This window comes from Bacillus sp. EB106-04-04-XG123 (genome assembly GCF_058791855.1).
In genome coordinates this window covers 1-56731 of the sequence record NZ_JBYTDZ010000005.1, presented here as the reverse complement: position 1 = coordinate 56731, position 56731 = coordinate 1, and the positions used below count along the sequence as shown (strand labels likewise).

Annotated in this window: 62 protein-coding genes, 6 tRNA genes, 1 pseudogene, 1 riboswitch and 1 other annotated feature (1 of these 71 cut by a window edge); of the genes and pseudogenes, 24 read left to right on the top strand and 45 right to left on the bottom strand. The window is 41.5% G+C overall.

The window, feature by feature from the left end; genetic code table 11:
* Both AC3WTB_RS15275 and AC3WTB_RS15270 read left to right on the top strand, forming a co-directional pair.
* Positions 1–674: the 3' portion of an MFS transporter gene (locus AC3WTB_RS15275; protein WP_327842270.1), read on the top strand. Its footprint begins 514 nt before the window's first position; 674 of the gene's 1188 nt are visible here — the last part of the coding sequence; the start codon falls outside the window, past its left edge; its stop codon occupies positions 672–674.
* 10 nt (positions 675–684) lie between these two features.
* A complete protein-coding gene (locus AC3WTB_RS15270) occupies positions 685–1527 on the top strand; it encodes an aldo/keto reductase (RefSeq protein ID WP_180272432.1) in 843 nt (280 codons plus the stop codon).
* A 45-nt stretch (positions 1528–1572) separates the two neighbouring features.
* Here AC3WTB_RS15270 and AC3WTB_RS15265 read toward each other — a convergent pair whose 3' ends face one another.
* The 6 genes from AC3WTB_RS15265 to AC3WTB_RS15240 form a co-directional block, all read right to left on the bottom strand.
* Positions 1573–3072, bottom strand: a complete 1500-nt coding sequence (locus AC3WTB_RS15265; RefSeq protein WP_039180784.1) for an extracellular solute-binding protein — start codon at positions 3070–3072, stop codon at positions 1573–1575.
* Between the two features lie 25 nt (positions 3073–3097).
* A complete protein-coding gene (locus tag AC3WTB_RS15260; protein WP_087976618.1) occupies positions 3098–3958 on the bottom strand; it encodes a carbohydrate ABC transporter permease in 861 nt (286 codons plus the stop codon).
* Positions 3959–4177: 219 nt separating this feature from the next.
* Positions 4178–4930 carry an NAD-dependent epimerase/dehydratase family protein gene (locus tag AC3WTB_RS15255; protein WP_047203513.1) on the bottom strand — a complete coding sequence of 251 codons (753 nt, stop codon included), beginning with the start codon at positions 4928–4930 and terminating at the stop codon, positions 4178–4180.
* 47 nt (positions 4931–4977) lie between these two features.
* Positions 4978–5880: a dienelactone hydrolase family protein gene (locus tag AC3WTB_RS15250; RefSeq protein WP_039180794.1), complete on the bottom strand. Its 903-nt coding sequence runs from the start codon at positions 5878–5880 to the stop codon at positions 4978–4980.
* A 130-nt stretch (positions 5881–6010) separates the two neighbouring features.
* The gene (gene leuS, locus AC3WTB_RS15245) at positions 6011–8425 is read right to left on the bottom strand and encodes a leucine--tRNA ligase (protein ID WP_492333932.1); all 2415 of its coding nucleotides are present in this window, start codon (positions 8423–8425) and stop codon (positions 6011–6013) included.
* Between the two features lie 97 nt (positions 8426–8522).
* Positions 8523–8744 (bottom strand) — a binding site (T-box leader).
* 103 nt (positions 8745–8847) lie between these two features.
* The gene (locus tag AC3WTB_RS15240) at positions 8848–9177 is read right to left on the bottom strand and encodes a DUF4257 domain-containing protein (protein WP_228280384.1); all 330 of its coding nucleotides are present in this window, start codon (positions 9175–9177) and stop codon (positions 8848–8850) included.
* A gap of 422 nt (positions 9178–9599) precedes the next feature.
* On the opposite strand from AC3WTB_RS15240, the gene ytvA reads away from it, so the two are divergent.
* A complete protein-coding gene (gene ytvA / locus AC3WTB_RS15235; RefSeq protein WP_039180805.1) occupies positions 9600–10403 on the top strand; it encodes a YtvA family blue-light photoreceptor in 804 nt (267 codons plus the stop codon).
* A gap of 85 nt (positions 10404–10488) precedes the next feature.
* Positions 10489–11187 (top strand): sunset domain-containing protein, encoded by a 699-nt coding sequence (locus AC3WTB_RS15230; RefSeq protein ID WP_039180808.1) that lies wholly within the window; start codon positions 10489–10491, stop codon positions 11185–11187.
* 59 nt (positions 11188–11246) lie between these two features.
* On the opposite strand, the gene AC3WTB_RS15225 is transcribed toward AC3WTB_RS15230, so the two are convergent.
* Genes AC3WTB_RS15225 through AC3WTB_RS15200 form a run of 6 tightly spaced genes read right to left on the bottom strand, consistent with a single transcriptional unit; the run spans position 11247 to position 15707 of the window.
* A complete protein-coding gene (locus AC3WTB_RS15225) occupies positions 11247–12557 on the bottom strand; it encodes an ABC transporter permease (RefSeq protein WP_039180812.1) in 1311 nt (436 codons plus the stop codon).
* A complete protein-coding gene (locus AC3WTB_RS15220) occupies positions 12547–13245 on the bottom strand; it encodes an ABC transporter ATP-binding protein (protein ID WP_047203519.1) in 699 nt (232 codons plus the stop codon). The genes AC3WTB_RS15225 and AC3WTB_RS15220 overlap by 11 nt, the downstream gene beginning before the upstream one ends.
* A gap of 21 nt (positions 13246–13266) precedes the next feature.
* Entirely contained in the window at positions 13267–14253 is a 987-nt protein-coding gene (locus AC3WTB_RS15215; RefSeq protein ID WP_099663562.1) for an ABC-2 transporter permease, read from the bottom strand.
* Positions 14247–15125 (bottom strand): ATP-binding cassette domain-containing protein, encoded by an 879-nt coding sequence (locus AC3WTB_RS15210; protein ID WP_039180822.1) that lies wholly within the window; start codon positions 15123–15125, stop codon positions 14247–14249. The genes AC3WTB_RS15215 and AC3WTB_RS15210 overlap by 7 nt, the downstream gene beginning before the upstream one ends.
* Positions 15118–15510 carry a GntR family transcriptional regulator gene (locus AC3WTB_RS15205; protein ID WP_019743690.1) on the bottom strand — a complete coding sequence of 131 codons (393 nt, stop codon included), beginning with the start codon at positions 15508–15510 and terminating at the stop codon, positions 15118–15120. Before AC3WTB_RS15205 ends, AC3WTB_RS15210 begins: the two co-directional genes overlap by 8 nt.
* Positions 15511–15527: 17 nt before the next feature.
* A complete protein-coding gene (locus tag AC3WTB_RS15200; RefSeq protein ID WP_039180825.1) occupies positions 15528–15707 on the bottom strand; it encodes a hypothetical protein in 180 nt (59 codons plus the stop codon).
* A 193-nt stretch (positions 15708–15900) separates the two neighbouring features.
* Here AC3WTB_RS15200 and AC3WTB_RS15195 point away from each other — a divergent pair.
* Positions 15901–16766, top strand: a pseudogene (locus AC3WTB_RS15195) (IS1595 family transposase).
* On the opposite strand, the gene AC3WTB_RS15190 reads toward AC3WTB_RS15195, so the two are convergent.
* Positions 16763–17095: a hypothetical protein gene (locus tag AC3WTB_RS15190; protein WP_039183270.1), complete on the bottom strand. Its 333-nt coding sequence runs from the start codon at positions 17093–17095 to the stop codon at positions 16763–16765. The pseudogene AC3WTB_RS15195 and the gene AC3WTB_RS15190 overlap by 4 nt on opposite strands.
* Positions 17096–17247: 152 nt before the next feature.
* Positions 17248–17523 carry a YtzC family protein gene (locus AC3WTB_RS15185; RefSeq protein ID WP_039180834.1) on the bottom strand — a complete coding sequence of 92 codons (276 nt, stop codon included), beginning with the start codon at positions 17521–17523 and terminating at the stop codon, positions 17248–17250.
* A gap of 152 nt (positions 17524–17675) precedes the next feature.
* Here AC3WTB_RS15185 and mnmL point away from each other — a divergent pair, with 152 nt between their 5' ends.
* Positions 17676–18641, top strand: a complete 966-nt coding sequence (gene mnmL, locus AC3WTB_RS15180) for a tRNA modification radical SAM protein MnmL/YtqA (RefSeq protein WP_017358356.1) — start codon at positions 17676–17678, stop codon at positions 18639–18641.
* Complete coding sequence (gene mnmM / locus AC3WTB_RS15175) at positions 18638–19204, top strand: tRNA 5-(aminomethyl)-2-thiouridylate-methyltransferase MnmM (RefSeq protein WP_492333931.1); 567 nt, start codon at positions 18638–18640, stop codon at positions 19202–19204. Before mnmL ends, mnmM begins: the two co-directional genes overlap by 4 nt.
* A gap of 118 nt (positions 19205–19322) precedes the next feature.
* On the opposite strand, the gene AC3WTB_RS15170 is transcribed toward mnmM, so the two are convergent.
* Together AC3WTB_RS15170 and AC3WTB_RS15165 are read right to left on the bottom strand one after the other, a co-directional pair.
* On the bottom strand, positions 19323–20402 hold the full coding sequence (locus AC3WTB_RS15170; protein WP_039180839.1) for a tetraprenyl-beta-curcumene synthase family protein: 1080 nt from the start codon (positions 20400–20402) through the stop codon (positions 19323–19325).
* Positions 20403–20432: 30 nt separating this feature from the next.
* Positions 20433–21212 carry an alpha/beta hydrolase gene (locus tag AC3WTB_RS15165; protein ID WP_024424906.1) on the bottom strand — a complete coding sequence of 260 codons (780 nt, stop codon included), beginning with the start codon at positions 21210–21212 and terminating at the stop codon, positions 20433–20435.
* Positions 21213–21257: 45 nt separating this feature from the next.
* On the opposite strand from AC3WTB_RS15165, the gene AC3WTB_RS15160 reads away from it, so the two are divergent.
* Entirely contained in the window at positions 21258–21773 is a 516-nt protein-coding gene (locus AC3WTB_RS15160; RefSeq protein WP_039180843.1) for a gamma carbonic anhydrase, read from the top strand.
* A gap of 142 nt (positions 21774–21915) precedes the next feature.
* Here the strand turns inward: AC3WTB_RS15160 and asnB are convergent, their stop codons facing one another.
* On the bottom strand, positions 21916–23814 hold the full coding sequence (gene asnB / locus AC3WTB_RS15155; RefSeq protein ID WP_039180844.1) for an asparagine synthase (glutamine-hydrolyzing): 1899 nt from the start codon (positions 23812–23814) through the stop codon (positions 21916–21918).
* 148 nt (positions 23815–23962) lie between these two features.
* Positions 23963–25165 (bottom strand): methionine adenosyltransferase, encoded by a 1203-nt coding sequence (gene metK, locus AC3WTB_RS15150; protein WP_492333930.1) that lies wholly within the window; start codon positions 25163–25165, stop codon positions 23963–23965.
* 195 nt (positions 25166–25360) lie between these two features.
* A riboswitch (SAM riboswitch) is annotated at positions 25361–25495 on the bottom strand.
* Between the two features lie 226 nt (positions 25496–25721).
* Between metK and pckA the strand changes: the two genes are divergently transcribed.
* Positions 25722–27308: a phosphoenolpyruvate carboxykinase (ATP) gene (pckA, locus tag AC3WTB_RS15145; protein WP_039180849.1), complete on the top strand. Its 1587-nt coding sequence runs from the start codon at positions 25722–25724 to the stop codon at positions 27306–27308.
* A 42-nt stretch (positions 27309–27350) separates the two neighbouring features.
* Here pckA and AC3WTB_RS15140 read toward each other — a convergent pair whose 3' ends face one another.
* From AC3WTB_RS15140 to AC3WTB_RS15115, 6 genes are read right to left on the bottom strand one after another with little or no spacing between them, the layout of a single operon-like run.
* Positions 27351–27593 carry a DUF2584 domain-containing protein gene (locus tag AC3WTB_RS15140; RefSeq protein ID WP_025092385.1) on the bottom strand — a complete coding sequence of 81 codons (243 nt, stop codon included), beginning with the start codon at positions 27591–27593 and terminating at the stop codon, positions 27351–27353.
* Between the two features lie 39 nt (positions 27594–27632).
* On the bottom strand, positions 27633–28427 hold the full coding sequence (locus tag AC3WTB_RS15135) for an alpha/beta hydrolase family protein (protein WP_064497790.1): 795 nt from the start codon (positions 28425–28427) through the stop codon (positions 27633–27635).
* A gap of 26 nt (positions 28428–28453) precedes the next feature.
* The gene (locus AC3WTB_RS15130) at positions 28454–29935 is read right to left on the bottom strand and encodes a phytoene desaturase family protein (RefSeq protein ID WP_268464448.1); all 1482 of its coding nucleotides are present in this window, start codon (positions 29933–29935) and stop codon (positions 28454–28456) included.
* On the bottom strand, positions 29932–31059 hold the full coding sequence (locus AC3WTB_RS15125) for a glycosyltransferase family 2 protein (protein ID WP_492333929.1): 1128 nt from the start codon (positions 31057–31059) through the stop codon (positions 29932–29934). Before AC3WTB_RS15125 ends, AC3WTB_RS15130 begins: the two co-directional genes overlap by 4 nt.
* Entirely contained in the window at positions 31044–31790 is a 747-nt protein-coding gene (locus tag AC3WTB_RS15120; RefSeq protein ID WP_064497787.1) for a lysophospholipid acyltransferase family protein, read from the bottom strand. The genes AC3WTB_RS15125 and AC3WTB_RS15120 overlap by 16 nt, the downstream gene beginning before the upstream one ends.
* A complete protein-coding gene (locus AC3WTB_RS15115) occupies positions 31759–32487 on the bottom strand; it encodes a carotenoid biosynthesis protein (protein ID WP_492333928.1) in 729 nt (242 codons plus the stop codon). The genes AC3WTB_RS15120 and AC3WTB_RS15115 overlap by 32 nt, the downstream gene beginning before the upstream one ends.
* Positions 32488–32661: 174 nt before the next feature.
* Here AC3WTB_RS15115 and AC3WTB_RS15110 point away from each other — a divergent pair, with 174 nt between their 5' ends.
* The 3 genes from AC3WTB_RS15110 to AC3WTB_RS15100 are packed head-to-tail and all read left to right on the top strand — an operon-like array spanning position 32662 to position 35230.
* Positions 32662–33663 (top strand): ABC transporter substrate-binding protein, encoded by a 1002-nt coding sequence (locus AC3WTB_RS15110; protein ID WP_058838185.1) that lies wholly within the window; start codon positions 32662–32664, stop codon positions 33661–33663.
* 15 nt (positions 33664–33678) lie between these two features.
* Entirely contained in the window at positions 33679–34449 is a 771-nt protein-coding gene (locus AC3WTB_RS15105; protein ID WP_039180871.1) for an ABC transporter ATP-binding protein, read from the top strand.
* 34 nt (positions 34450–34483) lie between these two features.
* Positions 34484–35230: an ABC transporter permease gene (locus tag AC3WTB_RS15100; protein WP_369810477.1), complete on the top strand. Its 747-nt coding sequence runs from the start codon at positions 34484–34486 to the stop codon at positions 35228–35230.
* 32 nt (positions 35231–35262) lie between these two features.
* Here the strand turns inward: AC3WTB_RS15100 and ytkD are convergent, their stop codons facing one another.
* Positions 35263–35739 (bottom strand): RNA deprotection pyrophosphohydrolase, encoded by a 477-nt coding sequence (gene ytkD, locus AC3WTB_RS15095; protein ID WP_039180876.1) that lies wholly within the window; start codon positions 35737–35739, stop codon positions 35263–35265.
* A 248-nt stretch (positions 35740–35987) separates the two neighbouring features.
* On the opposite strand from ytkD, the gene AC3WTB_RS15090 reads away from it, so the two are divergent.
* Positions 35988–36599, top strand: a complete 612-nt coding sequence (locus AC3WTB_RS15090; RefSeq protein WP_059375230.1) for a TerD family protein — start codon at positions 35988–35990, stop codon at positions 36597–36599.
* A 22-nt stretch (positions 36600–36621) separates the two neighbouring features.
* Entirely contained in the window at positions 36622–37407 is a 786-nt protein-coding gene (locus tag AC3WTB_RS15085) for an AIM24 family protein (RefSeq protein WP_126681437.1), read from the top strand.
* 28 nt (positions 37408–37435) lie between these two features.
* Here the strand turns inward: AC3WTB_RS15085 and AC3WTB_RS15080 are convergent, their stop codons facing one another.
* From AC3WTB_RS15080 to AC3WTB_RS15065, 4 genes are all read right to left on the bottom strand, one after another.
* Positions 37436–37744, bottom strand: a complete 309-nt coding sequence (locus AC3WTB_RS15080; protein WP_024425787.1) for a hypothetical protein — start codon at positions 37742–37744, stop codon at positions 37436–37438.
* 43 nt (positions 37745–37787) lie between these two features.
* Positions 37788–38192: a phage holin family protein gene (locus tag AC3WTB_RS15075; protein WP_064497782.1), complete on the bottom strand. Its 405-nt coding sequence runs from the start codon at positions 38190–38192 to the stop codon at positions 37788–37790.
* Between the two features lie 135 nt (positions 38193–38327).
* Positions 38328–38519: a hypothetical protein gene (locus tag AC3WTB_RS15070; protein WP_024424925.1), complete on the bottom strand. Its 192-nt coding sequence runs from the start codon at positions 38517–38519 to the stop codon at positions 38328–38330.
* Between the two features lie 127 nt (positions 38520–38646).
* Positions 38647–39084 carry a Dps family protein gene (locus tag AC3WTB_RS15065; RefSeq protein ID WP_039180885.1) on the bottom strand — a complete coding sequence of 146 codons (438 nt, stop codon included), beginning with the start codon at positions 39082–39084 and terminating at the stop codon, positions 38647–38649.
* A 131-nt stretch (positions 39085–39215) separates the two neighbouring features.
* Between AC3WTB_RS15065 and ytzI the strand changes: the two genes are divergently transcribed.
* A complete protein-coding gene (gene ytzI / locus AC3WTB_RS15060; RefSeq protein ID WP_003217544.1) occupies positions 39216–39362 on the top strand; it encodes a YtzI protein in 147 nt (48 codons plus the stop codon).
* 8 nt (positions 39363–39370) lie between these two features.
* Here the strand turns inward: ytzI and AC3WTB_RS15055 are convergent, their stop codons facing one another.
* Together AC3WTB_RS15055 and AC3WTB_RS15050 are read right to left on the bottom strand one after the other, a co-directional pair.
* The gene (locus tag AC3WTB_RS15055) at positions 39371–39808 is read right to left on the bottom strand and encodes a FixH family protein (protein ID WP_059375222.1); all 438 of its coding nucleotides are present in this window, start codon (positions 39806–39808) and stop codon (positions 39371–39373) included.
* Between the two features lie 118 nt (positions 39809–39926).
* Positions 39927–40400 (bottom strand): S-ribosylhomocysteine lyase, encoded by a 474-nt coding sequence (locus tag AC3WTB_RS15050; protein ID WP_003217624.1) that lies wholly within the window; start codon positions 40398–40400, stop codon positions 39927–39929.
* A 126-nt stretch (positions 40401–40526) separates the two neighbouring features.
* Here AC3WTB_RS15050 and yidD point away from each other — a divergent pair, with 126 nt between their 5' ends.
* Positions 40527–40751, top strand: coding sequence for a membrane protein insertion efficiency factor YidD (yidD, locus tag AC3WTB_RS15045; RefSeq protein WP_041107381.1), 225 nt, complete (start codon positions 40527–40529; stop codon positions 40749–40751).
* A gap of 1 nt (position 40752) precedes the next feature.
* On the opposite strand, the gene AC3WTB_RS15040 is transcribed toward yidD, so the two are convergent.
* A complete protein-coding gene (locus AC3WTB_RS15040) occupies positions 40753–41319 on the bottom strand; it encodes a beta-class carbonic anhydrase (RefSeq protein ID WP_024424929.1) in 567 nt (188 codons plus the stop codon).
* 214 nt (positions 41320–41533) lie between these two features.
* On the opposite strand from AC3WTB_RS15040, the gene AC3WTB_RS15035 reads away from it, so the two are divergent.
* A complete protein-coding gene (locus tag AC3WTB_RS15035; RefSeq protein WP_492333927.1) occupies positions 41534–42523 on the top strand; it encodes a metal ABC transporter solute-binding protein, Zn/Mn family in 990 nt (329 codons plus the stop codon).
* A 77-nt stretch (positions 42524–42600) separates the two neighbouring features.
* On the opposite strand, the gene AC3WTB_RS15030 is transcribed toward AC3WTB_RS15035, so the two are convergent.
* Entirely contained in the window at positions 42601–42843 is a 243-nt protein-coding gene (locus tag AC3WTB_RS15030) for a type B 50S ribosomal protein L31 (RefSeq protein ID WP_041086807.1), read from the bottom strand.
* A 176-nt stretch (positions 42844–43019) separates the two neighbouring features.
* On the opposite strand from AC3WTB_RS15030, the gene AC3WTB_RS15025 reads away from it, so the two are divergent.
* From AC3WTB_RS15025 to AC3WTB_RS15010, 4 genes are all read left to right on the top strand, one after another.
* The gene (locus tag AC3WTB_RS15025; protein WP_073978701.1) at positions 43020–44351 is read left to right on the top strand and encodes a cytochrome ubiquinol oxidase subunit I; all 1332 of its coding nucleotides are present in this window, start codon (positions 43020–43022) and stop codon (positions 44349–44351) included.
* Between the two features lie 22 nt (positions 44352–44373).
* The gene (locus AC3WTB_RS15020) at positions 44374–45420 is read left to right on the top strand and encodes a cytochrome d ubiquinol oxidase subunit II (RefSeq protein WP_169510868.1); all 1047 of its coding nucleotides are present in this window, start codon (positions 44374–44376) and stop codon (positions 45418–45420) included.
* Positions 45421–45488: 68 nt separating this feature from the next.
* Positions 45489–45647 (top strand): DUF1540 domain-containing protein, encoded by a 159-nt coding sequence (locus AC3WTB_RS15015; RefSeq protein WP_008342921.1) that lies wholly within the window; start codon positions 45489–45491, stop codon positions 45645–45647.
* A 25-nt stretch (positions 45648–45672) separates the two neighbouring features.
* The gene (locus tag AC3WTB_RS15010) at positions 45673–45864 is read left to right on the top strand and encodes a hypothetical protein (RefSeq protein WP_041086813.1); all 192 of its coding nucleotides are present in this window, start codon (positions 45673–45675) and stop codon (positions 45862–45864) included.
* Positions 45865–45969: 105 nt separating this feature from the next.
* Here AC3WTB_RS15010 and menC read toward each other — a convergent pair whose 3' ends face one another.
* The 6 genes from menC to AC3WTB_RS14980 all read right to left on the bottom strand — a co-directional run bounded on the left by menC (position 45970) and on the right by AC3WTB_RS14980 (position 53413).
* Entirely contained in the window at positions 45970–47094 is a 1125-nt protein-coding gene (gene menC, locus AC3WTB_RS15005; RefSeq protein ID WP_039180908.1) for an o-succinylbenzoate synthase, read from the bottom strand.
* Positions 47081–48541, bottom strand: a complete 1461-nt coding sequence (locus AC3WTB_RS15000; RefSeq protein WP_492333926.1) for an o-succinylbenzoate--CoA ligase — start codon at positions 48539–48541, stop codon at positions 47081–47083. Before AC3WTB_RS15000 ends, menC begins: the two co-directional genes overlap by 14 nt.
* Before the next feature lie 73 nt (positions 48542–48614).
* On the bottom strand, positions 48615–49433 hold the full coding sequence (menB, locus tag AC3WTB_RS14995) for a 1,4-dihydroxy-2-naphthoyl-CoA synthase (RefSeq protein ID WP_039180914.1): 819 nt from the start codon (positions 49431–49433) through the stop codon (positions 48615–48617).
* Between the two features lie 14 nt (positions 49434–49447).
* A complete protein-coding gene (menH, locus tag AC3WTB_RS14990) occupies positions 49448–50275 on the bottom strand; it encodes a 2-succinyl-6-hydroxy-2,4-cyclohexadiene-1-carboxylate synthase (RefSeq protein WP_126681434.1) in 828 nt (275 codons plus the stop codon).
* On the bottom strand, positions 50257–52002 hold the full coding sequence (gene menD, locus AC3WTB_RS14985) for a 2-succinyl-5-enolpyruvyl-6-hydroxy-3-cyclohexene-1-carboxylic-acid synthase (RefSeq protein ID WP_144491303.1): 1746 nt from the start codon (positions 52000–52002) through the stop codon (positions 50257–50259). Before menD ends, menH begins: the two co-directional genes overlap by 19 nt.
* Positions 51995–53413: an isochorismate synthase gene (locus tag AC3WTB_RS14980; protein WP_059375200.1), complete on the bottom strand. Its 1419-nt coding sequence runs from the start codon at positions 53411–53413 to the stop codon at positions 51995–51997. Before AC3WTB_RS14980 ends, menD begins: the two co-directional genes overlap by 8 nt.
* Positions 53414–53791: 378 nt before the next feature.
* On the opposite strand from AC3WTB_RS14980, the gene AC3WTB_RS14975 reads away from it, so the two are divergent.
* From AC3WTB_RS14975 to AC3WTB_RS14965, 3 genes are all read left to right on the top strand, one after another.
* On the top strand, positions 53792–54730 hold the full coding sequence (locus tag AC3WTB_RS14975; RefSeq protein WP_144491458.1) for a 1,4-dihydroxy-2-naphthoate polyprenyltransferase: 939 nt from the start codon (positions 53792–53794) through the stop codon (positions 54728–54730).
* Between the two features lie 117 nt (positions 54731–54847).
* Entirely contained in the window at positions 54848–55582 is a 735-nt protein-coding gene (locus tag AC3WTB_RS14970) for a TraR/DksA C4-type zinc finger protein (RefSeq protein WP_058838175.1), read from the top strand.
* Positions 55583–55668: 86 nt separating this feature from the next.
* The gene (locus AC3WTB_RS14965; RefSeq protein ID WP_024424942.1) at positions 55669–56145 is read left to right on the top strand and encodes a TspO/MBR family protein; all 477 of its coding nucleotides are present in this window, start codon (positions 55669–55671) and stop codon (positions 56143–56145) included.
* Between the two features lie 77 nt (positions 56146–56222).
* Here the strand turns inward: AC3WTB_RS14965 and AC3WTB_RS14960 are convergent.
* The 6 genes from AC3WTB_RS14960 to AC3WTB_RS14935 form a co-directional block, all read right to left on the bottom strand.
* A tRNA-Glu gene (locus AC3WTB_RS14960) sits at positions 56223–56294 on the bottom strand.
* 7 nt (positions 56295–56301) lie between these two features.
* A tRNA-Ser gene (locus AC3WTB_RS14955) sits at positions 56302–56392 on the bottom strand.
* A gap of 3 nt (positions 56393–56395) precedes the next feature.
* Positions 56396–56470, bottom strand: a tRNA-Asn gene (locus AC3WTB_RS14950).
* 6 nt (positions 56471–56476) lie between these two features.
* Positions 56477–56553 (bottom strand) — tRNA-Ile (locus AC3WTB_RS14945).
* A 17-nt stretch (positions 56554–56570) separates the two neighbouring features.
* A tRNA-Gly gene (locus AC3WTB_RS14940) sits at positions 56571–56644 on the bottom strand.
* Positions 56645–56655: 11 nt separating this feature from the next.
* Positions 56656–56731, bottom strand: a tRNA-His gene (locus AC3WTB_RS14935).

Below are 56731 nucleotides of genomic sequence, written 5' to 3'. Positions count from 1 at the left end.
GTCTGATCGCACTGATATCCAACTATTTTCTTGTTCCGTCTCAATTAAAGCAGGGTGTGAAAACATCTTTTAAAGATCAAGCTGTCTTATTAAAAACAAAAAGAATCTTGCTTTTATTTGTCATTACAGCCACAGGGTACGGAGGAACCTTTGTCGTCTTCACATATTTATCTCCTCTCTTGCAGCATGTCACAGGTCTTGCGCCTGGGGCTGTGGCGTTGATCCTGCTTTTATACGGCATCACGATCGCAGCTGGAAATGTCATTGGCGGAAAAGCTGCTAATGCACAGCCAATGAAAGCACTGATCTATATGTTTATTATCCAAAGCATCATCTTGTTTATCCTTAGCTTCACTGCAGGATTCACAGTATTAGGCATTGGAACCGTCATGCTGATGGGTCTGTTTGCTTTCATGAATGTACCTGGACTGCAAGTAGCCGTCGTTGATTTTGCCGAAAGATACACCCCTGGAGCAGTCGACGTCGCATCTGCTATGAATATCGCTGCCTTTAATGCCGGTATTGCCATTGGCTCATTTTTAGGCGGCATCGTGACAGATTCACTTGGTCTTGTGCATACAGGCTGGGTCGGCGGCATCATGGTCCTCATCGCAGCCATTCTTACGATGATCAGTTATCAAATGGAACAAAAAGAACAAATACAAACCAACTAAAGGAGTTTTTATTATGGAACATTTACAAAGTACAAAAACATTAAACAATGGAGTCCGCATGCCAGGCTTTGGCCTTGGTGTATTCAAGGTGGAAGATGGAGCAGAATTAGTTGATGCTGTCAAAACAGCCATTCAATTAGGCTATCGCAGTATTGATACAGCAGCTATTTATGGAAATGAAGAAGGTGTTGGACGAGGCATACAGCTTGGTTTAGCAGAAACAGGACTGCGCCGCGAGGACATTTTTGTCACATCAAAAGTGTGGAATGCCGATTTAGGATATGAATCTACCCTTCATGCATACGAAGAAAGCTTGAAAAAACTTCAGCTTGACTACCTTGATCTGTATTTAATTCATTGGCCAGTTGAAGGAAAATACAAAGAAGCTTGGCGTGCACTGGAAACCTTGTATCGTGAAGGAAAGGTCAGAGCCATCGGAGTGAGCAACTTCCAGCCGCATCACTTAGACGAGCTATTAAAAGATGCAGAGATCAAACCAGCTATCAATCAAGTAGAATTTCATCCAAAGCTAACGCAGGAAACACTCTATACGTATTTGAACTCTCATGGCATTCAAATGGAAGCTTGGTCACCGCTGATGCAGGGTGAACTGCTGCATCACCCGCTGATCACAGAGCTGGCAGACACGTACAGTAAAACACCTGCTCAAATTATTTTGCGCTGGGATGTACAAAAAGGTGTCATCACCATCCCAAAATCAACGAAAGCACATCGTTTAAAAGAAAACGCTGATATATTTGATTTTGTCTTAACTGATGAGGATATGAAACGTCTTTCTGACTTAAATGAAAACAAACGTATCGGTCCAGATCCAGACAACTTCGACTTTTAATCAAAACACCCCCGCTTTTTTGCTTTGCGGGGGTGTTCCTATTGATCATTTTGATTTTTTAAAGGAAGCCTCATATTCTTCTATGATTTTATTCCCACCATTTGATTTCCATTTCTCTACATCTTTCTGAAATTGATCTTCACTGATGTCTCCAAGAATGAACTTATACGTCGCATCATCGATGATTTTCTTCAATTCGTTTCCACGCTCTGATGCTGTTTCTGAATACAGGCTTTCAGCAGGATTGGCAACGATGATGTTTTTATTGTCTTCTTCTAGCTCTTCATATTTAGAACGAACTGCATCCCCTTTATTTTTCAAGTAACGTTTATCAATTCCTACAAGACTGACAAGTGGCTGGACATCTGTCTGCCAGCCTTTCACTTGGCTTTCTTCCCTGACAAATGTATTTCCTTCTTCTTTCTTATAATGCTGGCCATCGATACCGTACGTCATGAGACCATACACATCTTCTTCAGCAATGCGGTCAAAGAAGGCCAAAATCCGCTTTAATTCTGCCTCTGATTTCACGCTTGTTTTAGGGAATGCGAAGATGCCATTATGACCACCTGATGCCCACACACGTTCTTTGCCATCTGGGCCTTTGATTCGGTTGATAATATCTACTTTCATGTTTTTATCTGTCGCATCATCTCGCAGGTTCACGGCATCTACCATATTTCCAACATAGATGCCTGCTTTTCCTTGTGAGAATAATTCCTGCTGCTGTGTTTTGCTTGTCACTGGGAAGTCTTTGTTGATATAGCCATTATCACGCAGCTTTTTCATGTATTTCATTGTATTCATATATTCATCTGTCATAAAGTCTGGCGTGAATTTCCCGTTTTCTTCTTTCCAGTCTGTAGGCATACCTTCATATGAACCAAGTGTTTTAAATGCTCCATAAATTAAATCGTTCCGATCCGTAAAGCCAATTGTATCCGCTTTTCCGTTTTGATTCGGGTCTTTTTCAGTAAAGGCTTTGGCTACTTCATATAGATCATCCAATGTTTTTGGTGTATCCAAATTTAAATTTTCAAGCCAATCCTTTCGAATGACAATCCCTTGTCTTGAAAGTGGTCTTTCTCTATAGATGCCATAAAGCTTGCCGTCTATAGAGGCGTTTTTATTAATCAGTTCGTTCATCTTACTTAAATTTGGATAATCCTTTAAATACGGACCGACTTCCCAGAACATGCCTGATCTGAACGCATTAATCGCAGACGAATTTTTAATGTCTTGAATCGTCACAATTTGCGGCAAATTCCCTGCTGCAAGTGCGGAATTTAACCGATCTTCCTTCACAGCATCAGGCACCCATGTAATATCAAGCTCTGTATTTGTGAGCTTCTCAATCTCTTTTAAAACGGAATCCTTCGGCGGCTGCTGATGATATAAAATTGCCATCCATGTCAGCTTTACCTTTTTGTCTAAATCAACCTTCTCATCTGATGAGTTTGCCCCTTTACTTGAACATGCTGACAAAATACCACTTGCTGCAAATAACAGGACAAACGCAATCAGCCATAATTTCTTTCTCCCCATAAGATCCCTCCGTTGTTCCATCATTTTAACCCTTTACAGAACCTAGTAATGCCCCTTTGTTGAAATGCTTTTGAATAAATGGATAGACAAGCAGAACCGGAATGGTCGCCACAACAATGACAGCCATTTTAATCGTTTGGTCTGGCGGTGGTGTGGATGAGCCCATATCCGACATATCTCCCTGCATTCCGCTTGAGACAATGACAATCTGTCTCAGCAGCACCTGAATCGGCCATTTCACTGAATCATTTAAATACAGAATGGCGGTCATATACGTATTCCAATACGTCACGGCATAAAAAAGTGAAATGGTTGCAATGGCTGGCAAAGAAAGTGGCAGCACAATTTTAAAGAAAATCCCTAAATCGTTACAGCCGTCCATCTTCGCTGATTCCTCAAGACTTGCCGGTATGTTTTGAAAAAAGTTTTTCAAAATGATTAAATTGAACGCATTGATTGCAACCGGTAAAATAAGTGACCAATACGTATCAAGCAGACCAAGTGTTTTCACCACAATAAACGTCGGAATCATACCTCCGCTAAACAGCATCGTGAAGACAACGAGAAACATCAGTGTTCTCCGGCCTTTTAGCTCCTGGCGAGACAGCCCGTATGCCATAAGCGAGGACAAAAACATGCTGACAGCTGTTCCAACAAGCGTTACAAGAATGGACACAATGAGGCTGCGATACACAATATCTGTAGAAAAAATGTATCGATATGCCTCTAAAGAAAACGTCGTTGGGAACAGGATAAACTTCTTCGTGATGACCTCTTCTACTGTTGCAAAAGAGGCGGCAATGACATGAATGAACGGAAGCACACATATTAATGCGAACATGAGTAGAAAAGAGTAATTAAATAAATTGAACAATCGGCCTTTAATAGAACGATCTATGTTCATCACGCCCTTTCTTTGAAAGCGTTATCATTTCAACTGAAAGTAAGCTGCAGCCTGTGACGATATCGTGATTAAAATGTAACAAACGGGGGAAGAAAGCGTCTATAATCATCTTGACAGTCCAACTGGAAAGATCATGTCAGCCGTGCTTTTATGCTCATGAAACAAAAGAATAAGATCATTAGCTCATGACATGATTATGCCCTATGCCTGATCATTTTCTTCGAGTATTTCCGTCGTATTGACATCTGGTTTGTAGCCTAACTCCTGCTTCGTTTTCTCAGTAGACCATGGCTTTCCTTCATTCTCTGATACAGCATAATAGGTCCCAAAGGGAATATCCGATTCAATCGCTGCCTTTGTCATACCTGCAAGATCCTCATGTGACAGCAGTGTTCTTTTTGTTCTTTGCTTTTTGTATAATGCCTTCATCTCATCTGTCACAACTGTTCCAATCCGTAAGTTGATGACAGACATTCCCGTTTGATCGTGGAACAAACGCCCCAACTGTTCGGAAGCAAATTTTAAAATGCCATAGACATTTTTAGTCGCAGGCACATCGTCAGTTGTAATCTGCCGTCCAAGTAAGGAGCGTCCATCCTCTTCATAACGATCAGTCACATGGTTGCTGCTTGCAAAAATGACTTTTTGTATGCCAAGCCGCGCGGCTGACCGAAACATATAATAGGTACTCCTCCAAAAAATATCAGTCATTTTTGCAAATTCTTCATGATCCATCACATCATGCGTCATGTCAATGTTTAGAAGATGCAAGATGACATCTGTATCCCGCGGAATTGCCTCATATACATTCTGTTCATTCGCTGCATCGGCTAAAATGACTCCTTCTACACAGCTCGTCAGATCAATAATCGTGACACTGTACTCAGTAGAGAGCGCTTTTGTTAAAAGGCGTCCAATTACACCGCATCCGCCAATGATGGTGATTTTTTTCATCTGTCTCCTCCTTTCTTTTGACGTAGTATGTCCAAGCGTTTTCTTGATTACAGCCACTTTTTCAAAAATCGTGTCGCCTCGTGACGCATAGCGGCTGTTTCAAAATGACCTGCATGAAGATGGGCAAGCTGATATCGTTCTTTCAATGAAGCAGCTTGATAGGTTTGACTCAATACCTTTTGAATCCTTCCAACGCCTTCAGCAGGCGTGAGCTGATCAAGTTTTCCAACTAAGCTTAAATGCGGTCTTGGAAAAATCATTTCTTGAATGTCCGCTGCTGTAAAATACTTTGCTAATCTCGGTACATAGTAATAAAAGCCATGCCTATCCAAATTGTTCGTTTCAATTAATGTATGATGATCCACCTGTGCGCAAAGATCGATACACACACTGACCCTCTCATCAAGTGCAGCCGTCCACCAGGAAAGGAGACCGCCCATTGACATCCCAAAGACAGCTAACCGGTCCGCCAGTACATCAGATCGAGACATCAAATAATCAATCGCACACATGCTTTCATAGAGCATCATGCCCCACATCACTTTTCCTGTTAAAAGCATTTCCTTAAAAATTTCACTTTCTGTTCTTCCCCTTCTCTCACCAAACCCTGCATGATCAATGGCCAGTACACTATATCCTTTTGACGTAAACTCTTTTGCATATGAAGGCGCTTGCAAATAATGAGCACCCTCTAACAGCTCTTCCTTCCCGTTGACATAATTACCGCCATGAGAGTGCTGAAACAGTACTACGGGTCTTTTTTTCACCGTATCCTTCGGTTTCACGAAATAAGCAGGGACTTCCTCTACACCATTCATGGAGAGAATGAGTGTTTCCACTACATAAGATTCACGTTCCTCCATTTTTAACGTATAAGCCTCCACGCGATGACGCTCTGGCATTTCTCCTAACAGACTGAGCAGTTGTTCACGTTTGCTTTCCTTTTCCATTGACGTCACTCCTCATTTTCTTGATCACCTGTTAAAATACGAGACCGATGCAGGAATCACCTTGTTTTCGACAAAATTATGTCCCGGGAAATAAAGAACACCCACCGGTTCATACCGATGGGTGTCATCATTAGTTCGCAACAATATTGACAAGCTTCCCAGGAACCGCAATCACTTTGCGAATGGTTTTCCCTTCAAGCTGTTCTTTTACGCGTGCATCATTTTTCGCAAGCTCTTCTAACTGCTCCCTTGTTGCATCAGCAGGAACGGTTAATTTTGCTTTCACTTTACCGTTAAGCTGTACGACAAATTCTACTTCATCGTCGACAAGCTTTGACTCATCATATTGAGGCCATGCTTCATAAGAAATAGACCCTTCATGACCAAGTTTATTCCAAAGCTCTTCTGCAAGATGCGGTGCAATTGGAGAAAGAAGCTTTACAAAGCCTTCTGCATATTCTTTCGGCAGTGTATCAGCCTTATAGGCATCGTTGATAAACACCATTAATTGTGAAATGCCTGTATTGAAACGCAAGCCTTCATAATGATCAGTTACCTTCATGACGGTTTCATGATAGCTGCGTTCTAATGCGCCGCCAGATTGCTCTGTCACTTTATCACTGAGTGAGCCATCTTCATTTGTAAATAGACGCCATACACGATCAAGGAAACGACGAGCACCATCAAGTCCTGTTTCAGACCAAGCAATTGACGCATCTAAAGGCCCCATGAACATTTCATAAAGTCGTAATGTATCTGCACCATGAGATTCTACGATATCATCCGGGTTGACCACATTTCCTTTTGATTTACTCATTTTTTCATTGTTTTCCCCAAGAATCATGCCTTGGTTGAACAATTTCATGAAAGGTTCTTTTGTTGGAACAACACCGATATCATACAAGAATTTATGCCAGAAGCGTGCATATAGAAGATGTAGTACAGCGTGTTCTGCTCCGCCGATATACACATCAACTGGAAGCCATTTCTTCAGCTTCTCAGGAGATGCAAGCTCTTCTGAGTTATGAGGATCAATATAACGTAAGAAATACCAGCAGCTTCCTGCCCATTGCGGCATTGTATTCGTTTCACGGCGGCCTTTCTTACCTGTTACAGGATCTACAACCTCAACCCAGTCTTTAATATTGGCCAATGGTGATTCACCTGTACCACTTGGCTTAATCTCAGTCGTCTTAGGCAAGATCAGTGGAAGCTCTTCCTCTGAAACAGCTGAAGATGTTCCGTCTTCCCAATGAATGATTGGAATCGGTTCACCCCAGTAGCGCTGACGGCTGAATAGCCAGTCTCTTAAACGATATGTGACTTTCTTTTCACCCTTTTGATGTTCTTCAAGCCATGCAATCGCTTTTTCAATCGCCTCTTCTTTTCCTAAGCCATTTAGGAAATCAGAGTTAATGTGCTTTCCATCACCTGTGTAGGCTTCTTTTTCGATGTCTCCGCCTTCTACAACTTCTTTGATTGGAAGATCAAAGGTTTTGGCGAATTCATAATCACGTTCATCATGAGCAGGTACGGCCATAATCGCCCCTGTTCCATAAGTGGCTAACACGTAATCTGCAATCCAGATCGGCATTTTTTCACCATTTAACGGATTGATGGCATATGCCCCTGTGAAAATACCCGTTTTCGTTTTGGCAAGATCTGTCCGCTCTAAATCACTCTTCGATTGAATTTCTTTGATATATGCTTCGACTGCTTCTTTTTGAGTAGCTGATGTAATTTTTTCAACTAGTGCATGTTCTGGAGCAAGCACCGCATAAGTTGCACCAAATAGTGTATCAGGACGCGTTGTAAAAACCGTAAACTGTTCGTTATGCCCTTCTACTTCAAAATGAACGTGCGCACCTTCAGAGCGTCCGATCCAGTTACGCTGCATATCTTTGATGCTTTCAGGCCAATCAATGTCCTCTAAATCTTCTAACAGCCTGTCCGCATATGCTGTAATCTTTAGCATCCACTGCTTCATAGGACGTCTTTCAACAGGATGGCCTCCGCGTTCACTTTTTCCATCAATGACTTCTTCGTTTGCAAGCACTGTGCCAAGCGCTGGGCACCAGTTCACTGGTACTTCATCGATATAGGCCAATCCTTTTTCGTACAATTTTAAGAAAATCCATTGTGTCCATTTGTAGTAATTCGGATCTGTCGTGTTGATTTCTCGATCCCAATCATACGAGAACCCTAGTGATTGAATTTGGCGGCGGAAGTTATTGATGTTCTCTTCTGTAAAGGCCGCCGGGTCATTCCCTGTATCAAGTGCATACTGTTCTGCCGGGAGACCAAATGCGTCCCATCCCATTGGATGAAGAACATCATATCCCTGCATACGTTTCATGCGTGATAAAATATCCGTTGCTGTATAGCCCTCAGGGTGCCCGACATGAAGCCCTGCTCCTGATGGATATGGAAACATATCAAGCGCATAAAACTTCGGTTTATCTTCCGAGTCAGATGTGGCGAATGTTTTATGTGTCAGCCAATAATCCTGCCACTTCTTTTCAATTTCCCGATGCTGAAAACTCAATGTGAAAACCTCCTTTAATATGTACGGCTTTATCTGCTTAGATGACCACTGCAAGAATTCAGATTTTTCTAAAATCAACAAAAAACCCTCATCCCTGGAAAGGGACGAGAGATTTTTTGGTTCCCGCGGTACCACCCTTGTTAGCGTAACATGCTGTTCGTACGCTCACTTAATATCTTTAACGCAGACATGCGACAGAAGCTTTAACGCAACTGCAACTCTGAGGCGAGTTCAGAAGCAGATTTGATTGACTTTCACCAGCCGTCAATTCTCTAAAGACAAATACTGCTTTCCTACTACTCCTCTTCACTGTTCTTATCGTAACCGTCATCTAAGTAGTATTTTATAGAATTATGATCATAAGTGCAAGCAGGTTTGTATACAATGGGAATGTACCCTAGACTAGGGTAAAGTAGAGGATATTATTCGTGTGGAGATCGGTTATGACGGCTGGAGTCTGCATCCTGTGAACGCTGATCTCTTACAAAATCAAAGCTTCGCAGAACTGCTTCTCCTCCGTAACCTGAAATAATTGATAAGATGATCAAGTGCAGACTAGATTCGGGATTTGAGGATAAGACAAGCAGTGTAGCGGCAATCATCCCAACGAGCCAATCTTCAATAAACCCTAAGTAAATAAACTTTTTTGTCATTCTGGGCTTCTCTAGCCTGCCTTTTTTCTTTACGTGACCGAGAATGCCCATGACCCCTCCAATGGCGCAAGCAATAATGACTTGTTGCAGCATTTTCATCACCTTCCTAAAGCCCTTAGAATAGTAAAGCGACTTCAGGCTGTCCAGCCCCCTGTAATGCCATTCTGCTGTTCCGTCATAATCCATGTAAAAGGTCTATTCTCTCTAACGAAGAAAAAAAGCTTGTTTCTTCCATTATATGTGAATGACCTAAAAACAATCTTGATGCATTGGAATCATTTTTACCTAATCCATATTAACTATTTTTGTCATTTTATGAATGTTGAGTAATTGATTCCTTCTTTTTCTAATGAAAAGTCTCCTTACTTACTCTATTCTAATGGAGGACAAACTATGATGACAAATTTAACAAAGCGTTTGCAATCGTTGAAACAGAACATATGTTATGTTACGTTTATAAGGATTCATTTGGTTGAAAAGACAACCATTTGATATGTCTTATAGCAGCAAAGGAGGGTAATATGGTCAGCTCGAACATTTTCGGCTTGCAAAAACAGCTTGAACTCATCAAAAAAGCGCTGGATCATGCGCGCATCGGTGTTGTCATTACAGACCCTTCCTTAGAGGATAACCCTATCGTTTATGTGAATCATGGCTTTACACAAATGACTGGATACAAACCAGATGAGATTCTTGGGCGTAATTGTCGATTCCTTCAAGGAAAAGACACGGATCAAAAGCAACTTGCTTTAATTCGTCATGGAATTCAAAACAAAACACCTATTACCACACAGCTAAAAAATTATAAAAAAGACGGCACTTTTTTTTGGAATGAACTCAATATAGATCCTCTATACATTGAACAAGATGACAAAACATTTTTCATTGGTTTTCAAAAGGATATTACGAAACAGAAAGAATATGAACAGCTCCTAGAAGATTCCTTACAGGAAGTCACCTCTCTTTCGACGCCAATCGTCCCAATCAAAAATGGTGTATCTGCCCTTCCGCTTATCGGGAAATTATCTGAAGAGCGCTTTGATGCCATTGTCGCTAAGTTAACCTGTATATTAGATGATTCAAAGGATGATTATTTAATTGTCGACCTTTCTGGTTTAATCGAAGTCGATGATTCCGTCGCAGCACGCATTTTCAAACTGCATCATCTTCTCAATCTAACGGGAACCGAACTAATCATCACTGGAATCAAACCGCAGCTTGCGATGAAAATGAAAGACCTCGATACAGATTTCCAGAATACGATCACTTATTTGACAGTAAAAGAAGCCATAAAAGGATTACCATTAGCTGAAAACCCTGTGTAAACAGGGTTTTTTTAGTTGAACCGCTCCCCGAAATGGAAAAATGAGGTATGATAGGTGTAAATAGCAATTTAGGGGGCTGTTAGATATGTTGTTACTCATCATAGGTCTTTTATGTGTTTGTTTTGCCATCGGATATGCCGTCAATTTCTTCTTACTCAAACGCAAGAACGAGCTGATTTTTTCAAAGAAACTATTTTATCCTTTTTTGATCATTGGTCTCTTCTTTTCCATTATGTCATTACCGCTTGCTGCTGCAAATTCACCAAAAGCACAAGCCGATCCATCTTCCGAACAGCTTTTAAAGGACCAAAAGGAGCTCTCAGCTGACATTTCGAGCTTAAAAGCTGATAAAGAGTCGCTTACCTCCTCTTTAGAAGACGCGGAGAAGGAAAAAGAAAAGCTGGAAAAAAAGCTAGAAACGATCACCTCAGAAAAAGAAACGGTCAAACAGCAAGAAAAGACCATTCAATCGCTTGAAGAGAAAATAGACAAGCTTACCTCCAGCAATGAAACACTTAAACAAGAAAACAAGAATAGTAGCAGCGATACGAAGTCTTCCACCGTCCAGCGATCTGCTCCTAAAGATGAAGGAAAAAGCACAGGCGGTCATGAATCACAAAAGGAAACAAAAAAAGAATCAGCTGCCTGTAACATTAAAGGAAGTGTCAACGGTATTTATCACACACCAAGCAGCAGATACTACTCTAGAACAAAGAATGTAACCAAAATGTTCTGCTCCGTAGAAGAAGCAGAGCGTGCCGGATACAGGGCACCTAAGCAATAGCGATGTTTGATTAAAAAGAACCTCCTGAGCGCCCAATCGGGTTTTTAGGAGGTTCTTTTTTAGATTTCTCTTCTTAAAGCTGATAATACATTCGTTTTTGTTGCCTTACGTGCCGGGTTCAGCCCTGAGATGATCGCTACCCCTGCGCTGATCACTGTTGCTGTAATCACAAGGCTAAGCGGAATATAGGAAAAAGTAATCGAGAATTGATCGCTTGATCCTCCCTCAGACATGGACGACAAAATGGCTGGGATGATTAAATTAACGGCGAAACTAATCAAATATGAGATGATAATACCGATGATTGATCCGATGACTCCAATATAAGCACTTTCCATTAGGAACATTCGCTTGATAATGGATGGATTCGCGCCAATGGCTTTCATAATCCCAATCTCTTGTGTTCGCTCTGTTACCGCCATGGTCATCGTATTGAAAATACCGATGGCAGAAATAATGACTGCAATACATCCGACAAAAATAAGTCCAATTTTGAAGACTGTAAAGAACATAGCCATTCCTTCTAGCTGGTTCGTCACAGAGATGACTTGGTAGCCTTCATCTGTTAGTTTATCCGTGAGTGCACCGACATTGTCGAATTTATCTGCATAAACAGAGGTCATTTTCTCGACATTTCCTGCTTCAGGAGACAGGTCGAGTATTTGGCCAAATTCTTTTTCATAAGCATTCGGAATCAGAATTTTATGATCCTCCTGCCACTCCAAATTCGGCTTTTTCAAAACACCTACTACACGGAAATCAAATGTTTTTTCTTTGACGACTTCATTTTCTTCATTTAGTTTTGGCACTTTGATTTGAATCACTTTATTTAAAATATCCTTCGTGTAGCCTTTAGGCTCCTTCGGTGTTTCTTCACCATTTGACGTCTGATTTAATTCTTTTTCATAGGCTTCGCGTTCTTTTTTTGTCCACAGTTGCTGCGCCATATGATACCCAACCACAATTTCGTTCGCTGACGTTGGGACTTTTCCTCGGTCTAGTTCAAGCCCTGCTTCTTTTTCTTCTTTCATATCGGTCAAAGCAGCCTGCGTTTCACTTGAACGGTTATCGAGCTCGACGTTAACCGATGGAATGATCGATGTTCTTGAGACAACAGATTTTACATGATCATATTTCTTTAAATCATCAATCTTGACGTCTCCTTTTTCTTTTCCTAACACTTTAATTTCTGTGATGATTTGCTGCTTCATAATTTCATCTTGAGCTGATTTTTGCAAACCAAAACCGACAGACGCTAAAACGATTAAGAAAGAGCATGCCATTGTCGTCGCAAGAATGGTCATAAACACACGCAATCTATTTTTCTTCATGTTTCTTCTTATGAATTTGACCTGATCTCTAAATTTCAATGGATTGTTCCCCTTTCTTTAATACACCATCGTGAAGCTGGAACGTTGTGTCTGCGATTGAAGCGACTTCATCGTCATGTGTAATGATGACGAATGTAATTCCTTTTTCACGATTGAGCTGCTGGATAAAGGCTAGAATTTCTCCTTCAGTTTCTGAATCGAGACTCCCTGTTGGTTCATCCGCTAAAATAATAGATGGATTTAAAATCAAGGCTCTTGCAATACTCACACGCTGCTGCTGTCCGCCTGACAGCTCATTTGGGTAATGTCCTGCGTGATGTTCAAGACCTACTCGTTTCAGCATTTCTTTTACTTTCTCTTTTCGTTCAGACGGCTTCACACCTTTTAAAGTGAGCGGAAGTTCAACATTCTCATACGTTGTTAAGCTCCCAATCAACTGAAAGCTTTGAAAGATAAAGCCAAAGTGGTCTAAGCGAAAGTCTGCCCATTCTTTTTCATTAAAGCCAGTCACATTGGTGCCATCAATGGTAATTTGTCCACTCGTTGGCGTAATATAGCCAGATATTAAGTTCAACAAAGTCGATTTCCCTGAACCACTTCGTCCAACAATACAAGCAATTTCACCTCTTTTGATGGACAGGTCAATCCCTTTTAGTACAGGAATTTCATTTTCCCTGCCTTTTTTTCCAATTTTAAATACATGATCTAATGCTTGAATCTGAATCATCTCTACTCCCCTGCTCTCTGTTTATCTTTTTCGATAGATTAAGAAATAACTCGTTAGTGCGCCCACAGCTCCACCGATGAGCATGCCAGCAATATAACCAAATATGGAATTGTCTGAAGAAAATCCAACCCAGCCAAATCCTAGAACTCCGAAGACAATGACCATAATTTGAATTGGTCGATCGATCTTTTGATAAAGAAAGAAGCGGCCATTTCGTTCAATTGGATGTTTTATAAAGCTAATTAAGCCAATTAGATAGAACAGAACCATCATGACAATAGGTATAATGATTTTTTCGCCTGAGAACCAAAGAGGATAATCAGATCGGAAAGGTTCATCTATAATATAGTTGATTGGAGACATAGGCGATATCAAATAAGCGAAGCTCTTATCTAACCAACTTCCACTTGTCTTTATAATAAAATCTAAATGAACAAGCGGTAATCCGATCACTAAAAAGGGTAAAATAGCTGTGCTGAACCCAACGATTGCTTGCGCAATGGAACTTCCGGTTAAAGTACCCGCTGCAAAAAATAAACTATAAAACATCAAGGAGGACACAAGCGAAATGACATAACCGCTATGAAAGCCAGGTGTCTCTAGTGGGTTAAGTCCTAAAATAAGTAAATAAGTAAGAACATAAGAAACGGCATGAACGACTGCAATGATTCCAGCACCTAAGAAAAACTTTGTGTGATAAATTGCACTTCTGCTAAACGGTAAAGATAAGGTAAAGTCCATATGCCCTTTATTTCTCTCAAATCCCAGCTGAATGACAGCAAAGAAGAGCCCCATTAACCAAGAAAGGGAGAGGAAAGCATCTGTATTAAAGAAATATGAAAAACGCGGTGAATCGACAATACACTCTGTATCGTTTAGACACGTTTGAAAAGAAGAATATTCCATTAAGAATGCGAAGGGTGTCGCAAGCGTAGCAACGAGCATCACTAAAATGAATGTCAGCTCAGACTGCTTCCACTCCTTATATAATAATTGCCGCTTTACCATCTGCGTTTCCCTCCAAACTTTGCAATGAATACTTCTTCTAAATTCACAGGCAGTTCATGCCATACTTTTGGCTTTAGTGACTTCAAGTACTCTTTAGCCTCCACGTCGGTTTTAAGAACAAGCGCTGTATAGAAAACGCCCGCTTGATCCAAAATCGCAACGCCATTTTTACGAATACTTAAGTTCATATCTTCTTCAAAGGCCATTTGGATTTTGACATAGTCATCCTTTAATTCATCTAAATCCATGACACTTGTGAGTTCATTTCCTTCTAAAAATCCGATTCGATTACACATACGCTCAATGTCTTCTAAACGGTGAGATGTAATGAGAATCGATGTTTCACGTTCTGCCACTTCGTCGATCATGAGCTGAAGCACATCATTTCTTGTCACAGCGTCGATTCCATCAGTCGGCTCATCCAATAAAATGACCGCTGGTTTGATCGCAAAGCTTAAAATGAGCGACAGCTGTTTCTTTAATCCTGTCGACAATTCACGATATTTCACTTTTTCCGGGATCTCATACCGGTTCACAAGCTCATTGGCATATGTCACGTCAAACTTTGGATACAGTTGTTTTAAAAGCTTTACAAGCTGTCCATAATTGTACCTGTCAAAGTAAGGATTTACGACCGGCATATATACAATATTTTGCTTGACTAGCGGGTGGTCTTTCACCAGCACGTCTTTGAAATAAATCTCTCCTTCATCCGGAAGAAGAATTTGCTGTATCAATCGGAGAAGCGTTGTTTTTCCAGAGCCATTCCGCCCTAACAGACCGAAGATCTCACCTTTTCCTATTTTGAAGGAAACGTCACTGAGGACTTGGCGTCCATTTAAAGTTTTTGATACATTTCTGACCTCAATCAACTTGTTTTCCTCCTTTAAGACTTGAGCCGATCTCTTCTAGCCATTCCTTCAGTTGATGAATATCAATACCGGCATAATGAGCTTCTATGATGAGTTGTCTTAACTGTTCTTTCATCTCGAGCACCTTCCCTTCATTCAGCTTTAACTGAGCACCTTCTGTTACATACGTACCACGGCCTCTTAGCGTTTCAATAATCCCTTCCCGTTCAAGTTCTTTATACGCTTTGCTGACGGTGTTTGGGTTGGCAATAATAATGGTGGCGAGCTCTCTGACAGAGGGCAGTTTGTCACCTGGCTTCATCACGCCTTTTAAACATAAAATTTTGAGCTGCTCAATGATTTGTTCATATATTGGCGCAGCGCTTCTTGGATCTATTTGGATCATGATGGCTCCCTCTTTCCTCATTCATGCTTTTGCAGTCCTATCGCTTGTTCATGTCCTTGCATTAAAGGGACCGAATTGGGTATCAAATCTTTTTGAACTTCAAAACCAATGAAAACGAGAACGAAAAAAAATGTACATGCTAACGCAACAGCCAGCACCATCCACTTCAAATTGATTGGCTTTTTTTCTTTTTTCATGGTTGAACACCTTTCTTCACTTTTTAAGTGTCTGTAGTGTATTAGTTGATGTAGTACACTTAATACAATATAGACACTTAATTGAAAAGTCAAGAGACTCTAGAAAAAAATAGGCTGTTTTCGTAAAGATTGTTGCTCTCTTGATTATACTGTTAAAAGGTTGTTACAGTGGGCATTCGGGAGGCGTTTAAGTATGTGGGAAAATGTTTATGAAGAGTTCAGCAATTTAACCAAATCAGAGCAATTAGCCTTGTTTAACGTAATGAAACAAGACTTGTTTCCAGACGAACCAGATAAAATGACAAAACTACTTAAAAGCATTCGTGAAGCCAGATTTGCTTCTGGTTTATGGTTGAGGGTTATACTCTACCCAAAATTGCTGAACGCCTTAAAATACACATTTCCGCCGCATTTTATTGGAGACATAAAATCTTGAACGCATCAGGCAGTTTCGGATTTAATCAACTATAAGGTATCGTTGAAAGTGATGAAACTTTCTTTCGTGAGTCTATGAAGGGGCGAGAAATCACCCATAGAAAAGCCAAAAAGCGTGGAGAAAATGACGAAAAGAGAGGTAATTCTAACCTTAAAATTGCTGTTGTCGTAGCACAAGACCGTAATGGAAGTGTAATTGCTCGTAAGGCAGGAACAGGTCGTGTTAAATCAGAAGGGTGAGTATATTCACCCTTCTGATTTGCTATGCACTGATACAGCAACAAATTATAAAAAGTTCGCCAAGATAACAGGATTACAACATGAACAGTCAATGAGCGTCAAAAACAGCGTGTAAAGAAGGGGCTTTACCACATTTAACACGTTAATAATTTTTCATAATCGCCTGTAAAAGTGGATGGAGCGTTTTCAAGGAGTTGCAAAAAAATATTGGACAACTACCTCTACTGGTTCCGATGGCTTGATAAGGAAAAGAATTTAGCATTTGAAAAACGAGTAGAGCAAAGGCTTGTTTTAGCGTGTCAAAAATCTAATTATAGTACAGTTGAGATGTTGAGAAGTGCAATAATAAAAGACCCCAATATTAAGGTCTCTACAAGGTTTTAATTAGATACTATTACTTGGTTTTTGGACTTGCTTTTGAACAGGATTAGCACCCACCATACTAATAAAAATATATAGCCTATAACTGTATAGATAGACCAAACTGCCCCCTGTTGCAATTGACTAAATAAGTGTTCAAATTCATTCATTCCTTCTACTCTACCAATGCTATTTATCAGGCTAATAATCGGAATTGTAACAGTAAATACAATGGTTAGAATGGACAATCCCCTATGTTTATTTTTCACAACACTGAATATTGCAGTTCCAAATGTTGCTAAGAAAAACAAGTAATATAATGCCCAAAACCAATTAGGAAGGGTCTCCAACATTTTTTCTACCCCCTTGATTAAAGATATTTGCAATTTCTTTATATAACATATTTTAACAGAATAAAAACCAATTACAAATATATATCCAAAAACAACAATCTTTGCGAAAACATCCAAAAAATAAAACAGACCCTTAAAAAAGGATCTGCTCATCAAACATTATCGTAAGAAATTCCTAATATCATTTGGTTTTGCAAGCTCTGAATTTGAACACGCGCCCTGTCTAACCGTTCTCTTTGCTGGTCATTGGCGACATCTTTTAATTTTTCTAATTCATTGACCGTATTCTCAAGCATGAGCTGTGCTTTAGAAAACTCTTCCTCATTATAATGTTCCTGTCGTGAGCTCAAATCAAATTGCTCACTTGCAAACTCAAGAGTTTCCGTACTTTTTTGGATAAATTCATCGATTGACTGCCTTGTTGCCATCTTACATTCCCTCCATTTCATCATCGCTCCCGCCTATTTTGCCCATATAAAGCTTTTTCACTAAAGAAAATGTTGGACAGATTCAATTGTCCTCCTTCGTGATTTTTGTTAAACTTTAAGGATGCCTATTATTACGCAAGGAGGTTACTGACTTGGATCAGCATAACCCTTTTTTATATTCAAACAGCGAAAAACGTTATCACACATGGAACTACCATTTGCGTGAACACTTTGGTCATAAAGTATTTAAAGTAGCCTTAGACGGCGGCTTTGACTGCCCAAACCGTGATGGTACCGTAGCCCACGGCGGCTGTACATTTTGCAGTGCCGCTGGTTCTGGTGATTTTGCAGGAAACCGGGCTGATGATCTCATCACTCAATTTAATGAGATCAAAGACCGGATGCATACAAAATGGAAAGACGGAAAATACATGGCGTATTTTCAGGCGTATACAAACACACACGCGCCGCTTCCTGTCCTAAAAGAAAAATATGAAACCGTCATGAACCTGGATGGTGTCGTAGGTCTATCCATTGCAACAAGACCTGACTGTCTGCCGGATGACGTAGTGGAGTATTTAGCCGAATTAAACGAACGCACTTACCTATGGGTAGAGCTCGGTCTTCAAACGGTACACGAACGGACAGCGATGCTCATTAACCGTGCTCATGATTATGAATGCTACGTTGAAGGTGTAGAAAAGCTGAGAAAACACGGAATTCGTGTCTGCTCGCATATTATCAACGGATTGCCTCTTGAAAACCGGGACATGATGATGGAAACAGCAAAAGCTGTTGCGGATTTAGATGTGCAAGGAATTAAAATTCATTTGCTTCACCTTTTAAAAGGGACCCCAATGGTCAAGCAATATGAAAAAGGAAAGCTTGAGTTTTTAAGCCAGGAGGAATATGTTCAGCTTGTTTGTGATCAGCTGGAGATTCTTCCGCCAGAAATGATTATTCATCGTATTACAGGAGACGGCCCAATTGAATTAATGGTTGGTCCAATGTGGAGTGTAAATAAGTGGGAAGTACTAAATGCCATTAATGCTGAGCTTGAAAGACGTAACAGCTACCAAGGGAAACGTTTCGTCAGATTGGAAGAAGCAGCAAAATGATTTTGAAACGCATGCTTCCTTTTAGTAAAGAGCTGTTAGAACGCGCGTGTCAAAAAGGCGACATCGTCATAGATGCAACAATGGGAAACGGCCACGATACACTCTATTTAGCTGACCTTGTAGGAACTGATGGTCAAGTGTTTGCATTCGACGTGCAAGAGGAAGCCTTGCAGCAGACAAGCAAAAGGCTTGGCGATCAATATCCTTACGTTCACCTGATCCATGATGGACATGAAAAAATGGCGGATCATCTACCGAAGGATGTTTATGGACATATATCTGGTGCAGTGTTTAACCTTGGGTATCTGCCTGGAGGCGATAAAGCCGTTACCACTCAGGCGCATACAACCATTGAAGCGATTAAACAACTCCTCGAATGGCTCAAACCCGGAGGACTGATCGTCCTTGTGATCTACCATGGACATCCCGAAGGTAAAAGAGAAAAAGAAGTGCTTCTCGACTATTGCAGATCACTGTCTCATGAAGAAGTACAAGTTTTATCATATCAATACATGAATATTCAAAACGACCCGCCTTTTGTGGTCGCCATTGAAAAAAGCTAAAATGATGTGCATTTTAGCTTTTTTCTTTTCAACATGATAGAAAACCTTTGCAGACCTGACACCGAACGCGATGGTTTGTCTACACGCTGAAGCTCAAATCTAATGGATTTGAGCTTTTTTATGATGATTTCATCCAAGGCATTTTCTGATAGGTCCGATAGGCTCTTCCGTTAATATAGAAAAAGAACGATGTTTTCCCGCTTGATTTGATGAGCCTTTTTGCCAGCTTGTTCATCTCTTTTTGGGCTGTCACTTTTTCATCGGACAAATAGACCGCCAGTAATCCTCTGTTAATCAATTTGTGAAAGTTCTCATGCGGAATGCCTTTCAGCTGCTCATCGGCTTTTTCGATAAAATGCTGTAGTCTATCCATCATCTCATGATGAGAGTCATAGTATGAGCAAAAGTTCAGATCTCCCCCAAGCCGGTCCTCTTCTTGATCAATTAAATAATCGAGTAAAATGTGCAGACCTTGAATATAAGGGAAATAGCTTTCGTAAATTTGCTTCGCCTGTTTTTCTGTAAAATCAGGCTGCAGCGCATACGCCACAAGACAGAATATCCCTAACGTCGATCCCGCACAAGCTGAAAACTCATACCATTCCATCTTCGGCAAATCTTTTTCATATTGGCGGAACCACGACTCTAGCCTTGGCACACGCTCATGAGGAACAACGTGCTTATGTACTTGCAGATCACTATAGTAATCACACAGCGTGTGTAAATATGGCTGAATGATTGGATAATGCTCAACGCGCGTAAGCACGTCTTGACATGTGCGGACAAGCGCATGTAAGTATCCATGATCCTCTTGATCCTCACGGAATTGATAGTATGGCTTGAGCTCAGCATGAATATCAAGCGCATCTCTCATCGCTTGATGTAGCATATGAAAATCCTTTGGATCAAGCGACGTGCTGCGGTCACATAGGTTATCTAAGTAATCACTGATGGTTTGATATGCCACGATGAATTCAATACACGTTTCTTTCTCTTCACCTGCTAGAAGAGATAAAATACCTCCGCCTTCACAGTGAAACGTTTTACTAGATATGCTCGCTAGTGCCTGCGTTCTCAGTTCTTCATTTTCAATCATTTCTGCATGAGCCCGCCACTTTTTCAGCTCCTGATGAACAAGCGGAAAAATATCTTTATACACCTTTGTCATCAGTGCAAAAGGACGCTCTGGTACTGACAAATCACTCCACCCCCAACTTAAAGCTCGCAATCAAATATATTGATCTGTAAAGGCTCTTGCCGCCTTAAACACATCTTCTCTTTCCGGTTCATTAAAAATTTCGTGGTACAGCTCTTCCCATTCACGGTATGATTTATTGGTTGATTCTATGCCATTGAACCATTTGATTACCCTCGTTTTATCGACGATCTTATCATCACCCGCCTGCATTAAAAGGAGCGGGATCGATTTAAAGACATTCGTCGGCTGCATCGCCGCATCGATATTTTTGATCAGCTCTCGATACCAGCGAACCGACACCTTTGTCACGTAAAGAGAATCATTTGAGTCTGCCTCAATGACCGCTTGATTTCGTGTCGCTAGTTCAATCGACAGCCCTGACTCCACTTTAAAAGACGGTGCCAGCACATTTAGACCTTTTGACGCAAAATCCATCAGCTTCTTCGGTTTAAATTGCAGACCTAAACAAGGTGATGATAAAATAAGGCCATTCAACTTCGTATGGGTATACTGCTTCATCCACTCAATTGAAATGAGTCCACCCATACTGTGTCCAAGTAAAAATGTAGGAAGCCTGAATGATTTCGCATGTTCGATCCATTCATCGACTGTATCAATGTATTCTTGAAACGAACGAATGTGGCCTCGCGCACGTGTCGATGTGCCTTGCCCAGGCAAGTCACCCATGACGACGTGATATCCTGCATTCCGCCACATTTCAATTAACCATTTATATCGGCCGTGATATTCACTCGCACCATGTACTATCACAATTGTACCAACTGGTCTTTCAGCATGCCAAGTCCACAAAGTAAACACCTCACAAATGTTGTATTAAGAAAGGAAGTCGAAAAAGTGATTTATCCATATCATCAGTTTACACCTGAGATTCATGAATCGGTCTTTGTCGCAGATAACGCCACCATTACCGGTGATGTCTCAATTGGAGAATATTCGAGCGTGTGGTTCCAAACTGTCATCAGAGGCGATGTCGCACCTGTGAGAATTGGAAAGAACGTCAACATTCAAGATTTATCGTGCCTGCATCAAAGTCCTGGAAAAACACTTCTTATTGAAGATGGTGCTACCATTGGACACCAAGTCACATTACATAGCTCAATCATTCGAAAAAATGCCCTCATTGGCATGGGGTCCATCATTCTCGATGGTGCGGAGATCGGCGAAGGCGCCTTTATCGGTGCAGGAAGTCTTGTCCCTCAAGGAAAGGTCATCCCAAAAGGATCACTCGCTTTTGGCCGTCCAGCCAAAGTCGTTCGGCTCTTAACAGATGAAGATATTCAAGACATGGACCGAATCCGCAGAGAATATGTAGAAAAAGGACAATACTATCGTTCCCTTTTATCTCGTTAACATCATACGTGTATCTTCACTTTATCATGTTTTTTTCAGGATATTAAGCAATAACTATGAACCGCTTGTTATTTTACCCTTTTCCACCGCTTTCTATCATGACAAAAAAGGTTTTCAGCACAAAGCTGAAAACCTTTTTTCATTAACTGAAGATGACTTCTTTTGGTTGATGATTCAATTGCTCTGGATCAATACTGCGCTCCACATAAATGCTGTGCCAAATCATAAAGATCAGAACGGTCCAAATCTTACGGCTATGATCTGCCTTACCAGCACAATGTTCATTTAATAAATCAAGCACATACGCTTTGTTAATATATTCGTCCGTTTGACTGTTTTTAATGATGTCTTTCGCCCAAGCGTTCATCTCATTTTTCAGCCAATGACGAATTGGAACAGGGAAGCCCAGCTTCTTGCGGTTTAACACGTGATCAGGCACAATGCCTTCTGCTGCTTTACGCAATAAATATTTCGTTGTGCCATCTTTTGTTTTCAGCTCTTCTGGAATTTTAGAAGCCGCTTCAAATACGACCTTATCAAGGAATGGAACACGAAGCTCAAGGGAATTCGCCATTGTCATCTTATCTGCTTTCAGTAAGATGTCACCGCGCATCCACGTATGAATATCAACATATTGCATTTTGTTAATATCACTGTAGCCTGCACTTTCCTCGAAGTATGTCTTCGTCACATCACGATATGTAATGTTCGGATCATACTGCTTTAAGAGATTTTTCTTTACTGGCTCTTCAAAGATTTTCGCATTACCGATATAACGCTCCTCTAATGGTGTACAGCCGCGGACGATAAAGCTTTTTCCTTTCATTCCTTCTGGCATTAAGCGCGCCAGACGAAGAAGAAGCTTTTTCAGCATAGATGGAACAGATTCAAATGGTTTAAGAGAAAGCGGCTCACGGTAAATATTATATCCACCAAACAGCTCGTCTGCTCCCTCACCAGAAAGAACAACCGTCACTTGTTTCTTCGCTTCCTTTGCCACGAAGTACAATGGAATCGCCGCCGGATCAGCTAAAGGATCATCTAAATGCCAAACAATTTTCGGAAGCTCATTCATATATTCCTCAGGAGAAATCACAGCGCTGAAGTTTTGTAAGCCCAGCTTATCAGCCGTTTCCTTCGCCACATCAACTTCACTAAAGCCATCCTGCTGGAAACCAACAGAAAACGTCTTCAGCTCAGGATGAAATTCCTTTGCGACAGATACGATGAAAGAAGAATCGATACCACCTGATAGGAATGAACCAACAGGAACATCACTTCTCATGTGAATTTTCACAGAATCATAGATTGCATCGCGGACTTCTTCAATCAGCTTTTGTTCTTGTGTTTGTTCAGGCTTGAATTGAACTTTCCAGTAAGTCTTAAATTCAATCTCCTGTCCTGGGCGTAAAGTAAACTGATGACCAGGCTCAACTTTGTGCACCTTTTGATCAAGTGTATTTGGCTCAGGTACGAACTGAAATGACATGTATTGCTGTAAGGATGTCTCATCAAACAAAATGTTCTCGTTCACTGCCATCAAGCTTTTGCGTTCAGACGCAAAGTACACTTGCTCATCCATTTGTGTAAAATAAAGCGGTTTGATGCCAAAAGGATCTCTTGCGCCATATAATAATTGCGCTTCTTTATCCCAAATTAAAAATGCAAACATGCCGCGAAGCTTTGAAGCCGCTTCTTCTTTATAATGACGGTATGTGGCAAGAAGTACTTCCGTATCTGAATCTGTGCTGAATGAATAGCCTTTTTTCACAAGCTCTTCCTTCAGCTCCACATAGTTATAAATTTCTCCGTTGAAAATAATCCAGTACTTTTCATCTTCATAAGAAAGCGGCTGCTTTCCGTGCTCAACATCTATAATACTTAAACGTCTAAATCCAAATCCTACATGCTCATCATGAAAGTAACCCTCATCATCCGGACCGCGATGAACGATGAGACGATTCATTTGTTTAATTAGCTCTTCCTGTTCAGTAGTTTCGGACAATGGACGGTGATTAAATACACCAACAAACCCACACATATTATTGCCTCCACGTTATGTTATTTCTTAAAAGTAGACCTATAATTAGACAGTATTTTGTCCGATTTTGTTTCACATTTTTTCGCTTTTTACAGATTTTTTTTTAATCAAAAGGAAAACCGCTTAAAATAAGCGGTTTTCTATGTTGTTATTGTCCCAATGCTTCTTTACGAAGTGTTTCGGCTTTATCCGTTTTTTCCCACGGAAGATCTAAGTCGTGACGGCCGAAATGTCCGTATGCAGCTGTTTGTTTGTAGATCGGACGGCGCAGGTCAAGCATTTTAATAATGCCCGCTGGACGAAGATCAAAGTTTGCACGAACCACTTCAATTAATTTTTCTTCAGAAGCTTTTCCTGTTCCGAATGTATCAATTGAAATCGATACAGGCTGTGCAACACCAATTGCATAAGCAAGCTGTACTTCACAAGAATCTGCAAGGCCGGCAGCTACGATGTTTTTCGCTACGTAACGAGCAGCATATGCCGCAGAACGGTCAACCTTCGTTGCATCCTTACCTGAGAAAGCACCGCCGCCATGACGAGCATATCCGCCATACGTATCAACGATGATTTTACGTCCAGTTAAACCAGCATCCCCTTGAGGTCCACCAATCACGAAACGGCCAGTTGGGTTAATAAAGTATTTTGTCTGTTCATCAATCAGTTCACTTGGAACGACAGGGCTGATGACATGCTCTTTTAAGTCACTTTGAATTTGTTCAAGCGTCACTTCTGGTGCATGCTGCGTAGAAATAACCACTGTATCAATACGAACTGGTTTGTTTTGCTCATCATATTCAACTGTCACTTGTGTTTTTCCGTCTGGACGAAGGTATGCAAGTGTTTCATTCTTGCGTATTTCTGTTAAACGGCGAGATAATTTATGCGCTAGGGAAATCGGCAGCGGCATGAGCTCTTCGGTTTCGTTGTTGGCAAAACCAAACATCAATCCTTGGTCACCTGCACCAATCGCATCAATTTCTTCTTCAGTCATTGTTCCTTCACGTGCTTCAAGCGCTTTGTCTACACCTTGCGCAATATCAGCAGACTGTTCATCAATTGATGTAAGGACCGCACATGTTTCCGCATCAAAACCATATTTCGCACGTGTGTAGCCAATTTCCTTAATTGTGTCACGCACCGTCTTTGGAATATCGACATAAGTAGACGTTGTAATTTCACCGCTTACTAATACGAGACCGGTTGTAACAGAAGTTTCACAGGCAACACGTGCATTTGGATCTTTCTTTAAAATTTCATCCAAAATGCTGTCTGAAATTTGATCACAGATTTTATCCGGATGTCCTTCTGTCACTGATTCTGAAGTAAATAAACGACGATTTTGACTCATAATGGCTATTTCCTCCTGTACAAGACCACATCATCCCAAGATGAGGCCTCCAATATGATACGGAACTCGTTCCCTCTTATATTTAATAACGTTTATATTAGAGATGTTATTGGCAATTTGTTCATATGATATCCCAAAAATAAAAAAACCATTTCCTTCATTGCGAGGAAAGGGTCTGAGATCGCATGCCTTTCACTCTTATCGCTCAAGGTGTTCTTGTACCTTGCATCAGGTTAGCACCTTGGTTTCTCAGCATGTTCATGCCTTTTTCATAAGAAACCGGTTGCTGGGCTTCATCGGGCCTGTCCCTCCACCAACTCGGGATAAGAGTATCCGTTCAATAAGATATCTTATCTTAAACCCTTGCGTCATGTCAATGCTTCATAAGAATTATCTCCCTCTTTTTTCTCCTCATCATTAGCATCACCAAAAAGCATATTTTCATAGCAGAAATGAAAAAACACACACAAAAATTTTTAAATAGTATAGACTATTATTATTAATGTGTTATACTAATCGAAACAAACAAATTCAACGGTAAAGGAAGGGTTTTTTTATGAACTCAGTGGATTTAAAAGAAGATTTGCAGTCATTGCTCTCATTAGAAAATACGCACCAAAATTTATCTGTTCCGAAACTTGTTGAAAAGATTTTGGCACGTAATGAAGGCGTTTTAACATCAACAGGAGCTGTCCGCGCGACAACTGGAGCCTACACAGGACGTTCGCCTAAAGATAAATTTATCGTCAAAGAAGAAAGCTCTGAGCATAAAATCGATTGGGGTCAAGTCAACCAGCCGATCTCCAAAGAAGCATTTGACCGTTTATATACAAAGGTTGTGTCATACTTAAAAGAACGTGATGAACTATTCGTCTTTGAAGGGTTTGCAGGCGCTGATGAAAGATATCGTATGCCGATTACAGTTGTAAACGAATTCGCATGGCACAATCTTTTTGCCAAGCAGCTATTTATCAGACCTGACGGGTCAACACCTTCTTCAAACGAAAAACCTTTCACCATCTTATCTGCACCGCACTTCAAAGCGGATCCTGCAACAGATGGCACAAACTCTGAAACGTTTATCATCGTTTCTTTTGAAAAACGCACGATTCTTATCGGTGGAACAGAATATGCAGGAGAAATGAAAAAGTCCATTTTCTCTGTGATGAACTACCTGCTTCCTGAGCAAGATATTTTATCTATGCACTGCTCAGCAAACGTAGGTCAAGAAGGCGATGTAGCCTTATTCTTTGGACTTTCAGGTACTGGGAAAACGACGCTTTCTGCAAGCGCAAGCCGCAAGCTGATCGGAGACGATGAACACGGCTGGTCTGGCACAGGGGTCTTTAATATCGAGGGCGGATGCTATGCGAAATGTGTGAACTTAAGTGAAGAAAAAGAACCACAGATCTACAAAGCGATCAGCTTCGGATCAGTTCTTGAGAACGTTGTGCTTGATGAAGAAACACGTGAAGCGGATTATGATGATACATTCTTTACTGAAAATACACGCGCTGCTTACCCAATCGAAATGATTGATAACATCGTGAAACCAAGTATCGCAGGACATCCATCTGCCATTGTTTTCTTAACAGCTGATGCGTTTGGCGTCTTACCTCCAATCAGCCGTTTAACAAAAGAACAGGCAATGTACCATTTCTTGAGTGGGTACACAAGTAAATTAGCGGGAACTGAGCGCGGTGTCACATCACCAGAAACGACATTCTCTACGTGCTTCGGTTCACCATTCCTCCCGCTTCCAGCTCACGTCTATGCTGAAATGCTCGGCAAAAAGATTGATGAGCACGGTGCTAAAGTATTCCTTGTGAATACAGGCTGGACTGGCGGAGGCTATGGCACAGGCAAACGAATGAATCTCGCTCATACAAGAGCAATGGTTCAGGCAGCAATCGAAGGTGACCTTGATAATGCTGAAATGATCACTGATGACATCTTTGGCTTACACATCCCGCTTCATATTCCTGGTGTACCAGATGAAGTGCTTCAACCTGCAAAAACATGGGATGACCAAAAGGCTTATCAAGAAAAAGCACACTTCCTTGCCAATGAATTTAAAAAGAACTTCCAAAAATTCAGCCACGCGGCAAGTGACATTGAAGCCAAAGGCGGACCACTCGTATAACCAAATGAAAAAAGCTGAGGAGATTCAATCCCTCAGCTTTTTTTAGTTTGTTGAATGCAATGACACAAGGCGGTACGTCACCTTCGTGACATTGTCTGTCAGCTCTAGTTTTTCAACATGTGCTGTCCCTGTTTTTTCTCCGTCTTTCGTTTTGCGCACCTCAAGTGGAATATTTAACGGATAAATGCGGTATCCATCCTTCATGAGTTCAAATACATTTTCTTCAATTCTTGTCTCTTTTCCCTTTGTGACAATCATTGTATTAAATTCAACAGGCATTCCCATAATGAAAATCCCCCTACTTTCTATATTTCGTTATACTGCTTATTTTAACACATTTCCGCTTTTTCGGCTGTGCATCCATGTGGTCAGCCTTCTCACAATTTCTCGATTATGCTGCGGCGGGAAATAGTGGTTGTATCCATGGAAATACCACGTCTCCACAGACTTCCCGTGCTGGCGCAGTGCATCTTCTAACAAATATGCATGCTCAATCGATACATTTTGGTCCTCTTCTCCGTGGATGATCAGGACAGGTGCTTCAATTTTATCCACATCATTTAAAGGGGTTCTGTTCTCATATGCCTCTGGCACCTTATGCGGCGGACCACCAATCACACGCTTCATCATCCGTCTCATATCCACACGCTCTTCATAAGTAAGTTTCATGTCACTGACGCCTCCCCATGTGACAAAGGAAGCCGCCTCCTGTTTCATTTCTACAGCGGTCCAGATGCCCATAATACCGCCTCGCGAAAAACCAAAGATATGAATGCGATCCTTCTTCACTTTTTTGTGCTGCTTTAACAGCTGAAAGGCAGCAAAAGCATCTTTTCGATCTTCTCCGGCAAAATCTTCGTTCCCTTCGCCTCCTTGGTTTCCCCGGTAAAAGGGAGCAAAGACGACAAAACCCTGCGCAGCAAATTGCACAATCCGGCCAGGTCTGACCATCCCCACATTTTTAATGCCGCCTCGTAAGTACAAAAAGCCGTCGTAGAGACCTTCTCCGGCCGGCTCAGCGAGCAGCCCTTTCATCCGAAGTCCATCTGCCTCATAGGTCACTGTATATAAGTGAATATGCGGATGGGGCGACGGAAACCTTCTTTTTTCCACAATCACTCGATTTCTCTCCTTTTCATCTCTGTTTACGTCCATTGCTTCAGCATCGCTTCTGCGACAAGCTGGCCTGATTTTGTCACCATTGGCGTGCCGCCGCCTGGATGACTTGTTCCCCCAACAAACCAAAGTCCTTCAATGTCCTTTGACTGATTATTGATGCGAAAGAACGCCTGTTTGAACGAGTTTGAAGACATGCCATAAATGGCTCCACGATATGCCCCCGTTTTCTGCTGCAGATCGAGCGGGGTTTGAACCGCTTCATATTCGATCAGCTCATCCAAACCAAAAAGACCTTTGTCCATTAATTTGTTTTTTACATGCTGACGATATGTCTCCTTTAGCATGTCCCAATCTTGCTCTTTTGTCACATAAGGTGCATTGGCCAGTACAAACAGGTTGCTTCTTTCCGGTCCTCCGCTTAAAGCTGGTTCTGAATGACCCGAATAGCATATGTAAAGCGTCGGGTCTTGAGGCAGTTGTTTTTTCTGAAAAATATCCTTGAATTCTTGCTCATAATCCTCAGGGAAAAACACATTGTGATGAGCCAGCTGCTCATAGACTTTAGGTACACCTAATAAAAGAACAAAGCCAGACAACGACGGTTCAATACCAGCCAGTTTTTGATTTAAAAAACGAGGACGGTCTTTTTCATCTATAAGATGACGGTATACAGTCAGCGCATCTGCTCCTGCAATGACTTGATCTGCCTCATACATCTGCTGATCCGTCTCCACTCCTTTGATCCGCCGACCCTTCACATGAATCTTGTTTACTTGTTCATTGAGGTGAATCTGAACGCCTAATTCTTTTGCCAGTGTCTCAAATGCCTCAACTAAACGATACGTACCGCCTTGTATTCCATAAATCCCTTTCTCCCCTTCTAAATATGCCATCATGTTAAAAATAGCCGGCGCTTCGTAGGGAGAAGAGCCGATATAAGTGGCATACCGTCCAAACATCGCCAATGTATGGGGATGACGGAAATATTGACGCAGCAGGCGCTGAACGGATGTGAACGGTTTGACAGCGAGAAGTGCTTTCATCAGCTTTAAATCCGCCTTATCCTTCCAGCTCAATAACAAACGATTTAAAAACTGCTCCTCTGCCTTTTGAAAAAGCGTCTTTGATTCCTGTAAAAATGCGCGGTATTGCTTCGCATCTTCAGGACTGAATGCAGCAATTTGTGACTCCATTTGCTCAATATTCGGCGTAAACTCGACCGTATGGCCATCTGAAAAAATATTTTTGGTCAGCGGAGAAATCGGATAAAAGGTCACATAATCCTCCATCCGTCTATGACAGGCCGTAAACACTTCTTCAAAATATGCCTTCATTGTAATAGTACTCGGTCCTAAATCAAAAGAGTAGCCTGCCTCGTGATGGCGCTGCAATTTCCCGCCTAAAGCCGCTTCTTTTTCTAAAATGGTGACCTGAACCCCGCGTGACTGGAGACGGATCGCGGCTGATAATCCGCCAAGTCCGCCGCCGATGATGATCACTTTTTTCATTCGTACCTTCTCCCTTTCCATTCATACCCTTCTTTTTTCAGACCGATTTTCATAGAAGCAAAACCGATAGCAATCAGGCTTAAAATACTGACCGGCAATAAAAAAGCCATCGCAGATGTCCGCCCATTTTCAGTATCTATTGCCGCTTTAATCGACACACCCAGCCCATAGCAAAGGATCGATAAGCATATGCTCAAAACATCCAGCTGAAACAATGCAATCATGAAACAAATGACAGGAACCAAATAAAGGAGGGTGTATAAACAAAAGACACTGCTTAACAAAGCAATGCTTCGATTCACACCTGGGAATAAATTTTTCCGGTAACCTTCCCAAACCTCTTGTCCACTCTCATACATTCTCATATACACAAATGGATGAATGCTTGCAAGTGTGAACGGAAAGCCTTTTTCCTTCACCCGTCTAGCCAAGGCCATATCATCAACTAGTGAATTCTTGATCGCTTCATGCCCACCAATGTCGTGATAACAATTCTTTTCAATGGCAATAAAACCGCCATGTGCTGCGGCAAAAGCGGGATTCTTAGATTTTCTTACCCATTTCACTGGCAGATGACAGCCAATGGTAAACATCATCATAGGAACCACAAGATGCTCAAAAAATGTACCTGTTTTCTGTTCTGGAAAACCTGACAGCATGCCCGTTTTTTGCATGCATAACTGCTTGTACACTGATTCAACTGCCCCTTTTTTTAACCGGACATCCGCATCTAAAAATAGCAGCCAGTCAGAAGCAGCAGCTTCCGCGAGCTGAGAACAGGCATATGATTTACCAAGCCAGCCGCGCTTTAATGGTTGACCTGACTGGACACGGATCCACGGGTATCTTTCTGCAAAGCGTTCCACAATCGCTCTTGTCTGATCTGTCGAATGGTCATCAAGGACGATGAGCTCTTTCGGGTAAAGACGTTGATCAACGATCGACTGAAGACAGGCTTCGATCCGATTTTCCTCATTTCTTGCTGGAATCAGAATTGATAATGAAATCGGTTCACCCGGCGGAAAGGATGCTGGCTTTAAAACAGGAAGCTGCCTCATATTCCATATGGTGAAAATAAACTGACAGAGCAAGAGTACACTGATCACAGTTAGGAAGACCGCCATGTTTTCACCCACTTTTTAAAGGAATCAAACGCATCACTTGTTGACTGACTTGTCCTTGTCATCTGTCTAAATTCTTGATTGTTTGAAAAATCAGGATCTGCGATGACCTGTGCTTGATGTGCGTTTAACTGCGTTTCAAGCAGATCTCTGAGCAGATGCGTCACGTCCTTTCTTCGAAGTGCCCCGCCAGATACTAAGGTATCTTCACCAAACAAAGCAGATACTGTCGGCTTTTGAAATTGATTAAATGTATAATGCAAGGTCACAGGCTTCACCACGACTTGCTCAAATTGTCTCACTAAAAATGAAGCCCCGCCCTCTAATTCAAGCGGCCGCATGTCCTGATGCATGATTTTCCCCTGTGGAAAAAGCCATACAGCCCCGCCAGCCTGCATGTTTTCTCTAGCCGTCATTAATGCTTGCTTCACACTTTTGAGATTCTCTTTCTGAACCGGAAAGGCACCTAGCTTACGAAAAAAGGCATATTGCTTCAGCTGCTTCTCTTCCATCATCATATAGTGATCGAGTTCGGACGCTTTTTCTGTTAAAAGAAAGAGGATGAGTCCATCCCACCATGAGCTATGATTGGCGAGATAAAGAACAGGCAGCTTCTCGTATGGGTCCACAGCACCTTTCATCATCACGCAGCGGAAATGTTTATGAAGTAAATACCGCTCAAGATAAAGAGAAAATATACGTCTAAACGATCGGCTTTTGTTGCTTTCTTTCAAATTGAACCCTTCCTTCACACAAAATAACAATGATCAGTGCTAAATAAAAAATAACCTCGAGCCCGCCCTTTAATGCCAGCACACCAAAAAAGAACACCATTGCCTGATAAATACGGCTCGTCCAGCTCAGAGCCTTTTGATCAATCTGAACAAGCGGGAAGAGAAAGGAAAGTCCTGCTCCAATCATACCCCAGCTCACAAAATTCTCAAAAGGAATACCATAAAAACCACCGCCGTCATACCACACCCAAAATTTCCGTTCAGCTGCTACTGGGTCTAATATGAGGTCAAGCAAGACAATCCATATCCCCGTTTCGATCGCTCGTTTCCACTTCGACTGCTGACTAGATAAAAAAAGACTGTTTAAAAATACTCCAACCCATGCAAAAGCAATGGTTAAAGGTACCCCTGCCACTAGAAAACCTAACGTTGGATAATAGTCATAACCTCCGAAAGGAAATCCGGTTGTGATCCCAATCCATTCAACCGTAAATGTCAGCACGCCGACAATGGCTGCCCGTTTGATCACCATTCCCCATGATCCATAAATATTTCGCCCAATCTCTATCACACAGCAGGCATACAGCACAAGGAAAATGCCATTTGCAAATTGAAGCCATACTGGCACCTCAAAAAAGACCATTAATATGAGCCCTATCAAATACCACCCAAGAAATACCCAACTCACTCTATACACGAAACCGCCCCTTTATTTCTTCCAAATTCAAGAAAGTATTCATGCTTCTAGTATAGAAAAAAAGACACGTTCTATAAATAAACAATGCGCTTCTTATTTTCATCTAGGCACTCACCAAAAATCCCTTTTGACATACTTTAATTAGTGATCTAGAACAAAGGAGGCGAATTACTCTTGAATCGTTCCATCAAAGTCAGACTGGCATTCATCGTCGTTGTCCTGCTCTTTATTCCATTTGTCGCCTGTAAAAAAGAACAAGAGCAGACCGTACAAGTAGCCGAGGTGACCCATTCGGTTTTTTATGCTCCGCTATATGTTGCCTTATCTGAGGACTTCTTCAAAGAAGAAGGGCTAGAGGTTGAATTAAAAACGACTTGGGGCGGCGATAAAACGATGACAGCTCTCTTATCCGGTGGTGCAGATATTGCCCTGACCGGATCTGAATCCTCTATCTATGTAGAGGCTCAAGACACAAAAGACTCTGTCGTCAACTTTGCACAGCTGACACAAACAGACGGTACATTTCTTGTTTCAAGGGAGAAAGTGAGCGAATTCTCTTGGGATCAATTAAAAGGAAAAGACTTTCTTGGACAGCGGAAAGGCGGCATGCCGCAAATGGTCGGTGAATATGTCCTGAAAAAGGAAGGCATTGATGTAAAAAAGGATCTCCGTATGATTCAAAATATTGATTTTGCCAACATTTCAGGTGCTTTCTCCTCTGGAACTGGCGATTTTGTGCAGTTATTCGAACCGACAGCATCCTTAATTGAAAAAGAAGGCAAAGGGTACATCACCGCCTCCTTTGGAGAGGCTTCCGGAAAGGTGCCGTATACCACCTTCATGGCAAAGAAAAGTTACTTAGAGGAAAACAAAGAGACAGCAGAAGCCTTCACTCGTGCCATTTACAAAGCGCAGAAATGGGTGGAAGCCAAGCAGCCGGAGGAGATTGCCAAAACCATTCAATCTCATTTTCCTGACACAGAACTTGATGTCTTATCAACAGCCATTAAACGCTACAAACAGCAGGAATCCTATGCAACAGATCCCCTTCTGAATGAAGAGGAATGGAACAAATTGCAGGAAATTATGAAGGAGAGCGATGAATTGCCGAAATTTATCCCGTACAAACAACTTGTCGATTCATCCATTGCAAAGAAGGTCACAGAACATAAATAGAATAGGAGGTAGCACATGTCTTTCCTTCAAATTGACCATGTGACCCACACGTACTTCTCTTTAAAAGAAAAAACAACGGCCATACAGCACATCAATATGGAGATAGACCAAGGAGAATTTATCTCATTTATTGGTCCCAGCGGGTGCGGAAAAACCACCCTGCTGTCTATCATTGCAGGAATAACGCCGCCTTCTGAAGGCCGAATTTTAATCGAAGGAAAAGAACCGAATCAAAAGGAGCATCAAATCGGCTACATGCTCCAGCAGGATTATTTGTTCCCTTGGAAAACCATCAAGGAAAATATCATTCTCGGGTTGAAAATTACCAAACAAGATTCACATGAAGCCACCTCCGCCGCTCTTGGCTTACTGCCTAAGCTTGGCCTTCATGATGTAGAGGAAAAATACCCGAAAGAGCTGTCAGGCGGTATGAGGCAGCGTGCGGCTCTCGCCCGAACGCTTGCAGTGAATCCCGGTCTGCTTTTACTAGATGAACCCTTTTCAGCTCTAGACTACCAAACCAAACTCACTTTAGAGGATCTCGTCTTTCATACACTCAAAAACTATCAAAAAACAGCGGTCCTTGTGACACATGACATTGGCGAAGCCATTGCGATGAGTGACCGCATTTTCTTATTCTCAAAGCATCCTGGCTCGATTCAGCGGATTTTTACCGTTCCAGATGATCTGAGGACTCTTTCTCCTTTCGAAGCAAGACAGACCCAGAGTTTCCAAGAGCTCTTTCAAACGATTTGGAAGGAGCTGAAAACCGTTGAAACACAGTGATCTTTTACATGAAGCCTATCGCAAAAAATACCGAATGGAAAAACGCATGACCCGAATCTATCAGTTCATTATTTTCGCCAGCTTCTTTTCGCTTTGGGAGCTTGCCAGTCATTTTCGTCTCATCGATCCACTGATATTTAGTTCACCATCTGCGGTCTGCCAATTGTTTGTCCAAAAAATATCCGATGGGTCTTTAGTGAATCATATGAGTATTACATTATTTGAAACAGTACTCGGATTTCTACTTGGTACCTTTTGCGGTATTTTGCTTGCTGCCGCCTTATGGTGGTCCACCCGCCTGGCAAACGTTCTTGATCCTTATTTAGTCATTTTAAATGCCATGCCAAAAGTTGCCCTCGCCCCGATTTTAATTGTTGCCCTTGGGCCTGGCATGATCAGTATCGTTGCCATGGGCGCAATCATTAGTGTGATCATTACGACGATCGTCATTTATACAGCCTTTCAAGAGGTCGATGAGAATTATTTAAAGGTGATGAAAACCTTTGGTGCGAAAAAAAGCGTCGTCTTTCGCGAGGTCATTTTGCCAGCTAGTATTCCAACGATGATTTCTGCGATCAAAGTCAATGTCGGCCTTTCTTGGGTTGGGGTTATTGTGGGGGAATTTCTTGTTTCCTCAAAAGGGCTCGGCTACATGATCATTTACGGCTTTCAAGTCTTCAACTTTACACTCGTGTTCTTAAGTCTTTTCATTATTGCCGTGTTTGCGACTATCATGTACCAGCTTGTGGAATGGCTCGAACGCCGTTTTCTTCAAAAATAAAAAAGCACAGGGAATGTCTCCCTGCGCTTTTTTTAACGAATCAAACCGTTTTTTTCTAAATAAGCAAGACTTTGTCTTAACACATCATCTTTCATAATAAAACTGAAATTCTTATTTTTTGCGATGGATCTTGGCAAGTCTGCGAAAAGAACGGGTCCTTTCGTTTCAAAATACGTGTCTTGCTTCACTAGCTTTTCAATATCAGCGAAATAAATATTCTTGACAATGACCTTTTCTCTGCCCAGTACCTGATATTGACCAATATACGTTAATTCACGAACAACAGCACCCGTCTCTTCTTGAATCTCCCGTATAGCGGCTTGGTCTGCTTCTTCATCCGGCTCAACTTTCCCTCCTGGAAACTCATAGCCCCGATCCTCATGTTCAGTGAGCAGCCACTTCCCTTGGTAGCGGCAGATGGCCCAAACATGCTTAGGATGACTTGAAAAAGGCTTCCCCTCAAAAGAGAGCTTGACCGTATTATGATAATAGTCTTTAAATACATGCATGTGAAATCCCTCATATCCTGTCCTTGCTTCTTGTAAAACATCATACCACAGATCACATTTATCTGAAGAATTTTTATCAAAAGTGAAACAAACGAGTGGTTCCAACTCGTCTGTATCTAAAATGAGGTATTGTTGCTAAAACCTTTTTATCATCTCCAACTTCACCCAATTTTAATCATGAAACCTTTTATCCCTATATGACGTAAATGAATCAGTGTTTGTCCTATGACAACGAGGAGGAAATCAGCATGAGTATAAAAAATGGGTCAAAACAAGACGCACCCCATGAGGTGATCAAGAAACACCTTCTGAAAGGGCAAAAGTTAGATTTAACAAAAGACAATCCAGCGGTCGACCAAATTCATATCGGGCTTGGCTGGGACCTGGCCGGTCAGCCAATTGATTTAGATACGCAAGTGTTTCTTTTAAATAAAGAGGACAAACTGTTGTCTCCTAAGCATCTGATCTATTATCACCAGCAGCAAAGCTTAGACGGAGCTGTTCGTCATCTTGGCGATCATCAAGTTGGCGGAGGGTATCGAGACAATGAAATGATTATTATGCAATTAAGCAGAGTCTCACCTGATATTCATAAAATTGTCGTCACAGCCACAATACATGATGCACACGAACGCCAGCATCATTTTGGACAAGTCACTAATGCCTATGTGTGCCTTACTGATCAAATCTCGCAGCAAGAGATTTGTACCTTTCAGTTAACAGAAGATTATTCGTATTGTACATCCATTATATGCGCAGAACTCACGAGAGATCAGGAGGAATGGAAGATCACTGCAACCGGGCAAGGAACTACTCTAGATTTACATGATTTATGCCGCATCTATGGATTCACATCTTGACGCAGGAAAGGAGCCAGCACCCATGGGATTTCATTTCATTACAATAGAAGAACTTACCTTACAAGCAGAAGGCAGCGGAATCTTTTTTGCCAAAAAGGGCGCAATGATTGCCGATCAAGGAAGTTTCCAATACCGCAAGCGATTACTTGGAACGAATAAAGGAAATATGGTCAGCCAAGTATTTAACCATATCAGCAGGAAATTCACAGGTGAAAACCTTGAGATGATGGAAGTGAGTGGACAAGGTACTTGCTATCTGGCTGATTCAAGCGAGCATGTAACAGTGATTAATCTTGAGCCAAGCGGTCCTTGGCAGCATGTAAGTGTAGAAAGTGAAGATTTACTTGCCTTTACTGAGGAATGCCATTACGGTGTCACACCAGTAGGCGTTGGTATTTTATCGCAGAAAGGACTGTTTACATCAAAACTCTCTTATCAAGGGCACGGAGCGCAGGTCGCCATCAAAACGAATGGAAATCCGCTCATTTTAAAAGCCCCCTGCCGTGTAGACCCTGACGCAATTGTCGCTTGGACGGGCAAAGCACCAAAGGTCAAATTAGATGTGAACTGGAAAACTTTCATCGGACAAACATCTGGTGAATCCTATTTATTTGAGTTCCAAGAACAAGACCAAATCGTCATTATCCAGCCATCTGAGCGCACATCTGGCATACGGGTTGGCTTAGATGATAATCGCTATAAGCCTCAGAGCCAGAGCTCCTCTCAGGAATTCACCAATTCACAGCAAGAAAATAGAGGCGGCGGGATCAGTGATTTGATCGGAGGCATTTTACAACCGCGAAAATAAAGCATGTAGAGGTTCTCTACATGCTTTTTCAATTCATCAAACCATTTGTCTCAATAAAGCTCCTTGTCTCTTCATTGCCGAGCTCATAAATCATTGTGTAAATCTCTTTTCTTTTTCTATCCATTTCATCATTTGGACTATCATAATGATATTCAAGAAAAGGAACATGTGCCCGAAAGAAGCCTTTCCAATCTGTCATATACTGTTCATCGAAATAGTCTCTCAGCTGCAAAATTTGATCATCATCTGCTTCTATTTGAAATTGCCAAGCCGCTGCATCTCTATGCTGCGATATCGATCCATCTTGTACGGATACATAGTAGGTGTGTCTCGCCATCTGAATCATCCTTTTTCCTTTAGTATGACCAGATATAAGGAAATTACGGCTTTTTGCGCAATTTATTTTTCAACATGTCCAATACATCAATAAACAACTGTGGAATGGGAACTCCAAGGGCTCTGGCTGTCGAGACGATTTGGTAAGATTCATAAATAATATAAAAGATGATCGCTAAATCCTTAATCGCCCCATTTGTCTTCAGCATGACATCAAAGAAGTGTGCCATAGATATTAAGGAGACTGTCACAATCTTTCGAACAAGCCGCGTAAAAAACCGCTTCATTGTGAGCTGTCCAGTCAAAGATTCTCTTAGGCTTGAACAAATTAATTCAATAGCCATCAACGTCACTAAAATCATCAGTAAATATCCTGCTCCACCAAACAGAAAGCCCATCGCCGACAAACTCACTGTAACCAACGAAAAGATGCCTAAATCCTTGCTCACTTGGCATCAACATCCTTTCAAAGTGGAACTCCTTACCTCAATAGTATATGCAGGATTTTCGCAATAGCTTGGACGACAAAAAATAAAGGCGCTGTCTTTTGACAAGAAAAAGCCGCCTTGCGCGGCGGCTACTTCCTAGACCCTAACATCAATAAAGCTTGCATCTGAATCCTTTGGCTGAACAGCTTGAGGCTGCTGCTGCACTTGATCCAGCATCACCATAGCTTGTGCTGTATTTGTAGCAAGCTGTGAATTCAACAAACTAATATTGAGTGTCTTTTGAATGCTCGCTACTTGCTGACTCATCATTCCTGCAATAGAAGACATCTTCTTCCCTCCCTTCTCTTTTCTCTTCGGCTGAAAGCCCTATGATTTCAATGGGCTGTCTGTCCCGATTCCAATAAAAAAAGAATGTCGATCGAATTATGACCGACATTCTTTTCCCATACGTGTATTATCCTAAATATGCTTTAAGCATCCAGTTGTGTTTTTCAATGGATTGATGAATCGCAAGCAGCATATCACCTGTTGTTTCATCGCCAACCTCTGCAGCCAGCTCCATTCCTTTCTTTAATTCCTCAGCGATATTGGAGAAATCATCATATAGATTTTTCACCATTTGCTCCGCTGATTCTTTGCCTTCTGCTTCTTGAATGCTTGAAATTTCTAAGCACTCTTTCATTGTCGCAACAGGCTGTCCATTTAAAGCAAGCATACGCTCAGCCAAATCATCAATATATGTAGCTGTTTCTGTATATAGTTCCTCAAATTTCTCATGGAGTGTAAAGAAATCTTTCCCTTTTACATACCAATGATAGTTATGTAATTTCACGTAAAGCACAGTCCAATCAGCTACTTGTTTATTGACAACGTTTAATAAATTTTCAGACATGTTTATTCCTCCTTATGTAATTGCGTTTAGTATGAGAATACCCTTTTCTTATTATACTGAAACCTGCCGTCAATTTCTTCTATTTTGACTGCATGAAATATATGTTAATATGGAAATAAGGAGGGAGTTAGATGCTGTTACTTGGGATTATCAGCTTTATCATTATCTCAATCGTTGTCTTTTTATCATTGTGGACGACATCGAAGGCTTATGAATATAAGCATAAAGTCGATTCACCACAAGATGCTGAACCAAACCAACGTCCTAATCCAAAATGAAACCGCTTTTAATGATGTGACGTTTCTTCATCTTCAGTAGATGAACTCTCTTTTTTCACCTCACCTACGTGGATGTTCGTTTTCGGCATATTATGCTGCTGTTTAGCTGTCACATGGACTTGTATGATATAAAGGCCATCTTTTTTGAAGGCTGTGTGCAATTCGTATACACCTTTGTTTTCTTTCTTTGGCTGAATCATCTTGCTGTTATCCTTGTCGCCATCTTTCCACACTTCAAATTGAACATCATCTGCATCATCAACAGGCGTATCACCGTATGTGACAGCTGCTTTTACTATAACGCTTTCATTTTTCTCCACTTGCTCAGGTCCTGTAAGCTTTACTTCTAATAACTCAGGCACTTCCCCTTTTCCGCTGTTTGCTGCAGAGTTTCCACATGCACTTAATAACGTGAGCATCAGAATTATTCCCAACATTTTTCGCATCGTGCGTTTCCCCCTTCTTTTACTGACATGTCCATTTTAACAAATATCCCCTATTTTGACATCAATGATGGAATTCAAATAAAAAACCGGACATCTAAATGTCCGGTTCATCATTCTATTAACCAAATACTTTTAAAAGCTCTTCTTGATCCTGAGAAAGCCAGAAACGCATTAAACGTTTTGCTCCTTCAAGATCATGAAGCTTCGCTTGGCCGCATTGCTCTTCGTTTGCAGCAGGAATTTCAGTTACTTCAACTGCATCCTTGAATGTTGCATCAAGAAGTTCAACGATTTCTTTTGGAGTTGGTGCACCACTGACAACTAAATAGTAGCCTGTCTGGCAGCCCATTGGAGAAATATCAATGATATCAAAATGATCATATTTCTCTGAGTGTGTTCTAATATTAAACGCAAGCAAATGCTCTAATGTATGAATCGTATCAGGTTTCATCGCCTGCTTGTTGGGCTGACAAAAACGAATATCAAATTTATTTACTTCCCCATCTGATCCCACTTTATGAACGCCGCAATGACGAACGTATGGCGCTTTTACAGCATTATGATCAAGTTCAAAGCTTTCAACTGAAGGCATAATCACCACTCCTATAATTGCAATTTCCTATATTATAACATATTTCTCCGACCAGTTTAGTTTATAAAACTTTCCTTCCTTGTCCTTTTTTCTTATACTGTGGAAGACAGACAAGGAGGAACCTCTATGAAACAAATTTTTATCGGCATGATACGCTTTTATCAAAAATGTATTTCCCCTCTTACACCGCCAAGCTGCCGGTTTTATCCAACATGCTCAAACTATGGACTAGAGGCGATCAAAACGCATGGCGCGATCAAGGGCGGCTGGCTCACCATAAAACGGATTTTAAAATGTCATCCGCTTCATCCTGGCGGCATTGATCCTGTACCGCCTAAAAAAGAAAAATAACTTACTTTTCTTCATATCCGTTGACAACTAAGTCAAGCTTCCCTGTTCCAGGGTCAATGACAAGTCCATGTACAGGTACATCTGATGGAAGAAGAGGGTGATTTTTTACTACAGACACACTGTCCTTCACGCTCTCTTCAACTGAACTAAAGCTTTTGAGCCACTGTTTAAAATCAATTCCTGAGTATTCCAGTACTTCAATACGCTTTTCTGGAATACCACGCTCAACGGCTTTATTTAAAAGTGTCTGGCTGTCAATTTTGCTCATCCCGCAATCATGATGCCCAATGACATATACCTCGTCAGCATTTAATTCATACACAGCAACTAAAATGCTTCGCATAATACTTCCAAATGGATGAGAAACAAGCGCTCCAGCACTTTTGACAATCTTAATATCGCCATTTTTCATGTTCATTGCACGCGGAAGCAGTTCAACAAGTCTTGTATCCATACACGATAGAATGACAGCTTTTTTCTGTGGAAACTTTGTTGTTGTAAATTCTTCGTATTTCTTTTCTTCAATAAATTGTTGATTATATTCGATGATTTCATCTAAAAGTTTCATACGTTTGTCCATTCCTTTATCTTTTTTTAAAAATAAATATAGCACAATGTAAGAAATTTCGTCACGTTTTGCAGCTTATTTTTTTAGAGGAAACATCTGCTGACGAAAATTTTTTATTTTCCTCTTTTCAAATCGTAATTATTACGATACAATAACTCAGGACATTAAATCGTAATCATTTCTATCTATTAGATTGAGAGGAGACATTTTCTACATGAAAAAAATCTTTTTTATTTTAACAGCTGCTTTATTCGCAATCGGCCTTGCCGCGTGCTCAAGCAGTGCGGGCACTAATGCTTCAAAAGGAAAGGCAAACGGGAAACTAATCATTTACACCACGATCTTTCCAATCCAAGATTTCACTGAAAAAATTGGCGGCTCTCACGTTCATACTCAGAGCGTGTATCCTGCCAATGCAGATGCACACAGCTTTGAACCAAGTTCGAAAACGATGGTTGAAATGGCTGAAGGTGATGCCTTTATCTACAGCGGCACAGGGGCTGAAGCATTCGCAGACAAAACTGCTGCCACATTAAAAGACCAAGGTGTGAAAACAGTCAAAGCAGCCGAAGGCATCAAATTGTTATCGACAAATGAAGAACATGCACATGAAGAAGGCGAAGATCACGATCATGAAGGTGAAGACCATGACCATGATCATGACGGGCACGATCACGGAGATAAAGATCCCCATGCATGGTTAGACCCGGTTTATGCGCAGCAAATGGCGAAAAACATTAAAGACACACTCGTCTCACTAGATCCAGATCATAAAGAAGAATACACAAAAAACTATGAAAATCTAAAAAAAGATTTACAATCCCTAGATCAAGAATTCAAAACAACGTTATCTAAAGCCAAACATAAAGAAATTCTTGTTTCTCACGCAGCTTATGGTTATTGGGAAAAGCGCTATGGCATTGAGCAAATCAGCGTTTTAGGATTATCTGCTTCCGAAGAGCCATCACAAAAGCAGCTCGAAAACATTGTACAAAAAGCAGAAAAGCATCACATTCAATACGTTATTTTTGAAAACAACGTCAGCAGCAAAGTATCAGATACGATCCGCAGTGAAATTGGGGCAAAAAGCTTAACCCTTAAAAATCTAGAATCTATTACTGAAGATGATGCCAAAAATGGCGAAAGCTACGTCAGCTTAATGAAACAAAATTTAAAGACCTTAAACACCGCTTTAAATGATTAATGTTTTGAATCCCGGGCTTTATCAGCCGGGGTTTTTTGCTGTAAAAAAGCACACCGTTATCAGGCGTGCTTTTTTGATTACATTTGATATTTTTTCTTAAACAGCTCGGCTCTTCCGCCTTTTTCTCCGAATTTTTGGCGTCCTGTATAAAAAGGATGCGTATCAGAGCTTGTTTCTACTTTAATGACAGGATACGTTTTCCCATCTTCCCACTCTACTGTCTCATTTGATGTCTTTGTAGATCTACTCAAGAAGCGGTAACCGCTGTTTACATCCATAAATACAACTTCATGTGAGGTTGGATGAATATCTCTTTTCAATGTCAAAACTCCTTTCGTTATCAAAACGTAATGATTACGTTTTATAATTATATTCTACTCCCTCTTATACAACTTGTCAAAAAACAAGCTTTCTTAGTCAGGAAGAATAATCTAAAAATGGTGGAGAATAATAAGCATCATGAAAAAGAGAAGCGATAAGAAAGGCGGAGAAAAAATTGACTGATCTCGTTTTAGCTAGAAGCCTGTTCGGCACAACCATGGGCTTTCATATTATTTATGCCTCGCTTGGCGTTGGCATCCCGCTAATGATTTTGTTAGCTGAACTCATCTTTCAAAAAACGAAGGACCCGCATTATGCCATCATGGCCAAGCGATGGACAAAAGCACAAGCAGTTCTGTTAGGGGTCGCCATTCCAACAGGTACGATTGCTGGTACGCAGCTTGCCCTTTTGTGGCCAGGTTTTATGGAGGTCATTGGAAAGGTCATGTCACTGCCATTCCAGATTGAAATCTATGCGTTCTTTATAGAAGCATTATTTATGTCTATTTATGTGTACGCAGCGGATCGCCTATCAAATGCAATGCGCATCATTACGGTTATTTTTATCGTCATTGGTGCAGCTGCATCAGCGATTCTGATTACAAACGTACATGCTTTTGAAGGGACACCTGCTGGCTTTCAGATGGTGAATGGTGAAATCACAAATATCGAGCCTTGGAAGGCCTTTTTCAATCCGAGCTTTGCTGTGACTGCTACACATGTTGTGCTGTCTGCTTTTACAACAGGTGCTTTTGTCATTGCTTCCGTTGCAGCTTTTAAAATGCTCAAAACTAAAAAAAACGAGAAGCTCTATTCATTTCATCGAAAAGCCCTTTTTCTTGGACTCATTGTAGGAGGACTTTTCTCTTTTCTAACAGCCTTAAATGGCCACGAATCTGCTCAGCTTCTGTATGAATATCAGCCTGAAAAGCTGGCTGGAGCTGAAGGTTTATTTGAAACTCAATCACATGCGCCTCTTGCAATAGGTGGTTTTACGGATGCTGATGCGCAGGAAATTAAAGGTGCGATCGAAATTCCTTGGGCGCTTAGTTTTCTTGCAGGAAATAGCTTCGATACGGTGGTCAAAGGGTTAAATGATTTTCCCCGTGACGAGTGGCCGCCTTTATTTATACACACATTATTTAACGGCATGGTCATTATTGGATCGGTGCTCATTCTATTTGCGGTATTGGCACTGCTTTACCGTAAAATTTTAAAACGTGAAAAATTTCCGAAGTGGCTTCTTTTTCTTTACTTATTCGGCGGGCCTCTTAGCCTTTTGGCTATTGAATTTGGCTGGATCTTTGCTTGTACAGGCCGTCAGCCATGGGTCATTTATCGAATGCTCAAAACCTCCGAGGTTGTCACATCATCTGGCTCGATCGGGACACTTTTTATCCTTTTTGCCATTGTCTATCTCATCTTAGGCATAGCAACCGTTATTGTGCTGACGTACTACTTTAGGAAACATACGATTGAAGAAGACCTACGGTTAACAGAATCTTAAAAAGGGAGCGATCTTGATGCAAATGGATGTTACAACTGATGCGCTCATTGCAATCACCATCTTATGGGGATTCGTTTTTATCTATGCAGTGATGGCATCAATGGATTTCGGCGCAGGATTTTGGTCGATGATTTATATGAATAGAGAACAAACAAAGGCAGCTAATATCGCGAATAAGTATCTTTCTCCAACTTGGGAAGTGACAAACGTTTTTATTGTGGCCATCGTTGTCGCATTGTTCAGCCTGTTTCCAGGTGCGACCTTTGTACTTGGTACCGTTTTATTAATACCCGGCAGCATCATCTTATTGCTTCTTGCACTACGAAGCGGGTTTCTCGTGTTTTCTCATTCACTGCCTAAGAAATACCGAAAAGCGGTGACTTATATTTCAGGGATCAGCGGCTTTATCATTCCGTCCATCCTGATCATGGTTCTCCCAATTACCCATGGTGGATTTATCTTTCAGGAGAACAACGTCTACTCTTTAGATCTTGGACTGGTTTTTACAAGTGCAAATGTTTATTCTTTTGTCGGCTTTGCCATCTTCAGTACCCTTTTTCTTTCGTCCTTGCTTTTAGCTGATTTCTCTAATGTAGCTAATGAAGATGAAGCTTACAGCATTTATAGAAGAGGGGCGCTCATTACAGGTCCACTTTCACTCATGATGGCCTTTTTTATCATGCTGACATTACGAAGCGAGGCGAATTGGCTGTTCACAAAAATGATGCAGAACATCCCTATTCTTCTTGTATCTCTCCTAATGTTCCTGCTAGCAGGACTAGCTCTATTTTTACCAAACAGCCGTTTTAAGCATCGGAAAGGGAGACCACGCCTTGCCGTCATTGCGATTACCATTCAATATTTCTTAGCAAGCTATGTGTACGGGCGTGCTCACTTGCCTTACATGGCCTATCCAGATATTACAATTATGTCTGGATTTACAGACCCTGTCACATTTAGGGCATTATTTATCACCTATATTGTAGGTTTTATCATCTTATTTCCTGGGTTCTATTTCTTCTGGAAATTATTTATGAAGGATAAGCGCTATATTCGTCAGGAAGATTAACATGAATGGACGAGCTTCATTTCGGTTACATTATAGATGAAAGACATACTCAAAAGGAGGTCATCTGTATGAGTCAAAAAATCCTTTGTGAAGTCAATAACTGTTCCTATTGGAATACTGGAAACCGCTGTGGTGCAGATGCAATCTATGTCGTCAGCCACACAGGAAATACGGCTGAGAAAAGTGAAGAAACGGATTGTAAAACGTTTAAACCACAAGATCTTTAAGTCTCATTAAAGGAGGCGCTTCAATTTGAAACACGATCGGCTGCTTCAAACGTTTTTTGACGAAATTCATGACGCGGATGAAGCCGCATTCCATCAAGCCGCTCACTCCTTTTTAAACCTTTGGGATTATGAATATGGACATGCAGCAAACATGCCCAATGAAATGCATCAGTATATCGGACAGCTTGCTTATGACAGCGAGCTGGTAGAAGAGTAAGAAAGAGCGGTTCACCGCTCTTTCTTTTTGTTCAGACAGGAAGGAAAAACTTTCCCTCACTATACATCCATTCTATTGGATAAGCAAAAGGTGATTTCTTCGTTTTTATCTCACAAAATCATGTTTTGTAAACACGTCGATTTTATCTGAAAACGAACGGAGCGCTTGGTAATCAACTTCCACGCCCATTCCTGGCGAGCGAGGCACCTCAATAAATCCATTTTCAACCTTAATTTCAGGAAAAATGATATCCTGCTCCCAAAATTTTGACGAAGCTGAAATATCACCGGGAATTGTAAATTGAGGAAGTGAAGCAAGTGCCACGTTCTGCGCGCGGGAAATACCTGTTTCAATCATCCCCCCGCACCATAACGGAATTTTATGCTCCTTACTGAACGTATGAATTTTAAGAGCCTCTGTCAGTCCGCCAACTCGTGAAGGCTTCACATTAATAATTTGACAGCTGCCAAGCTCTACAGCTTTTCTGGCATCATCTAAAGAACAAATACTTTCATCTAAACAAATCGGCGTTTTTAAATGCTTTTGCAAATGGCGATGGTCCACAATATCATCTGCAGCTAGAGGCTGTTCAATCATTAATAAGCGAATATCATCGAGCTGTTTAAGCTTGCTAATATCTTTTAATTCATAAGCAGAGTTTGCATCTGCCATTAATGGCAGATCAGGAAAAGACTCTCTGATCTTTTGAAGAAGTCCAATATCTTGTCCTGGTTTAATTTTCACCTTCACCCGCTGATAGCCTTGATCAACAAATTGCTGAATTTGCTCAAGCATATCGTCAATAGGGCCTAACCCCGCCACAACACCAGATGGTATTCTATCTTTTGTGCCGCCTAATACATCGCGTAAAGACTTATTCTCACGCTTCGCATAAATATCCCAAACAGCCGCTTCAATGCCTGCTTTGGCCATCCTATTGCCTTTAAATTGATACAGACTGTCAGGTATTTCTGAAGGATGTGTAAAGGTGCGTGTCAGCACGTTCGGGATAAAGAAAGCCCTCAGCATATGATAGCAAGTCTCAATTGTTTCTTCTGTATACCACGGAGAAGAAAAAGCAGATACCTCTCCCCATCCAGTCAATCCTGTTTGATCCTTTACTTCAACAATAATAAACTCACGCTCTGAAATGGTTCCAAGACTTGTTGTAAATGGTTGTTTAAGCTTCATCGTGACATGATATAAAATTACTCGTTCAATTTGAATCATTTGAAAACCCCTTTGATCTGAGTCTGTGCCTTTGCAATTTATTCGACGCATTTCTTGGGAGCTCATCCACAAAGTGAAAAGCGGCGGGCCATTTATATTTGGCTAAATGCGACTCACATAAAGCATAGAGCTCATTCTCCGGTATCTTATCATCTGTTACAAGGAAAGCAGCCGGTACCTCTCCCCATCTATCATCATACATACCCGTTACTCCGGCTTCCTTTACATGCGGATGTGTTAGAAGCACCGCTTCAATTTCCGCAGGATAAATATTTTCTCCGCCAGAAATAATCAAATCTGAACGGCGGTCAAGCACAAATAAGAACCCTTCCTCATCCACATAGCCAATATCACCCGTCTTCAGCCAGCCCTCATGAAAGGCAGCCGCGGTCGCTTCTTCACGGTAAAGGTATCCTTTCATCACATTTGCACCTTTCACCATAATTTCGCCATGCTCAAAAGGACGGCAAATGCGATCACCATCTTGAATTTTCAGCTCACACCCAAAAAGAGGTTTTCCCGCTGACCCAAGCTTCTCTACACTAAATTCAGGTGCAAGCGTCACAATTTGTGAACAGGTTTCTGTCATACCGTACGATTGAAAGACAGGAAAGCCCTTCTCTTTGCTTTCTTGGAGCATCGCATAAGGCGCAGGTCCTCCGCCTAATAAAAGACAACGCAAAGAAGACGGACATTCTTCTAGTCTGCTTAATAACCGAGATAACATCGTCTGCACAACAGAAATCATCGTCACACGATGCCGTTCAATAGAATCCTTTACTTCATCAACGTCAAACTTCTGATGAAGCACGACTGTCATTCCATAGATTACAGACTTAAATAAGGCAGATAAACCGCTAATATGAAAAAGAGGCAGGGCAATGAGCCAGCGGTCATCCTCTCTGAGACCCAAATTCAATGCAGAGGAAACAGCACTATGAAAATGATTGCCAAACGTTTGCTCTACACCTTTTGGACGTCCTGTTGTCCCAGATGTATACATGATGGTTGCTGTTTCATTCAAATCAAATTCGCTCTCGATCTTTTTTTCATGGCCTTTCCCTGGTTCAGGTAAAGTTTCCATTGTATAAACGGGTAAATCACCCTCATGATCGCTCGCATAAATAGATTCCGTTAATAACGCCGCTGCTTTTGCATCTTCTAGCTGATAGCGCCTTTCAGCTTTTGTCAGCTTATTATTCAATAGCACGATTTTTAATCCTAATAAAAAACACGCATGTACAAGCATCACCATGTGAGGATGATTGTTCATCAAAAGCGCAACTGTTTCCCCTTTTTTCAATGATGCCTGTGCAAGTCTATTTGAAAGCTCGTCCGCTTCTTGAGCTAATTCGTGAAATGTCCACTCTTTCTCTTGATAAATAAGTGCGACTCGATCTGGTGTTAAATAGGCACGGTGCAGCAGCCAATTAGGTTGCTTCATCATGAGACACCTCCTTTTCGTAAAAGAAAACAGCTTAGTCTGATGCACTAAGCTGTTGTTCATTAATATCATTGAATCAAGGGAAACGCGGGAACTGACCGAAGTCCGGCTTGCGTTTTTCCTTAAAGGAATCGCGTCCTTCTTTTGCTTCATCTGTTGTGTAATAAAGAAGTGTCGCATCTCCTGCAAATTGCTGAATTCCAGCTAATCCATCCGTATCTGCGTTAAATGCAGCCTTCAAGAATCGTAAAGCAGTCGGGCTCTTTTCTAGCATTTCCTCACACCACTTTACTGTTTCCTCTTCAAGCTGATCTAATGGGACAACTGTGTTAACAAGTCCCATATCAAGCGCTTCTTGTGCATTGTATTGACGGCATAAGTACCAGATTTCTCTTGCTTTCTTATGGCCGACAATACGTGCAAGGTAGCCTGAACCGTAACCGGCATCAAAGCTGCCTACTTTTGGACCTGTTTGTCCAAAAATCGCATTATCTGCTGCAATTGTCAGATCACATACTATGTGGAGAACGTGTCCGCCTCCGATTGCATAACCTGCAACCATCGCAACAACCGGTTTTGGAATGACACGAATCAAACGCTGTAAGTCTAATACATTTAGACGTGGAATTTGATCGTCTCCTACATAACCGCCATGGCCACGGACTTTTTGGTCTCCACCAGAACAGAATGCTTTTCCGCCAGCACCTGCAAGTACGATCACACCAACTTCTGAATTATCACGAGCTCGTGAAAATGCATCGATTAATTCACTAACAGTCTTTGGGGTAAACGCGTTATGTACGTGTGGACGATTAATCGTAATCTTTGCGATCCCATTATACGTTTCATATAAAATTTCGTCATACTGACGCTCAGTTTGCCATTCAATAGCCATCAATATTTCCTCCTCTAATCTTGCGCTAAAATAAACTCACTTACTATTTTACCAAAAAAATGTGGTTGTTCCACATGAACTGTATGCCCAGCATGCTCAGCCAAAATGAATTGACTTCCTTTCAGCTCCTGCTGCATACGTTTGCCGATATGGCAGAACTTTTCATCAAGCGTTCCGCAAATGAGCAAAACAGGCAAATGAATATGCTTTAATGCCTTCCAAACAGAGGGCTGTGAACCTGTTCCAATTCCTTCTAAGCTGCGAGCAAGCCCAAGAGGATTCGCTTTGAGTCTTCCCTCTCTCAGTTGAGCCTGCTTTTCCGCTGATAAAGCTTTCTGCGAAGCAAACAAAGGAATGCTCTCCCAAAAATCCACAAACTTCACTAAGCCTTCATGCCTGATTTTTTGGGCGAGCTGATGATCATGCTTCAGTCTTGCCATCCGCTCTTTAAAAGTGCGAAGCCCTGGAGACGTACTCTCAAGGATCAATTTATTGACACGATCTGGATAACGAGTGGCAAATGATAAAGCAATACGCCCTCCCATAGAATATCCGAGAATATTCACTTTGTGAAGCTTTAATTGGTTTAAAATCTCTGCAAGATCTGCCAGCTGCTGAGACATCGCATATCTTCTCACACTTTCTGGCGAGTCCGTACGCCCATGTCCGAGCAAGCTGACCTGAATCAGTCTTGTATTCTCCAAATTAGCATTCAAGAACGTCCAAGACGCTGCACTTCCAGTGAAGCCGTGTAAGCATAATGTGGCATTTGCTGCCGATGGGTTCTGATCCACCACTTCGTACGCTACCCCATCACGCATTCTTATGATGAGAGAAGGCATTCTTTTTTCACTTCTTCCAATATGTCATCCATCATTTGACGATGCTTGTCTACACGGGAATGACGATCTGTTTCAATTTCAATTAAATGAAGCCCAGGTTCATCGATATGCGCCATATACACATCATGCAACTCTTGTTTCGTTGCGGGTTTCGAATAGGTTCCCCCATATAACCTCGATGCATACTCAAAATTCAGTCCTGTCGGCGTTCCAAAGAGCTTTTCATAATACGGTTCATCAGACGCCTGCGGAAGGAAAGAAAAGATACCTCCCCCATCATTGTTTATCAAAACAACTGTCAAAGGAATGTCCATCAGCTTAGCTGCAAGCAGACCGTTCATATCATGGTAAAATGATAAATCTCCAATGACCAAAGTGACAGGCTGCTTCAAAGCTGCATACGTGCCAAGTGCTGTAGACACAACGCCGTCAATGCCATTTGCTCCGCGATTCGCCATCATTCGAAAAGGCTTGGACTGAGTTTCAAAAAATGTATCTACATCACGAATCGGCATACTATTTCCGATAAAAAGGACGCTCTCCTTTGGCAAGAGGTGCTGAAGCTGACGGTACACATTCCCTTCAAAGGACAAATCCTCATCTGAATAGCTGGCTGCATTCGTTCTGAATGAAGAATTAGCATTCTGCCATCGGTTTAAGAAACTTGTCTCTTTACGTTGTACTGCTTGATTTAATACTGCTTCTACAAAAGCAGAGACAGTACTTTCAATGACGTATGAAGCACTTAACCCAGGATCACGGAAACCTCCGGCAGCATCTACAACAATCTGCTTCACTTCCGCATGTTTTTCCAGCCACTTGAATAAAGGCTTAGATACAGGCATCGGTCCAAAACGAATGACCATATCCGGTAAGAGATGCTGCTGTAATGCCTCATCTTTTAATAAAGAATCATACGCATCGATAATGAGATCTTCATTTTCATGCCCGTTGCGCAAAAGAGAAAGCGGGTCAGCTAAAATAGGTAAATGCAGGGCTTTCGAAAGGCGTAAAACCGCCTCTTTTTCTTCCTGTGTATGAAGTTCACCAGCCACAATCAGTCCCTTTTTGGATTCGTTCATGACGGTCGCGATTTCAGACATCACCCGATCATTAGGGAAAGCCTGACCTGATGCTAATACCTTTTTCGTATCCTCTTTTTCTCGCGCGAAAGGATCAATAGACAGATCAGGAAGCAATGGCTCTCTCAGAGGTACATTGACCTGAACAGGCCCCTTTGGCTCCTGCATCGACATGTGATTTGCTCTCGCAGCTGCCGCCTGAACATAACGCAGCATCGTTTGACTGTCCTCCGGCAATGCTAAGTCTGTGAACCATTTAACAAACTTACCGAATAAGAATTGCTGATCAATCGCTTGAGGTGCCCCAACTTCCCTCAATTCGTGCGGCCGATCAGCAGTTAAAACAATAAGAGGTACACGAGAATAATGCGCCTCTACAACGGCTGGATAAAAGTTAGCAGCTGCCGTACCTGATGTACAAATAAGCAGCACTGGTGATTGACTTGCTTTTGCAAGACCAAGCGCATAAAAAGCAGCAGACCGTTCGTCCACTAAAACATGGACATGGATGTCTTGATGAGCAAGGGCCAGCATCGCAAGCGGAGTTGATCGAGAACCAGGACAGACAACTGCCTCTTTCACACCACCTTGGACGAATTCATCCATCAATCTGCCTATATATGTTGTCATGATGTGATTATTCAATAGGATGACCTCCAAGAGCAGACAGCATTGGTCTTAACTTCACTTGTGTTTCTTCATACTCCTGCTTTGCAAGGGAATCCTCTACAATTCCGCAGCCAGCGAACAAACGAACACGGTCTTCCTCAATAAGACCTGACCGAATGGCTACAGCAAATTCTCCATTATCCTGAGAATCAATCCAGCCTACGGGCGCTGCATACCAGCCGCGCTTGAGCGGTTCGATTTCACGAATCACTTCAACCGCCATTTCCTTTGGATATCCGCCTAGTGCCGGCGTCGGATGGAGCTGCTCAATTAATGAAAAGAGGGAACAGCTGCTTTTAATTTCTCCCACAATCGGTGTAAACAAATGCTGAATGTTTTTTGTTTTATAAAGACTTGGTTGATTTGGTTTATGCACGTGAAGGCAATTCGCTTCAAATGCTTGCTCAATCATATTGACAACAATTTGATGTTCAATCAAATTCTTCTCATCATGCAGCAGTTCCTCGCCTAATGCGTGATCCTCCGCTTCATCTTTTCCGCGAACAATGGAGCCTGCTAAACAGGAGGAAAAGACCTCTCCGCCGCTTTTTTTCACTAAGCGTTCCGGCGTGGCTCCGACAAATGCTTGTCTTCCCTGTTCAACCGCAAATACATAACTCGTTGTTTGATGCTTTAATAATTCCGCTAATAGTGGAGCGAGTTCAATTTGATTTTTATAGTGAAGCAAGACTTCTCTTGCTAAAACAACCTTTTCATATTCGTTTGCACGAATGTGGTCTGTCGCTTCTTCGATCGCCTTCATCCATTCCTTCACATCCAGCTCTTCCACATGAACAAGTTCAGCTTGTCCACCAGTCCGAACTGGCAATGTCTCGAAACGAGAGGCTTTTTGTTCTAATTCCTGAATAAGCTGATGAACGTTCCCATCCACCTGCTTCCACTCATTGATCGTAAGAAAACTGCCTTCTTTTGAGACAGTCAGCATGATCGATGGCACAAAAAAATGAGCCTCGCCAAATGCTTCCCAATGACGCGCCTTCTCTTCATACGGATCAAACGAGAATCCTCCAAATAAAAGCGGACCAACAGCCGCTTGCTTTAACTCCTTTTCATCATGAAAATGGAACATGTGCTGCTTGAGCTGTTCCCATTCTTGATGGACTATATCGAATCGTTCCTTGCCTTGCTCAGATGATTTAATGACGGCCGCTCTGCCAAGTCCAGAAAAAATCATTTGGCTTTCTGGATCAGACCAAAAAAACCGCTCGCCTAAAAAATCCGCTTCGCCGCTTTGGAAAAAGGCAAGAGGATCCAGATCGTCAACTCTTCTGGAGTAGCTTATCAAAACAGCATGGTTGACGTTATTCGCTTCTTCTAATGTCGCAAGCGCTTCCTGCCGGAAAGTACTTTGCACTGTTGTCACCATGATACATTCCTCCAAAATCCATGAATTACATAAAAAATAAAAACATAATGAAAAAATACATGAACATTCGAATATGTCGAATGACCTGCTTTTCTATTATAAACCTTAACAGATGAACTTAGTAAAGAAAACAGCTTCTAAAACCTCGAATCCTTATTATATCACGCTTTCAAGATTTTTTCGCTCTTGCTTATTGAAACGAGAGCATCTAAAGCAAAATGGCAGGACCGTTCTAAAATCAAGCTTTCCTTCGATATGGCAACGATTAGCAAACATCTTTTTCCCGATTCATCGCATCAATATATTGACACCTTTTTGAACTTTGCTAAACTGGAATTTGGACGTGTACGTATTTTTTTATTTAAAGGAGTATATTTTATGCAGCATCAATCGATATCAGATCAGCTTTCACCAATAAAGCCTGATAAAAACTGGCGAATTTGGTGGAATTTACTACGACCGCATACACTAACAGCGGCATTTATTCCCGTTACTTTAGGAACTGTTTTAGCACTTCCAAGTGGTCAAATACATGTTGGGCTATTTTTAGCCATGCTGTTTGCATCTATGTTTATCCAAATCGCAACAAACATGTTTAATGAGTACTTTGATTATGTTCGCGGGCTGGACAACGAGAAATCTGTCGGCATCGGCGGAGCCATTGTAAGAAACGGTGTGAAGCCAAAGACAGTCCTCAGCCTCGCTTATGCACTATTTGCACTTTCTTTATTACTTGGGGTCTATATTTGCATGATGTCTAGCTGGTGGATTGCATTAATAGGACTTATTTGTATGGCAGCAGGCTATTTCTATACTGGCGGCCCTGTACCAATTGCATATACACCGTTTGGAGAACTTGTTTCAGGTGCTTTTATGGGATTAGGGATTATCCTGATAAGTTTTTATATCCAAACAGGCACTCTGACGTCTAAAGCTGTTCTCGTCTCACTACCAATTTCTATTTTAGTTGGTGCCATCTTACTGTCGAACAATATCCGTGATTTAGACGGGGATAAGGAAAATGGACGAAAAACACTTGCCATCCTTGCTGGACGTAAAGCTGCAGTGAACATTTTACTTTCCATGTTTTTGGTATCATATGTACTCATTTTTGTTTATATCTTCACAGATATCGTCGGTCTTTGGAGTCTTCTTGTTTTACTCAGTGTGCCAAAAGCCTATACAGCCATTAAAGAGTTTAAGCAAAAAGAAAAACCGATTGAATTAATGAATGCCATGAAATCTACAGCTCAAACCAATACATTTTTTGGTTTTCTGCTGACGATCGCTTTGATCTTACAATACTATATCGCGTAACAAAGAACGCCTGCAGCCGCAGGCGTTTTTTAATTAGGAATTGCTTCAAATTGGAACTAGTCTTACATACAAAATTGCTCATACTAACAATATGTTTGATATGAAAGGATGATCGCTTTGTTGTCAAAAGACGAATTACATCATTTGAAGCAGCGCCTTCTCGATGAAAAAAAAGAACTTGAAGCCAAAAGCCATGACGATGAACAGAAAGTATCCTTTCCTTACGATTCAGTCGGAGAACTGTCTGCCTATGATAACCACCCGGGCGATCAAGGGACAGAGCTGTTCGAGCGTGGGAAAGATATTGCTTTAAACAGCTTGGAACATGAACATATGTTAGATATCGATGAAGCACTTCAAGCCATTGCAGACGGCTCTTATGGACTATGCAAGGTCTGTAAGGCCCCTATTCCAAAGGAACGCTTAGAAGCCTTGCCTACTGCCGTCACATGCACAGAGCACTCAAAAGAACAGACCGTTTCACAAAACCGTCCGATTGAAGAGGATTTATTAAGTCCGCCAGCTGGACAATTTGAAAATGAAGAAAGTGCTGCGTACGACGGAGAGGATGCCTACCAAGACGTAGAACGCTACGGAAACTCTGATACCCCGTCTGATATGGAATTCCCACCTTTGACATACGATGATGTGTATACACAATCAGAAGATGAAGATTATGTGGAGGACTACGAAGGATTCGCAGCTGCTGATATTGAAGGAAAAGCAAGCAAGGTGTATCCGAACAAAGCACACGAGGCCTATGAAGAAGCATTAGACGAAGAAGGTGTCATGACAGTATTTGGTGACTTGAAACCGTACGAGGAAGAACCTTATACAGAAGAAAATCATTAGTCCCCTCATATTGGGGGCTTTATGTTTATATCATGTAATGATTGGGAAATCACTTTAAGAGTGAATTTGATTGGAGGAGATTCTTGATGGCTAGAAAAAGTATCATTTGGGCGATTGTCGTCTTCTTTATTACATACGCACTATTCTCTATTGCCGGATTTTTGTTCCCCATCGACAGAGAATGGTATGACGCATTAAATAAACCAGAATGGACACCTGGTGGCGGTGTGATTGGTGCTGTGTGGGCTGTCTTATTTGCACTCATCTCATTGTCCGCAGCGATCATTTATGGAAAATATGGATTCCAAAAAATCACTTTACCATTTTGGATTCTTTTCCTTTTAAATTACGTATTCAATCAAGCCTTTAGCTTTTTTCAATTTACACAAAAGGATTTGTTTGTGGCTACGATCGACTGCCTGCTCGTTGCACTGACAGCACTTGCACTTGTCATCGTCTCACGTAAACTAAGCAAAGTCGTTCCAATTTTACTGATCCCTTATGTCTTATGGGGCTTCTTTGCGACATACTTGTCTTATACGATCTATTCCATGAATATGTAAAAAAAGACCGCCATGATAGCGGTCTTTCGTTTTGAAGAAAACAAAAAAGAGATCTTTGACAAGATCTCTTTTAAAAATGACCCGTACGGGATTCGAACCCGTGTTACCGCCGTGAAAGGGCGGTGTCTTAACCGCTTGACCAACGGGCCAGATCAATGGCGGAGAAGGAGGGATTTGAACCCTCGCGCCGCTTACGCGACCTACACCCTTAGCAGGGGCGCCTCTTCAGCCACTTGAGTACTTCTCCATTTGGCTCCGCAGGTAGGATTCGAACCTACGACCGATCGGTTAACAGCCGATAGCTCTACCACTGAGCTACTGCGGAAGATCATGGTGGGCCTGAGTGGACTCGAACCACCGACCTCACGCTTATCAGGCGTGCGCTCTAACCAGCTGAGCTACAGGCCCATGAACAGATATACAAATGGAGCGGGTGATGGGAATCGAACCCACGACATCAGCTTGGAAGGCTGAGGTTTTACCACTAAACTACACCCGCAAAAATATGTATGGGGCGATTGATGGGAATCGAACCCACGAGTGCCAGAGCCACAATCTGGTGCGTTAACCACTTCGCCACAACCGC

Excerpts from the sequence above, each read along its gene's own strand:
- AC3WTB_RS15265 (WP_039180784.1), bottom strand. The coding sequence starts at position 3,072 with ATGGGGAGAAAGAAATTATGGCTGATTGCGTTTGTCCTGTTATTTGCA.
- AC3WTB_RS15200 (WP_039180825.1), bottom strand. The coding sequence starts at position 15,707 with ATGAAAAAAGAAAAAAAGCCAATCAATTTGAAGTGGATGGTGCTGGCT.
- AC3WTB_RS15105 (WP_039180871.1), top strand. The coding sequence starts at position 33,679 with ATGTCTTTCCTTCAAATTGACCATGTGACCCACACGTACTTCTCTTTA.
- AC3WTB_RS15090 (WP_059375230.1), top strand. The coding sequence starts at position 35,988 with ATGAGTATAAAAAATGGGTCAAAACAAGACGCACCCCATGAGGTGATC.
- AC3WTB_RS15000 (WP_492333926.1), bottom strand. The coding sequence starts at position 48,541 with ATGATGAAGCAACCTAATTGGCTGCTGCACCGTGCCTATTTAACACCA.
- AC3WTB_RS14980 (WP_059375200.1), bottom strand. The coding sequence starts at position 53,413 with ATGGTGACAACAGTGCAAAGTACTTTCCGGCAGGAAGCGCTTGCGACA.
- ytvA (WP_039180805.1), top strand. The coding sequence starts at position 9,600 with ATGGTCAGCTCGAACATTTTCGGCTTGCAAAAACAGCTTGAACTCATC.
- menC (WP_039180908.1), bottom strand. The coding sequence starts at position 47,094 with ATGATTCAAATTGAACGAGTAATTTTATATCATGTCACGATGAAGCTT.
- AC3WTB_RS15215 (WP_099663562.1), bottom strand. The coding sequence starts at position 14,253 with ATGGTAAAGCGGCAATTATTATATAAGGAGTGGAAGCAGTCTGAGCTG.
- AC3WTB_RS15080 (WP_024425787.1), bottom strand. The coding sequence starts at position 37,744 with ATGGCGAGACACACCTACTATGTATCCGTACAAGATGGATCGATATCG.
- AC3WTB_RS15185 (WP_039180834.1), bottom strand. The coding sequence starts at position 17,523 with ATGGCAACAAGGCAGTCAATCGATGAATTTATCCAAAAAAGTACGGAA.
- AC3WTB_RS15140 (WP_025092385.1), bottom strand. The coding sequence starts at position 27,593 with ATGGGAATGCCTGTTGAATTTAATACAATGATTGTCACAAAGGGAAAA.
- AC3WTB_RS15050 (WP_003217624.1), bottom strand. The coding sequence starts at position 40,400 with ATGCCTTCAGTTGAAAGCTTTGAACTTGATCATAATGCTGTAAAAGCG.
- AC3WTB_RS15250 (WP_039180794.1), bottom strand. The coding sequence starts at position 5,880 with ATGGAAAAGGAAAGCAAACGTGAACAACTGCTCAGTCTGTTAGGAGAA.
- ytzI (WP_003217544.1), top strand. The coding sequence starts at position 39,216 with ATGCTGTTACTTGGGATTATCAGCTTTATCATTATCTCAATCGTTGTC.
- AC3WTB_RS15055 (WP_059375222.1), bottom strand. The coding sequence starts at position 39,808 with ATGCGAAAAATGTTGGGAATAATTCTGATGCTCACGTTATTAAGTGCA.
- AC3WTB_RS15240 (WP_228280384.1), bottom strand. The coding sequence starts at position 9,177 with ATGAAAATGCTGCAACAAGTCATTATTGCTTGCGCCATTGGAGGGGTC.
- AC3WTB_RS15020 (WP_169510868.1), top strand. The coding sequence starts at position 44,374 with ATGGATGTTACAACTGATGCGCTCATTGCAATCACCATCTTATGGGGA.
- AC3WTB_RS15255 (WP_047203513.1), bottom strand. The coding sequence starts at position 4,930 with ATGAAAAAAATCACCATCATTGGCGGATGCGGTGTAATTGGACGCCTT.
- asnB (WP_039180844.1), bottom strand. The coding sequence starts at position 23,814 with ATGTGTGGGTTTGTTGGTGTATTTAATCACCGTCCATTGTCCGAAACT.
- menH (WP_126681434.1), bottom strand. The coding sequence starts at position 50,275 with ATGCCTTCTCTCATCATAAGAATGCGTGATGGGGTAGCGTACGAAGTG.
- AC3WTB_RS15015 (WP_008342921.1), top strand. The coding sequence starts at position 45,489 with ATGAGTCAAAAAATCCTTTGTGAAGTCAATAACTGTTCCTATTGGAAT.
- AC3WTB_RS14975 (WP_144491458.1), top strand. The coding sequence starts at position 53,792 with ATGCAGCATCAATCGATATCAGATCAGCTTTCACCAATAAAGCCTGAT.
- AC3WTB_RS15125 (WP_492333929.1), bottom strand. The coding sequence starts at position 31,059 with ATGGCGGTCTTCCTAACTGTGATCAGTGTACTCTTGCTCTGTCAGTTT.
- AC3WTB_RS15230 (WP_039180808.1), top strand. The coding sequence starts at position 10,489 with ATGTTGTTACTCATCATAGGTCTTTTATGTGTTTGTTTTGCCATCGGA.
- yidD (WP_041107381.1), top strand. The coding sequence starts at position 40,527 with ATGAAACAAATTTTTATCGGCATGATACGCTTTTATCAAAAATGTATT.
- AC3WTB_RS15205 (WP_019743690.1), bottom strand. The coding sequence starts at position 15,510 with ATGATCCAAATAGATCCAAGAAGCGCTGCGCCAATATATGAACAAATC.
- AC3WTB_RS14965 (WP_024424942.1), top strand. The coding sequence starts at position 55,669 with ATGGCTAGAAAAAGTATCATTTGGGCGATTGTCGTCTTCTTTATTACA.
- AC3WTB_RS15035 (WP_492333927.1), top strand. The coding sequence starts at position 41,534 with ATGAAAAAAATCTTTTTTATTTTAACAGCTGCTTTATTCGCAATCGGC.
- pckA (WP_039180849.1), top strand. The coding sequence starts at position 25,722 with ATGAACTCAGTGGATTTAAAAGAAGATTTGCAGTCATTGCTCTCATTA.
- AC3WTB_RS15190 (WP_039183270.1), bottom strand. The coding sequence starts at position 17,095 with ATGTTGGAGACCCTTCCTAATTGGTTTTGGGCATTATATTACTTGTTT.
- AC3WTB_RS15100 (WP_369810477.1), top strand. The coding sequence starts at position 34,484 with ATGGAAAAACGCATGACCCGAATCTATCAGTTCATTATTTTCGCCAGC.
- mnmM (WP_492333931.1), top strand. The coding sequence starts at position 18,638 with ATGATTTTGAAACGCATGCTTCCTTTTAGTAAAGAGCTGTTAGAACGC.
- AC3WTB_RS15130 (WP_268464448.1), bottom strand. The coding sequence starts at position 29,935 with ATGAAAAAAGTGATCATCATCGGCGGCGGACTTGGCGGATTATCAGCC.
- menB (WP_039180914.1), bottom strand. The coding sequence starts at position 49,433 with ATGGCTATTGAATGGCAAACTGAGCGTCAGTATGACGAAATTTTATAT.
- AC3WTB_RS15065 (WP_039180885.1), bottom strand. The coding sequence starts at position 39,084 with ATGTCTGAAAATTTATTAAACGTTGTCAATAAACAAGTAGCTGATTGG.
- AC3WTB_RS15070 (WP_024424925.1), bottom strand. The coding sequence starts at position 38,519 with ATGTCTTCTATTGCAGGAATGATGAGTCAGCAAGTAGCGAGCATTCAA.
- AC3WTB_RS15220 (WP_047203519.1), bottom strand. The coding sequence starts at position 13,245 with ATGATTCAGATTCAAGCATTAGATCATGTATTTAAAATTGGAAAAAAA.
- ytkD (WP_039180876.1), bottom strand. The coding sequence starts at position 35,739 with ATGCATGTATTTAAAGACTATTATCATAATACGGTCAAGCTCTCTTTT.
- AC3WTB_RS15040 (WP_024424929.1), bottom strand. The coding sequence starts at position 41,319 with ATGAAACTTTTAGATGAAATCATCGAATATAATCAACAATTTATTGAA.
- AC3WTB_RS15085 (WP_126681437.1), top strand. The coding sequence starts at position 36,622 with ATGGGATTTCATTTCATTACAATAGAAGAACTTACCTTACAAGCAGAA.
- metK (WP_492333930.1), bottom strand. The coding sequence starts at position 25,165 with ATGAGTCAAAATCGTCGTTTATTTACTTCAGAATCAGTGACAGAAGGA.